This is a genomic window from Staphylococcus coagulans, assembly GCF_002901995.1.
Taxonomy (GTDB): Bacteria; Bacillota; Bacilli; order Staphylococcales; family Staphylococcaceae; genus Staphylococcus; species Staphylococcus coagulans.
The window spans coordinates 1-46,878 of the sequence record NZ_PPQN01000005.1 but is presented as its reverse complement, the minus strand read 5'-3'; the positions used below and the strand labels follow the sequence as shown (position 1 = coordinate 46,878).

Sequence of the window (46,878 nt, the reverse complement as noted above, 5' to 3'; positions counted from 1 at the left end):
ATCTTTTGCCATTCCAGTAGACATTGCGGCATCTCTTAATACAATGACTCCAACACCATCATCATTTAGGTTATTTAATATACGGTTTACAAATATCCATTCAGAAAATTTACTTCTTGTTTTTAAGTAATTTGTAGCTGCATTTTTTTCGATTTTTTTCAATCTTTCGTTATCTGCATTCAAAAAGAGTGCGTCTGAATATATATAATCAAATTTATCTTTATTTGCAAAATTTAAAGTAGAATCCGTGTTAATGATTTCAATATTTGGTTTTGATTTTGAAAGTAGTACTTTACTAGCATTGGCAGATTTGGTATTAATTTCTTCACCACATAAATATTTAAATTGTCCCTCAATACTTGATCTCCACAACATATGCCCTTCACCAGACCCTAAATCTAAAAGTGAAGTTCCTTTGTTATGTTTTTTAAAGATGGCTAACGCTAAAGATTCAATTGATTCAGTGTAGTTAGAAGTAGCATTTTTATTCATTATTTGAAGGTTGTAGTAAGTATTTTGTAATTCAGAAAAAGTAGCATTTTTTAATCTTTGAATTAATTCTTTCGCTATTTTATCTTTAGATTCCTCTTCTATATCTTCACCCTTTATAATATTAATTATTAACTCTTGTACTTCCTCTAATGTCATAGTTCCTCTTAATTTATCAATATAATTAAATAATTCCAATTGACTATCTCCTTTCGGTTAATGTTAACCTTATTATAAAACGGTCAATCATTTTTGTGAAATCATTTTTGTGAATGGTTAATGTTAACCTTTTTAAACATATATAGATTAATACTTTTTTATAAGTTGTTGAATGAGATTAGATTTGTCCAATATTGAAGGTTTAGATGGCTATCACTTATATATTTGATAGTGGGTAAGTGAGAATATATCATTTAAATAAGTTGTCAAATATGAGCATTAGCGATTATTAAAAAAGTAAAATTATGATTAAGGAATTTTAGCAATATCATTGATAAGGGGAGCCTTATCAAAAACCGCATCATTTATGATATGCTTCTCCCCTCATGATCTTAAATGCTCGATATACTTGCTCTAACAAGATGACGCGCATCATTTGATGTGGAAATGTCATTTTACTAAATGACAGGGCGAAGTTGCTGCGGTTTAAGACGTCCTGGTGTAAGCCATTCGATCCTCCTATCACAAAGGTAAAGTCACTCGCCCCTTGAGTCATGCGTTGATTTAATGTTGTAGCTAAGGCTTCAGAACTGAGCATTTTGCCTTCGATTTCTAATGTGATGACAGTAGATTGGGGTTTGATTTTGCTTAAAATACGTTGCCCCTCTTTTTGTTTGACTTGCTCCACTTCTTTATCGCTCATCGTTTCAGGTGCTTTTTCATCTGGAACTTCAATCATTTCTAATTTTGTGTATGCCCCTAGTCTTTTGCTGTACTCTGCAATAGCTTGCTTCCAGTATTTCTCTTTCAGTTTTCCAACTGCGACAACAGTAATTTTCATTTTGACCTCCATTGTGAATAAACGTAAAGTTATCCACAAGTTATTCAGTTATTCACATGTTTATACCCATTATAACGTTTTTTGCATAAAGTTTGTACACAGTATTTTAGAAATTGCATCCATTCATTGTGTATAAACCTGTTGATATGTGGATAACTTTGTTAGTAACTACGTTATTAACATGTGAATTGTGTGTAAGTCATATACTTTGTGCACACATTTGGGGATAAGTGCGCCACATTTTGCACTTTTATTCACTTCCGCAGATGCTCTTTCCTATTCCTATTATTTCATCCCTTATCTCATCGCTTTACATGATATTTACCCTTTAAAACGCTTTGTATAAAGATAACATTTTAAATATTTACCGAATTTTTCTAGTTTCAAATAGATTCGCCACTATCACTTAATGCTGCACTACTTCTTTTGTATATCAATGTCTTATAAAAAAAGAGATTGAAACACTAGAATGTCTCAATCTCTTAATTTCTTCAGACTCATAAATTCTCAAGCCAAATGTGCTCTCTATTCAATATAACTACGTCCATAAATACCCATTAGGATCTTAAACAATTACTACTCTCTCGTTGCATTCATTTTCAATTCATATTCAGCACCCTCAAAACGATTGAGTACATATGGATCATGAGAGATGACTATCATTTGTAAACCTTCTATATTTTGTAGCATATCGAGCATCAAATCTTCATTCATTACATCTAAATTCGTAGTAGCTTCATCTAATATCAACACTTCAGGCTCAACGATGAGTGCCTTCGCAATCCATAAGCGTTGAAATTGACCGCCACTTAATGTTTGGACCCGTTGTTGAAGCATTGATTGCGGGAGTAAACATTGCTTAAGGACATCGTCTATTTTTTGACTGTATGTCGCCTTATCAAATTTAAAATTTTTCAATGGAGCTTTCAAAACGGCTTCGACTGTTTTGTGATTGTCTAACGTGTCTCTTTCATATTGTGGGACATACTGCACGCGCTTCATCCAGTCTTTTGAAGCAAATTCACGACAGCGCTGACCATTCCACCAGACTTCCCCAGAATAATCTTGATCGAGCCCTGCGATAATACGTGCGAGCGTCGATTTCCCGCTTCCACTTTCACCTTTAATGCGTAAATGTGTGGTGGTCATTGTGATGTCAATATGGTCCAAAATAGTACGCCCATCTATTTTTTTAGTAAGATTTTTAATACGTAACATAGGCATTTCTCCGATTGGCTGCTTCAATAAGTTGTTGGGTATAAGGATGTTTCGGGCGTGACAATATTTGTGTTACAGGGCCAGACTCTATCATTTCTCCTGATTTCATGACACTGAGATGCGTGGCGTAACGCCGTACGAGGTTAAAGTCATGTGTGACAAAGAGCACAGTGAGGTCACGCTGACGGATGACTTCCATTAAGTTATGCATGAATTTTTGACTGTTCTCTTGATCCAGTGCACTTGTGGGTTCATCTAAGATTAAGCAGTCGGGTTGTCTGACCAATGCCATGATAAATGCGATACGTTGTGCCATGCCCCCACTTAATTCAAAAGGATACCGTTTTAACAACTGTTCAGGTTGTGATAGACCTAATTGTGTCATCATTTGATGAATCTCACTTTGTTGATCTGTGCGTGATGGTCGCTTCGATTTTGTCGCGTATAATGCATTAAAATGCTTTTGTAACGTCACATTTTGAAACATATTACTTTGGGCATCTTGAAAAACAGCATCGACTTGAGCTAAGTCTACAGCGATGGTACCTTTCTGCTCGAGTTGTGGCGCATTCATTTGTAAAATCGCACGTGTCAGCAAAGTCTTCCCGCTTCCACTTTCTCCTATGATGCAGTGAAATGCACCTTTTGTGACTGTCAAAGCAATATCTTTTAATAAGATGCGATCTTGATGCGTTATTGTAAATTGATCCACGCTAATTATTTCATCGTTTGAACGTACTTTTTGTTGAGTAACTGGCATATTAACGCATAACCTCCTAATAAAAGACCTGGATAGAAAAACAGCCACGGCGCTGTATTGAAGTAGCTCTTGCCGTCGAATAAAATGGTGCCCAGTTCAGGCGTAGGGGGTTTAAGTCCTAATCCTAAAAAGGCAAGTCCTGAGATGCTTAACATCATTTTTCCAAAATCTGCAGTGACTAGCGCAAAAATATTTCGTATCATGTGTGGCATGATATGCGTCATTGTCGTTTGAAATTTTGAATAACCACTCAACACCGCAAATTGTACGAAAGGTCGTTTCTGTAAATCACGGGCTAAATTTCTGAAATAGCGTAAGTAACGACCGACCCATCCGATTGTAAGTGCAAAAACAAGTCCAAAGACTGAATCACTTAAAAAGCTAAGGACAACGAGTGCGATAATAAATGATGGAATCGCGAGTAACATATCCGCTATAAACATGAATGCTTTATCTACCCAACGTCCTAGCATCGCTGACGTAAGTCCCATAATCAAGCCAATCGTCACACTAAGGCAAACCACACAAGCCGTTAAACTTAATGTTACGCCACTTCCTATGATGAGACGGACTAGAAAATCTCTGCCACGTTGATCTGTTCCCAGTAGATTTGAAAAGTTCGGGCTTTGAAGTTGAGGATGTCCTTCATTTGGTTGAAACCATACATATAAGATTAAACTGATAAGGAACAGTCCAATACTACCCCATATGAGCCATTGTTGATGCTGCTTATTCATTGGCTTCTTCCTTTCCTAACTTCTTACCTCGCTTCATACGTACACGCGGTTCGCTTTTCAAAATCATCATATCTCCCACGTAATTGACCAGCATGATACTGAAAATAACTATGATGATAATCCCTTGTATTAGCGGGTAATCACGTTGATTAATAGCGTTGATTAGTAGCTTTCCTAAACCCGACATACTGAAAATCACTTCCAAAATAACTGCTTTTCCAAATAAATGAATGATACTATTCACAGAAATGGTTAATAACGGCGCAAAAACAGCTTTTATTTGAACATAAAGACGATCTTGTAATCGGTAATGACGTAACTGTGCTAACCGGTACGCCTCTAACGTTGTTGTACTTTCGATTAAATGTGCTGTCATTAACAAGATATGACAACCTTCAATTAATACGATGACAGCAATCGGCAAGATGAAATGTTGCCATGTCTGACTGCCTACAAAAGGAACAAGATGCCATTTCACGCCGAAATAATATACAAATAAAATGGCGAGCCAATATTCTGGCATCGATGTGATGACTTGTGCGAAACCACGAATAAAACTTGCGATACGTGTATGCGCTTGGACGCCTACAAAATAGCCTATCGCATAACCGAGTGGCAATAAAATACACGCAGATATGATGATGAGCTTCAACGTCGGTACAATCGCTTGAATCATCAACCCCATAACACTTTCGTTCGTGATAAAACTGTAGCCTAAATTTCCTGTCAAAGCATGGCCTAGCCAATCGAAATAGCGAAATAATAGATTGCCACTTAAACCTAAATGATGTTCGGCTGCTTCAATATTCGCTTGCGTGATATGTGTGTATCCATGTCTTTGCAAATACAATAAGGCTGGGTTACCCGCTGTATGCTCAACGAGACAAAAGATAATAAATGAACTCACAATCACATACACAAAAAGTCTCATCGTACGTTGGATCACTTTATTGTTTCACTTTCAATTTTTCATAATCAATCGGTGCATCTGTTAATCCTGAGAATTTGAAGTTTTCGATGCGATCACTTGTGACAAATGTTTCATTCGGATAAGCAATTGGCACACCATAGTAACCTTTGTTGAAGTGTTTAAATATTTCGTTAAAGGCTTGTTGTTGATCACCTTTAGATAGCTCTTTCGGAAACGCTTCTAATTGTTTAGATAGTGTCGGATCATTTGCGAGTACACCTGGTTGGTTATTTGCATTTTTAAAGACAGAATTCATAAACTGATACGGCATTAAAGCATCTGAATAAGTTCGATAGAAAATCATATCGTAATCTTTTTTCGTCCATAGAGTATCGTAATAAGATTGTGTATCTAACGTTTTAATTTGAACTTTGATGCCTGCTTTCTTTAAATCTGATTGAACTTGTTCTGCTTTATCTTTCCAATTTGGAAATTCTGCAGTTTGAATAACAAGATTAAATTGTAACGGTTTGCCCTCTTTTTCAAAAATACCATCTTTATTTTGCTCATAGCCTTCTGATTTCAGCGCTTTTTTCGCAGCTTTGACATCAAAAATGTGCTTTTCTTGGTTATTTTCATTGATGAACTGCACGTCTTTTTGGAAAATCCCTTTCATTTCTTTATCCGATAAGTGCTTCGTATCAATGCTTTCACTGATGGCTTGACGTATTGCTTTATTTTTTAGAACCTCTTGTTTCGGATTAAATGCCATAAAGTGACTCACAGTGCTTGGCGCATCTTCCACGTGTAAGTCTTTTTGATCTTGGTGTGACTTAATTTGTTGTTCTGTTAGCATTCCAAGTGCGCCTCCTGTTACGTCAATGGAACCACTTTGTACGGCAGCATTTCTAGAATCGCCGTCTTCAATCGTTTGGAAGTTCAAATGATATTTAACTGGGTGATCATTGTTAAAATGCGGGTTCGGTTTCATAGAAGTTTGTTCTTTACCTGTTTTATCTACCATTAATGCGCCTGTACCTATTGCCTTTTTAAACTTTCCTTTTGTTTTTTCTCCTTCAACTGCATGTGGACTCATGATTCGGAGTGGTCTAACTTGTGTTAATTCATTCAAAACTTGATTAGACGGTGTTTTCAAATGAATTGAAACTGTGTGTTGATCATCAACAGTCACCTTGTCTAGTTGTTTTAAAGTTTCGACCGTTGTTTCTGGGTTCATTGCTTTCGCACGTTCAATGGAAAATTTAACCGCTTCAGCATTCAAAGGAGAACCATCAGAAAATTTCACGTCTTTTTTAAGATGGAATGTATAAACTTTCCCTTCACTGTCTACTGACCATTTTTCAGCAAGTTTAGGTTTAACCCCGCTCTTTTTATCATATTGAACTAATGGTTCATACACTGCACTATACACAGGCATTGCTGCATCATAGCTTTGTGCATCTAATTGATTCGCTTTTGCTTCTGTAGGTAAGGATACAGAGATCACTTCTTGTTTTTTATCATCATTTCCGCACGCTGTGAGCATGAGTGACGTTGTCGCAACTGCTGCGACGAATATTCTTTTTTTCATATTTAAGCCCCCGCTTTCAATGTCGCTTTAATTAAAAATGACTCTTCATAAATATTACGTAAATAATCATTTGGTGTGAGATAGAAGTCTTCATAATGCGTAATATCAATTTCTGCAGGGACTTTTTCTTTCATCACCGACACGTTAAAGCCCGCTTGCACAAAACTATCAACGACATATTTTAAAGTATGGTCTTGTGAAGGTGTTGCGCCGTATTTATTAATAGTTTCTGCCATATATTCGCGACTCGGATTATTTGTCACATCTGAAAAAGTCGCATAATAGACCCCATTCGGCTCCAATACCGCTTTAATCGCTTCAGCGTGCGCATATACATCTTCAATTAAATATAAAACTGATGTACTTAACACTGTGTGAAATCTTTGTTTTACGTCTGCCGGTGTGTCTGTTAAATAAAATTGTAATGGCCGGTTGCCTGCCATCTCTTTCGCTTTTTCTAACGATACTTTAGCTAAATCGATGCCTACACCTTGTTGAAAGGGAATCGTATCATAAAGTAAACGTAGTAAACCGCCTTGATTACAACCAAAATCTAAAACCTTTTTATCCTTAATATCTGCTTGATCTATTTGTGAAATTGTGCGATACCATGCCGCTTCATGATCACGTGCCATATCGTCATCTGTCTCGTTCCCTTTTTGCCACCAAACATCATAATTATCTTTCATAGTAGACTCCTTTACATGTAAATCATAATTGTTACGATTTACAATTGTACTATAGGAAGTTACTGAAAACAATATTCAATTACTGACAAATTGAGGCTTAAAATTTTCAATCTGTAAACGACATAAAAAAACACATGAACCTCAAGACTTTTACTTGAAATTCATGTGCTACTGTCTATCATTAATTTCATTATAATGTATATATCGGTGTAGGTATCGCTTTATCCGTGTCACATAACTTCACTTCATTTTGAGTATCAATGTCATGTTCTTGCAAGATTTGTCCGACACTCATTCGTGCCAAATCTTTCATATTGTTATCCTGTGATAAATGCGATAAATAAATCCGCTTCGTTTGACCTGTGATGACATCTTTCATTGCGTGAGCTGCGTCTTCATTTGACACATGTCCCATATCGCTTAAGATTCGTTGTTTCGTCTTCCACGGATAACGACACATTCTTAACATATCGACGTCGTGATTACTTTCAAATATAAAGGCATCACTACCACGAATCATACCTTTCATTCGATCAGAGACATAACCTGTATCCGTAATCATCGTTAACTTCTTATAGTTATTATGAAAAATATAAAACTGTGGATCAATCGCATCGTGTGAAACATTGAATGATTCTATATCAAAACCTGCAATAGACTTCGTTTCATACGGATTAAATACAAATTTCTGGTCTAGCGGGATTTTAGAATCCTTTTTATCAATACATGTCCATGTTTTTTCATTGGCATAAATTGGAATACCGAACTTACGTGCAATGACGCCGAGACCTTTAATATGGTCGCTATGCTCGTGTGTCACGAGAATGCCACTTAAATCTGAAATTTTCCGGTCGATTTGATCGAAAAGTGCTTCCATCTTTTTCCCTGTTAGTCCGACATCGACCAACAAGCTGCCTTGTTCACTTTCTACATATGTCGCATTGCCGGTACTACCGCTTGCGAGTACACTCATTCGTATCAAGTGACCACCCTTTCTATTGTTCTATAATTTGTGGATTCGAGGATACAGCTTCTACATAATATGTATGCACCCCGTTTTTATCTTTAACTTTAATTTCCCAGTTAGCTTGTAAAACTTGAATATTTGTTTCTTTTACAACAGTGTAATAGCCGAGACGGATACTTTCGACCTCTTCACCATGTTTTAAATATTGATTATAATAAAGTGCTTCCAATGCTTTTCTTGCACGTATGACTTTTTTAGGCTCATTATTGGTCCCCTTAGACGGAAGGATGTCTTCCATCGTGGACTGTTCATATGATTTTGCACTGTCATCCTTCACCTCAAAAGTCAATTCTGCACGATTATTATTCATAATCGGAAAGCCTCTATACGTTTGTTCGTATTTAATTTGACCGTCATTGGTTTCATGGTACTGGTACTCATTACCTTTATAGATTTTATCATCTATATAAGGTTTTAAATGAGAAATCGGATCAACTTTGACGTCTACACGTTCATCCATTTCTTTAGATAAGGTATGGCCATGATTACTGACCTTAGCTTTATTGTTATCTTCTGCTTCTTCTTTAAAGTCTTTTGAACGTGCTTTAACCAATTGCATTTTGACATGACTCACATCAGGTATACTTTTTGGCAGTTTAATATTTTCTCGTTCAAAGTTGACCGCATTATCGTGTTCGGCATCGCTAATTTTAGATTTATTCACTTTATCTTGATAAACAAAAATTAAACACACATTGACGAGGAGAAAGACAAGTATGAACAACGTTTTAGTGCGTTTCCAGTTCATGTTTCCACCAACTCCCCATCTTTGTATTCATACCATTTATGATTATATTTAATATACCACGTTGGCGTAAACTCACTGCCTTCTTGAATTTCAATTCGATTTTGAGGTCCGCGAATGGCACTCATTTTATAGCCGACTACCATTTGTTCCACTTTCGTCAAATCAATATTGCCCTTACTTGCTAATGCAGAACGTACATCTTCCGCATCTGGCATCGATTTCGGTTCTTCACCATTATCAATGGTCACATTTGTTTTTAAGAGACCTCGACTATATTCGTATAATCCACGCTCACCCCAGAGTACACGAATTTCATTCAATTGGTTTGGATAAAATATCGGTCGTCCATTGAGAAACATTTGATACATAATTTCCCCTTGCTTGCTATTTGCACTAAACAAGCGGAAATCATCTGTAAAGCCCCCATGCTTATTAATAAAGTCAAATGCACGTGGCAAGCTAATATTCATATCGCGTGTACTATGCTCATCTTCGGACAGATTCGTATAGTCATACGTTTCTTTATCCGCATTGTAATTCACAACCCCTGTATTGTTATTGTACGTTGTGTTACCACTATTTGTTGTACGTACAATCGGCGTATCATCAAAGAGAATCGAGTTTAAATCTTCTACATTAATATGATTAAAAATCGTACGATATGATTTCAAATCTTTCGGTGCTTTTAAAGCATATAAATACGTTGCTTTATTGACCGTACTTCGATTCGTCACGATATCCGAATACGGTTCTAATTCATCACGCATATGATCAATTCGCTGCTGGATTACTTTTGTATCAAGATTCGTTTCTAATTTAATGGCACGCTGATGGTTCGGTTGCATCGCATACAAAACGACATGCTGATGATCATCAATATCTAATATTAAACGATTAAATTTAAAATTCGCCGGTACTTTTGCTGGCATCTCAACGACTTCGTTTAGATACATGGATAGCGGTATGTCTGTCGGGAAGTCTAACACGACAAAATGATGGCTCAAATCTTTCAATAACACGACTTGATCATTTTGAATATCTTCAACTTCAATAATACGATGTTTTTGGAATAGAGACATCATCTCATTAACATCTTTATTTGCAGGCATCCCTTTCAAATGATCATGGTCCACATGTACGAGCTGTAAAGGCGTGATGACCTGATTAAATTGCTTGTCATATCGCGTACCAATCGCTTTCGGTGTATCTTTTGTTTGTGGGTTGTCAACGTTCGTTAAATCTGGCGAAAAGTTCCAAATCATGACTGTAAGTACTACACTGGAAAGAACGAGTAACACTAATATGATAGATTTAATCAGTTCTCTAGTTCGCATCCCAATCACCATCTTCTATTGTTTCACATGGAAGTGTGATAAAAATCGATGTGCCTTGTCCTTCAACACTATTGGCCCATATACGACCGTGGTGGGCTTCGACAATCTCTTTAGAAATCGCTAATCCGAGACCTGTACCACCCATTTTTCGTGTTCTTGCTTTATCTACGCGGAAGAAACGATCAAAGATTTTATCGACTTTATTGATCGGAATCCCGATACCATTATCTTTGATCCGAATTGTTAAACGGTTATGCACCGTGTTTTGTTTCACGTGGAACTCTACACGTTTTTCACCACGAGAATATTTCATCGCATTCGTAATCACGTTATCAAACACTTGTGTCATCTTATCTGGATCAATTTCCGTAAAAATGGTTTCTCTTGGAATATCACGGACAAAAGTGGTATCTTTCGCAGCCATTTCATGTCGATTAATAATTTTATTGATAAACATATTAAAATCGACAATCTCTTTCGTAATAGGCTCAGTTTCATTATCCATTTTAGAAAGATGCAGTAAATCGTTCACTAATCGAATCATCCGCTCTGTTTCTTCACGTGTGACTGATAAAAATTGAGGTGCAATCGATTCATCTCGCCATGCGCCTTCTTCTAGGGCCTCGATGTAACTATTCATTGAAGTCAATGGTGTACGTAATTCGTGCGATACATTGGCCACAAATTCACGTCGTTCACGCTCAATTTGTTGTTGTTCTGTAACGTCATGTAACACAGCGATATAACCTGTCACAAAGCCAGTTGCTTGAACAATAGTACTAAAATTAACGCGAACGATGATACCTTCTTCTTCATTAATGTCTAATAAGAAACTATCATTGTTTTCGTTTAATTCTTCGAGCGTAAATTCTTCACTTAAATCAATGACATCAAAAATAAAGTGTCCTGAGACTTCCTCTTTAGACTTACCTAACATTTTAAGTGCCATATCATTAATAATACGAACGCGCCCACGTCTATCTGTGGCGATGACACCATCACTCATATGTGTGATAACAGAATCTAAGCGTCGTTTCTCACTCTCTGTATTCGCTTGTGCCTCTTGCACACGTTTCGACAAGTTATTAAAAGCAAGTGCAAGTTCACCAATTTCGTCATTACCGTATATTTTCACACGCTGCGTATAGTTCCCTTTTGACATTTCGACCGTTTGATTACGCATATCTGTAATTGGTTTAGTAATCGTACGTGCAATAAAGAAACCTAAAATGACGGTAATAATTAAAGAAATACCTGTACCGACGATGAAAATTTGGTTGATATCATTTAATTGATCATAAACTTGGTTAATATTAGATTCAATATAAATATCACCAATTAAACCGTCGTTCGTACTTACAGGCATATTTTTAATCCATACCCGTTGCTTACCTTCACCGTAATCTTTTAAAACGGTGTCAGAGTTCTCTTGACCTAATGATAAGGCCTTTTGAATTGAACTCTCATTTGCTTTTTGGTTAATAATTGTACGGTTTGACTGTTTCGATGTCGCAATAATAATTTGGTCTTTATCAATGAAACGAATTTCTATCATTTCATTGCGATTTGCATATTCGTTTAATAAATTTTGAATATCTTTTTGAATATTTCCGGATTCATTATCATCCGCATATATTTTTTCAATACCGAGCTCAATTTGTTTTGCATTTTGAGATATATTCGTTTTAAACGACTCTGTCATTTCTTTTTCGAGACTGTTTGTAAAATATAGCCCAATAATTTGCATACCAATAATAATCAATAGGACATAGACAATAACAAGTTTCGTGTGAAGGGATTGAAATTGTTTTAACCACTTCATATTGTGCGTCCTCTAATCATGTTGTTGCAAGAAATATCCTACTCCACGACGTGTCACGATATAGTCTGGATGTGAAGGATCATCTTCAATTTTTTCGCGTAACCGACGAATTGTAACGTCAACCGTGCGCACATCACCAAAATAGTCATAACCCCAAACCGTTTGAAGTAAATGTTCACGCGTCATGACTTGTCCCATATGTTTAGATAAATAATGGAAAAGCTCAAATTCACGGTGTGTTAAATCAATGTCCTCACCGCGTTTTTTAATAGAATATGCATCTGGATAAATCACAATATCTTTAATTGTAATTTCATTGGTTTGCATATGATTTTCTTGGCTCGGTTGGGCATAATGGCGACGTAAATTGGCTTTTACACGTGCAATCAATTCGCGTGTACTAAATGGTTTAGTCACATAATCGTCTGCACCCAATTCAAGACCAAGCACTTTATCGATTTCTGAATCTTTCGCAGTCAACATGATGATTGGCATATCAAATTTTTTGCGGACTTCACGACACACTTCCATACCGTCTTGTCCTGGTAACATAATATCCAATAAAACAATGTCCGGCTCTTTTTCATAAATCAAATCCACCGCATCGTTACCATCATAAGCAACAAAAACGTCATATCCCTCTTTTTTGAGGTTGAATTCTAATATATCTGCAATTGGCTTCTCATCATCGACTACGACCACTTTTCTTGCCATAAAACATGACCCCATTTCTTAAAATTGCAATGATTATTCGTTACAAACTGGCATAATCCTATACCTTATAATGTATCATTAAAGTCTTGTGAATTCTATCTATTTAACTATTCGCTTCTATAAAACGAATGCGGATGACAACGACCTGCATTTAAATGTACAAAAAAGCAGTGTCTCAGCCTCTTTTGAGACTGCTTCACTGCCTGAGCATAATGAACTTCTATATTAAATAAAATGAATTAAGATTAATAAAACAATGACGATGCCACAAAAGATACCAACTTTTTTCTGTATACGCATGACAGAGAGTGTCATCAATAATAAGCCAACGATATTCAATAAGAATACCACATGATTTTTGTATTGTGCCACATCCAATAATGCTAATATACCCATGATAATCACGATGGCTAAGCCACTGATAAATAAAATTTTCTCAGTAGGTTGAACTTCCTTTTTAAACACAGCAATCGTCCTCCTCATTTCTATACACTTTTATAGTAAAAAACACGTCACTCACATTATAAAAGTTCTCATTTTTGATATATATTTATGAAAAAAAGCCATTGTCGTTCACTTTCATGAACTTCAATGACTTTCGTTTGAGCTAAAACTATTGTTTTAGGCTGATTTAGCGGTCCCGACGGGAATCGAACCCGCGATCTCCTGCGTGACAGGCAGGCGTGTTAAACCGCTCCACTACGGGACCATATTTCATGGTGACTCCTACGGGACTCGAACCCGTGTTACCGCCGTGAAAGGGCGGTGTCTTAACCGCTTGACCAAGGAGCCTTTCTTAAACACAAGATTGATTATAGCATCAGGAAATCAAGTTGACAAGATTTTTTTGAATTTTTTTTGTATAATTTTTCATATAATGTTTAAAAGGGGGCAACATATGGAAAAACAAGTAAAATCAGCCGTTCCATACACGAAAGAAAAACCAAAAAAGCAACTTCAATTTTTTAAAAAGTTTTTCTTTATGACATTGGGTGCAGTATTAATGGGCGTCGCACTTGAACTTTTTCTCGTTCCAAACCATTTGCTTGATGGGGGAATTGTAGGGATTTCAATTATCCTTTCTCATTTATTAGGACTCAAGTTAGGGATATTCATTTTTATACTGAATTTACCTTTCTTCTTTTTAGGTTATAAACAAATAGGGAAAACTTTTGCGATTTCAACTTTATATGCAATTTCTGTTTTATCTATTGTCACTATCGTTTTGCATCCGATCGATCCTGTCATACATGATAAATTTTTAGTAACAATTTTTGGAGGAGCTGTATTAGGTATCGGTGTCGGTATTGTCTTAAGGTATGGGGGATCCCTCGACGGCACAGAAATTTTATCGATTTTAGTTCATTCGAAAATACCATTTTCAGTTGGAGAAATCGTAATGTTTATTAATTTCTTCATATTTGGTATTGCAGGCTTTGTTTTTACGTGGGAGAGTGCTTTATTCAGTGTTGTAGCTTATTTTATCGCTTCTAAAATGATTGATACTGTCTTACTTGGTTTTGACGAATCGAAATCAATATGGATTATTAGCGATGCTTATAAGGAAATCGGAGAAGCTATTAACTCCCGTCTCGGTCGTGGCGTCACATATTTAAAAGGAGAGGGCGCTTATACGGGAGAAGATAAGCGTGTCATCTTCTGTGTCATTACACGATTAGAAGAAGCAAAATTAAAAGATATTGTCATGGCCATTGATGAAACCGCATTCTTATCTATAGGTAATGTTTCTGAAGTTCGTGGCGGTAATCATCGTAAACGTGATATTCATTAATGTTAATGGTAAAGGAGGTTAACGATGAAGAAAAAGAAATCACAAATCTCTTTTGGATTACAAACACGTCAAAATAGCCGTTCACTCATTTATAAAGCATTGTACCAACTCAATGATGTCGTACTAGGCGTTATCTTTTTAATAGGAAGTTTTCTCTTCTTTTCTGATTCAACTGTCTTTGACGGTACCGTTTTATTTGTAATTGGGAGTATTCAAATGATTATTCGTCCTTTGATTGCGATGGTTCACGATTTACATATGGCAATCATCGAGAAACGAGAAGGATATTAGTCGAATCGCAATGATTATCATCAATGTCATCATTATTTTAGTTTTATTTCTATTAATTGGTTATATATCTGGGACATACAAAGACGACTGGCTCTTTGTGAAGGCATGTGGTGTCAGTCTTGTCCTTATGATCACAGCTTTATTATCACTTGCGATAGCGGGCGGTCTTGTTTATATCTTATTCGCTTTTCTATTACATGAAAAAGGGAGTATATTTAATATATTAGTTATTTCTATTTTGGCTGGTGGTTTTTTACAGTTTTTCTTTGTTCGTTATATGATGCGATTGAATGCCTATAACGAAACGTTAATTGAAATTTTAGAGTATTTTATTCAATGGACCACCATACTCTTTACACTTTATCAATTTATTGTTACATCCAAAGGGACGATGGCTTTTATTAGTACCTTAAAGATCAACACACATTCTCTGAATATCACATTATTAAATATCGTTATCTTACCTGTCCTTCTCATCAGTTGGATCGGGATTGCGATGACGAAAGTTTATATTAAAGATCATTATAAAGATGAATAAACAAAAAGCGACAAGCAGTGGCCCCTCTAAAGACCATCGCTTGTCGCTTTTATAATTGATTTTTATAGACTATTTTATAAGGAGGCAGTCTTACCGAAGTGTTGCCGATAGACTTACCGAAGTCTAAATACTTACCATAATTTTTCAACGATATTCGTTTGATTACGGTCAGGACCTACAGAGAAGATAGAAATATGGACGTTACATAATTCTGAAATACGCTCTAAGTAACGACGTGCATTTTGTGGTAATTCGTCTAAACTACGTACACCTGTAATATCTTCAGTCCAACCTGGTAATGTTTCAAAGATAGGTTTACAACGTTTTAAGTCGTTTAAGTTTGCTGGGTATTCTGTAATCTCTTTTCCATCTAATTCATAAGCTGTACAGATTTTAACCTCTTCTAAGCCAGTTAAGACGTCGATAGAGTTAATTGATAAATCTGTAATCCCACTTACACGACGAGAGTGACGTAATACAACGGAGTCAAACCAACCTACACGGCGTGGACGACCTGTTGTTGTCCCATATTCACGACCGATTTCACGAATATGGTGTCCTTGTTCATCAAATAATTCTGTTGGGAATGGACCATCACCTACACGTGAAGTGTATGCTTTACAAACGCCGACTACTTTTGATACATTTGTTGGTCCTACACCAGCACCAACTGTCACGTTACCCGCTACAGGGTTACTTGATGTTACAAAAGGATATGTTCCGTGATCGATGTCTAACATCACCCCTTGCGCGCCTTCAAAAAGAACGCGCTCATCAGCTACAAATGCATCGTCTAATACTTTCGCAGTGTCTGTCACATAAGGTGCAAGACGTTGACCTGCTTGATAGTATGTCTCAAAGATTTCATCAAATGATGGTGCAGATTGACGAAACATGCCTTGGAAATAATCATTTTTATATTCTAAATTTTCTTTTAAACGTTGTTCGAAAACTTCTCTATCTAATAAATCTGCAACGCGAATTCCAATTCTTTGTGCTTTATCTACGTATGCTGGGCCAATACCTTTCTTAGTCGTACCGATTTTATTATCACCACGACGCGCTTCTTCAAGCTCATCTTGCTTAATGTGATAAGGTAGGATGACGTGTGCGCGGTTTGAGATGCGTAAATTATCTGTTGAAATACCTCTTTCATTTAAACCGTCTAATTCTTTTAATAAAGCAACAGGATCAACTACTACACCGTTACCAATCACTGCAAGTTTATCTTTATAAAAGATACCAGATGGTACTAAATGTAATTTGTATGTTTCACCATCAAATTTAATGGTATGTCCTGCATTGTTACCGCCTGAAAAACGTGTAATAACATCTGCTTGTTCCGCTAAAAAGTCTGTAATTTTACCTTTTCCTTCGTCTCCCCACTGTGTCCCAACAACTACGATTGATGACATAAGAGCACCTCCAAGTTTTCTCAATTAACCAAAGAGTATTCTACCAGTATCACAGTATGATTGCAAATCAAAAAACGAACATTATCGTGTCATTCAGATAATGACATCTAGCATATGATATAAAGTAATGTGAATCCTAGAACCACGCGTAATAGAAGCATTGAATGCCATTTCATACAATTTCTAAAATCCTAACTTACGATAAATATAAGTAAAGAAACCGAACTAAAAACCGTACTTTAAAAACAAAAAATCGTTTTTCGTACGGTTTTTAAGCTAAATATTTTTTATCCCATCTCTGCGTGGGCGTAATCAATATCCGTAAATTTATTGTATTGTTTCATGAAATGCAATTTGACTGTTCCAGTTGGGCCGTTACGTTGTTTTGCAATGATGATTTCGATTTCTCCATTCTCATCATTCGTTTGCGGTTCAAAACCACCATCATCGTCATCATCATCTCCGTCGCCACGATTATAATAATCATCACGATATAAGAATGCGACAATGTCTGCATCTTGCTCAATTGACCCTGATTCACGTATATCACTCATCATTGGTCGCTTATCTTGACGTTGTTCTACACCACGTGAAAGCTGACTCAACGCAATCACAGGACACTCTAACTCACGTGCAATCGCTTTAAGCATTCGAGAAATCTCAGAAACTTCTTGTTGACGGTTATCTGACGAACGAGAACCGCTGCCTTGTATTAATTGTAAATAATCGATTACAATCATATCCAAACCGTGCTCTTGTTTAAGACGGCGGCATTTCGAACGAATATCTGTAATACGAATCCCTGGCGTATCATCGATAAAAATTTTAGTTCGTGACAATTTACCTACTGCCACAGTAAATCGATTCCAATCTTCTTCAGTCATTGTCCCTGTACGCAAACGATTGGAATCGACATTACCAGAACTACAAATCATACGTGTCGCAAGTTGGTCTGCACCCATTTCAAGCGAGAAAATGCCCACTGTATATTGGTCTTCATGTGTCGCGACTTTTTGCGCAATATTTAAAGCGAAGGCAGTCTTACCTACAGAAGGCCGGGCTGCGAGAATAATTAAATCATTTCGGTTGAATCCTGCCGTCATTTGGTCTAAATCGCGATATCCTGTAGGAATCCCAGGTGTTTGGCCACTATTCTGATCGAGCTGTTCCGCATTGTCATAAACTTGTCCCAACACGTCACGAATATCTTTGAAGCCATCACTTTCACGTGTAGAAGAGAGCTCTAGAATACGACGTTCAGCATCGTTTAAGACGGTATCTAAATCTAATTCATCGTTATAGCCATCATTCGCAATACTATCTGCGGTATGAATCAACTTACGTTTAATCGCATTTTTAAAAACGACATCCGTATAATATTGAATATTACGCGTTGTCGGTACATTGGTTGTAATTTCAGCGAGATATTGTGGTCCACCCGCTTCATTCACGACACCTTCTTTTGTTAGTCGATCAAGGACAGTCACAATATCTATATCTTGTCCATCTTCGTTCAAATCCATCATGGCACGGAAAATGTGTTGATGTGCGCCACGGTAAAAAGACTCTGGCAACAACACTTCTTGTGTCGGTGACATCAATTCTGGATCTAAAAAGATTGCACCTAAGACAGACTGCTCTGCCTCATGACTGTGTGGCATTCGATTGTGTTCAAACATTTCATCCATGCCGAGGACCTCCTCATATTTGTTACATATCTTAACATATTCTATTATAAACCATACATTCCGGCAATGGTTGTCCGTTAGATGCCGTGATAAAGTATGATATAAAAAAGCTGGTGACTTTGTCGTCCCAGCTTTTTCTATGCTTATTGCTCTACAGTGTGTACACGAATTGTACCTTCCACTTCTTTATGAAGTTTAACTGGCACATTTGTATATCCTAACGCGTGAATACCTTGAGGTAGATCCATTTTTCGTTTATCTAATTTAATATCATGTTGCACTTTAAGTGCTTCAGCAATTTGTTTCGTACTGATAGAACCGAATAATTTGCCACCTTCACCTGATTTCGCTTTAACTTCGACTTCAAGTTCACTTAATTTTTCTTTTAAAGCTTTCGCATCTTCAAGTTCTTGTTGCTTGTCTTTTTCGATACGTTTATTCTTTTGATCTAATTGTTTAAGGTTTCCAGGTGTTGCTTCTACTGCATAGCCATTTTTAATTAAGAAGTTGTTCGCGTAACCAACTGGCACCTCTTTAACTTCTCCTTGCTTACCTTTACCTTTAACATCTTGTGTGAAAATTACTTTCATGATTCGTCACTCCTATCCATTTGTTCGTTGATCACATGTTGTAATTTTTCAATGGCTTCCTCTACAGTCACACCTTCAAGTTGTGTTGCTGCATTGGTTAAATGACCACCGCCACCGAGTGCTTCCATCGTCAATTGAACATTGAATTCACCAAGTGAGCGCGCTGACATACCAATTAAGTTTTCCTCGCGTCTTGCTACAACATAGGATGCTTCTACTCCATCTAAACTTAACAGTTCATCCGCTGCCTGTGCAACTGTAACTGGATGATAAATTTTTTGATCCGAGCCATGTGCAATCGCAATGCCATTTTCTTGCAGTTTCACAGTACGAATCAATTCTGAACGATTGATATACGTTTCTATGTCATCTTTTAAGAAATGTTGCGTTAATATCGTGTCTGCACCGTGCGCCCGTAAATAGCTCGCAGCATCGAAAGTACGTGACCCTGTACGCAATGTAAAGTTACGTGTATCGACAATAATACCTGCATACATCACTGTGGATTCGAGTCGCGTCAAACGCTGTTCTGTCGGTTGATACTCGAGTAACTCTGTAACAAGTTCTGCTGTCGAACTTGCGTAAGGTTCCATATAAATAAGTAAAGGATTGGAAATAAAGCTTTCACCACGACGATGGTGGTCAATTACGACTTTACGATTAGCTTTATTTAAAATATTTTCATCAATCACCATCTCTGGTTTATGCGTATCTACGATGACTAAAGTCGTTCTAGACGTCATCATATTCCACGCATCATCAGATGTGATAAAACGTTCTTTTAATTCTGGTTTTTCATCAATTTCATCCATCACACGGCGAAGTGTTGGATCGATGTCGGAATCATTTAACACAATATAGGCATCAAGATTATTCATCATTGCAAAGCGTGTCACACCGATTGCTGCACCGATGGCATCTAAGTCCGGGCGCTTATGACCCATTACAATCACTTTGTCGCCTTCTAATAATATATCTTTTAATGCGTGAGAAATGACGCGCGCCCTTACACGTGTCCGTTTTTCCATCGGGTCAGTCTTACCACCATAGAAACGAACATTCCCGTTCATATTTTTAATCGCAACTTGGTCTCCACCACGACCTAAAGCCAAATCTAGACCAGATTGTGACAATTCTCCAAGGTCAATTAAATTTTCAGAGCCTTCCCCAATACCAATACTGAGTGTCAATTGTGCGCGATAACCCACACTTTTTTCACGAAGCTGGCTCAAAATATCAAATTTCGTATCTTCAATGTCTCGTAAAATACGACGATTCATATAGGCAATAAATTGATCGGAACTGTATCTTTTGAAAAAGACATCGTGTTCCTGTGCCCATCGACTAATCACACGAGTGACCATAGAGTTGATTTCTGAACGTTGTGTATCATTCATATTTTGCGTTAACTCATCATAGTTATCCAAAAACAACGTTGCAATAATTGGCTGTTGATCATCATAGGCTTGTTGTATTTCAGCTTCTTCAGTTGAATCTAAGAAATACAAAATCCCTTCATCTTCTGAATACTTCACGCGATAATGGTATGCGCCATCTTGCATCTCTATCTCTTTTGCTTTTTCAAGCTGTTTTAAAATATTAGGATAGATTTCATTAATGGGATCCGAAATCACATTGCGATCAAAACGTTCGGTCATAAAAGAGTTGACCCATTCTATCCGATCATTTTCATCCAATACGATTAACCCCATAGGCATCGTTTTGGCAGCTCTATCACTTGCGAGCGACACCTTTCCGCTCAAATCATCTAAATAACGATCAAAGCGGCGATACAGCCGTCTAAAAATGAACAAACTGACGATGAGCATCACAAAAACAATGATAGCAGCTATAAAAGCCAAAAAGCGATTAAAGAAAAAGGACACACCTACAATAATCAATGCTGTCATCGTAATTACAAGGAATGGAACGATCAGTGCTTTCTTCATTGAATGACGGTTCATCTTGTTTGTCACCTCTTATCGTTTTTAATCATACTTTTTAAATTTAAACCAAGATCTAATAAACCAATCAAACGTGTCATTGGATAAAAAATAATACCTAACACAATAAAGATGACAGACACAGCAACTGGCATTCGTTTTATTGTCGTAAAGTAATGTATAAAACTTAAACCTTGAATGACTAATAAGAAACCTAATACAATTTGAAAATTAATACCGATACTATTGATTGTTGTGGCAGGTTCTGTTGTCACACTGACCAACAACGCAATGGCGTAAATAATAAATAGAGAACGTTTCATTTGCCATAAATATAATGGACGAAAAACAGGCGTTGCAATTTTAAATTTACGTAAGATTGGAAAGATAATCATCAACGTAACGATCAAATAAATTGCAATCGTAACAACAATCATAGCTGGCAATTGAACTGCCAACTGATGTACAGAGTTATTTAAAACCTCTATTGCTTGTTGATCTAAATTTTGCATCTCAATCATTTGATTAACGATTTTTTGATAAGGTTCTAATAACACTTGTGCATAAGGTAATTGTTTTAAACCTTGCAAAATCATGATAGCTCCGATTGTAATGATGCTCGTCACAAGTGTTGCGACATACAAAATATGTTCTTTTGAGGCACGTTGTTTAAGCAATTGTGCAATCACTGCACTCAATGCTAATAGAATGATCATAAAGGTCATTACAAACAAGTCACCTGTTAATGTTGAGACTAATATCGTAATTAAAGTAGCCAATCCAAAAGAATGGATGGAACGGTACCATAATATGATTCCTGGTAAGGTTGCAAAACATGCGATAATCACGACTGACCATGGCATAAAATGCAATACTAAAGCCACCACTAATAAGGCTATTGTGCCGATTAGGGTTTCTTTAGGCTTAATTTTAGAAAACAAAGACGCCACTTCCAAACTAATTTATTCTATAACTTCTATTTTACAAGCTTTGTAATATGAATACAATTTGTGTTGATGAGATGACAAAGCTTTACATCCCCCTCAAACGCAAAGAAAAGCTATATTTTAGCTATTATCCCTAAAATACAGCTTATTGTCTAGTATTTCTAGTTTACGCAATTATAACAAATAGATAACATTATCGTCTAAAGTTAGCGTCGAAAGCGCGAAACTTTTAAGAAATGATATAAATAGGGCGCCCAGTCATTAAAATTAAGCAAAAAGCCATCATGCCCAACATTATCAGGCACAAAAAAATGACGATGGTATTTGAAGTGCTTACCAAGTGCAGCAACTTGATCATCAGGATATAACAAATCATCGGTAAAACCAAGTGTCAGCACTTTTGTATTCAATGATTGATACACCTTATCCACATTTTCCCTTCCTCTATAAATATCATGGCTATCCAAGACGTCGAGCAATGTTAAATAACACTGTAAGTCAAATTGTTCTTTAAATTTATCACCTTGATATTTTTGATATGTGACAACTTCGTCAGGAGTAAAACGGGCTTCATAACTTTTAGATGAACGATACGTCAAGAAGCCGAGTTGACGCGCAATACTTAAGCCTTCTTTGCCTGCTAAATGGATGGCTTGTCTCGCAATTTCATTAAATGCACGGCTATACGAAGATGTCTTTGCGGTCGCCGCAAGAATCACTGCTTTTTCCACTTCAAATTTATGACGATAGAGGAGCTCTAGTGCTTGCATACCGCCTAAAGAACCGCCTATGAGTACATTGATCTTACGGAAACCTAAAGCTTCAATTCCTTTTTCAAGCGCACGGGCAATATCGCGCATTGTAAGGTGCTGAGGAAAATTTTGATCTGTAACACGTGAGCTAGAACCGAATGGACTACCAATAACATTAAAAGTAAGAAACTGATAATCATGAATCGGCATGTAACCACCGTCAATAATCTCACGCCACCACCCTGGATTTTCCTCTGTTCCGTATGTTAAATGATTGCCTGTCAACGCATGACAAACAAGTACTAAAGGTTGACCTGGGTAGCCTACATATTCATATTGAAGCTTTAAATTTTCAATTTTCTCTCCAGATTCAGTCGTAAAAGCGCCTAACTCTAATGTGTCAACTCGATAATTCATCATTTTAGTATGCCCTCCCTCTAAAATTCAAAAAAGGTTGTATTTCCGCAATAACGGTAATACAACCTTTGTAAGCCTATCTATGTTAACTTATCATCCGCAATGGTTGGTTGTAGCACCGTACTTATCAATAAGTGGTTGCTGAAGCGTCACAGGGCCAAATCCCTCAACTTCTCTTAATAAGTATATTTTTATTTTTTATCATACCTCATTCATTATCGACATGCAAACGATTATTAGAATAATCCGGCTATTCTTAATAATGCGACACTTATCATGCCTACAATAACTGTTATTGTTAAACTTCTGAGCCAAAAAGCACTAATGACAGTGGGAATAAGGGCTAAGGCAAAGTTCCAGTTTAATGTATAACCCATCACACCTTTATGTTGCTGGATTAAACCATCCATGACTAAAGCTGTGAAAAGTGTGATTGGAATGAAAGTGAGCCATTTTAAAACTTTATCAGAAAGCTGTACACGAGAAATCATCAAAAGTGGTGTAATACGTAAAAGTAAAGTGACAATTCCCGAACCTATAATCGCCAATAAGATATAAAGCGTCATCGGTCAATCACCATCCCTATTGCCGCAGTGATCGTAGACGCGAATAAAATTGCTAAATAGGAAGACATGACCATACTTAGCGATAGCATCATAACAATGACAATAAGCATCAATAACAAATAAGTACGCATCTTTGACTTGGTGATACCTTCAAATTGTGCAATCGTTAAAAATACAAACATCGCTATAATGGCATAATCTAAACCAAATGCATCTGGATTTTTAAAAAAGTTTCCAAGTAACGCCCCTAAAATAGAGACAAAAATCCAAAATAAGTAGGCTGTTAAATTTAGTCCATACATCCAATTGCGCGTTATGGGAAGATCTTTTGAATGAGGCGTAATGGCCACAGCAAAAGTCTCATCAGTGAGTAGCGCGCCTACCCCCACTCTATGAAGTAAGCTTTCCTGCTTAAAATTATTTGCTAATGTCATACTCAATAGGAACATGCGACTATTTACGATTAACGTTGTCAGTACAATAATCCAAACTGGTGTATGAACAACCATTAAAGCGACAATAATAAACTGAGAAGCTCCGGCATAAACAAGCATCGATAACATTACGATTTCGAGTAAACCAAAACCAGAAGCAACACCGACAACACCAAAGGAAAATCCTATCCCTGCATAGCCTAACAAAGTTGGAATACATTCTTGTACGCCTTGCTTAAAAGTTGTATGCGACACCATGACACATCCCTTCTAAAAAAATTAATCTTATTATAATACAAGATTATCAAATTCTCTATTAGGTTAGTCTAACGTCATAGCGTCCGAAGTCTAACGATTGTGTTAAAAAGGCTTAACAAAGGCGTTTAAAAAAATAAAATTTTCAGACTTTTTAACTATTGTAAAAGTAGTTATAATATCATTTTATCTATTTACATGCTCAAAAATAGAGCGAGACAGAAACCATTTTGATTTCGTTGTCCCGCTCTAGCAAATATAAAGACGTATATCTTAAACGCTAACTCTAATTTTATATCATTAATAAAACGATAATCTTAATTATCCTTCTACAACTGTTTCAAGGTTAAGTTCGATTTTAACGTTTTTACCTATAAAGACACCGCCTGTTTCTAAAGGTGCATTATAAGTAAGGCCGTAGTCTTCCCGGTTAAGTTCACCTTTTAACGTAAACCCTGCATTTGTATCGCCACTTAGAGGGTTTTTACCTGAACCATTGACATAAAGCTCAAATTCCTCATTTTGAGTATGGCCTTTAAACGTCACTTCAACTTGTGCTTTGTAGTGATCTCCCGCTGGCTCAATCGTTTTTGTTGTAAATTTAATTTCTGGGTATTGTTTTGCATCAAAAAAGTCTTCGCTTTGCAAATGGTCATCTCGATCTCTTACATACGTATCGATAGAGTTCACTTGAATTGTTCCTTTTGCTTGTAAAGATGTCGGCTCGTCTAAATCGCCTTCAATCTCAAATTGATAGTCATGAAATTGACCTTTCAATGTATTAACCATCATATGTTGAATTGCAAATCCCACGTGACTATGTGCTGGATCAACTTTAAAATGTGTCATTAAAATACCTCCTTAAAAAATACACATCTCTAGAATATTTACCCTAAAGATGCGTATTCAATCATGTTATATTTACTTTGGCTCAATCACAGTTTGACCGCCCATGAATGGCACTAACGCTTCTGGTACAGTAATCGTACCGTCTTCATTTTGGTAGTTTTCAACAATAGCCGCAAATGTACGACCTACTGCTAGACCAGAACCGTTCAATGTATGAACATATTCAGGTTTTGCATCTTTATCACGTTTAAAACGGATATTAGCACGACGCGCTTGGAAGTCTGTACAGTTTGAACAAGAGCTAATTTCTTTGTAGTCGTTGTAACTTGGTAGCCAAACCTCTAAATCATATGTTTTACTAGCACCAAAACCAATATCTCCTGTACATAAAATGACACGACGATAAGGTAATTGAAGCGCTTCAAGAATCGCTTCAGCATTAGTCGTCATTTCTTCCAAAGCATTCCATGAGTCTTCTGGCTTTTCAATTCTAACCATCTCTACTTTATTGAACTGATGCAAACGAATAAGTCCACGAGTGTCACGTCCGGCAGAACCCGCTTCACTTCTAAAACATGCAGATTGACCTGTGAATTTTTCAGGTAAGACACCCGGCTGGATAATTTCATCTCTATAATAATTTGTCAATGGCACTTCTGCTGTTGGAATCGTATAAAGACCTTCTTTTTCTACTTTAAATAAATCTTCTTCAAATTTTGGTAATTGTCCTGTACCATACATCGCTTTAGCATTTACAAGTTGAGGTACCATCATTTCTGAATAACCATGTTGTGTCGTATGCATCGTAATCATAAAGTTCATTAAAGCACGTTCTAATTTTGCGCCATCATTTGTTAAATAGACAAAGCGTGCGCCTGATACGCGTGCTGCACGGTCAAAGTCAGCCATTTTTAAAGTTTCTACAAGATCCCAATGGGGTTTCGCTTCAAAGTTAAATTCACGTGGTGTGCCCCATTTTTTCAACTCAACATTTTCACTGTCATCTTTACCTTCAGGGACATCATCATGAATTTGGTTAGGAATGCGAGAAAGTTTGTCTTTTAAAGTATCGTCAACTTCTTTAAGTTGTGCATCGATCGCTTTAATTTTCTCCCCTACTTCACGTTGTGCTTTAATCGCATCATCTGCATTTTCTTTGCTTCGTTTTTTTTCTGCGATTTGTTGTGATGCTTTATTACGCTCTGCTTTTAAATCTTCTGTTTGTTGAATCAAGTCACGACGTTGCTGATCTAATGTCAAAACCTCTTCCACAACAGCAGGATCCATACCTCTTAAAGCAATTTTCTCTTTAACTTTTTCCTTCTCACTTCTAAATAATTTAATGTCTAACATATGCCAACTTCCTTTCACAAGTTTTTTAAAATTTAAGATGAGGAAACATCACGAAAATAAAAAAACCACATCCCCAACACAAGGGACGTGGTTTTGACGCGTTGCCACCCTATTTAACAGACACCATCATATGGTCTGCACTCTTACAAAAGTTAACGGTTTGACCCGAATTGTTTACATACGTGGATAGATTTCATATAGTGCTGTACATTTGTTTTCACCAACCACAAACTCTCTTATTCCATTCCTATATTACTTATTCCACAAACAATGTACTCTATTAATTTACATTTAATATATCAAAGAAAATTTTGAATAGCAAGCTTAATTCTGATATGCCACATTTTGTAAATAATTTGCTACATTTTCAATATCTCGATGGAATTGACGATCTTCCTTGATTGAAGGGACAATTTTTCGTAAAGCCGTAAACTTTTCATATGTTTTAGGTGATAATTGAGACACATTTTTAAATTCTACGGCTTGAAGCGCAATAATTGCTTCAATTGCGATAACACGACGTACATTTTCTAATATTTGATAACCATGGCGTGATGCGATCGTTCCCATAGATACATGATCTTCTTGGTTAGCCGATGATGGGATAGAATCAACACTCGCAGGATGCGCTAATGTTTTATTTTCTGATACGAGACTTGCTGCTGCATACTGCATAATCATTGCGCCACTTTGTAGACCTGGCTCAGGACTTAAGAAAGGGGGGAGCCCACCATTCAATTGTGGATTAACTAATCGTTCAAGACGTCTTTCAGATACATTACCGAGTTCGCTTGTTCCAATTTTTAAAAAGTCGAGTGCAAATGCGACAGGTTGACCGTGAAAGTTACCACCAGAAATCACGCGGGTTTCATCATTTTCATCAAAGATGAGCGGATTATCATTCGCTGCATTCATTTCAAATTCTAATTTTTCACGTACGTAATTGAAGACTTGAAAGCTGGCCCCATGAATTTGAGGAATACAACGTAATGTATAAGGATCTTGGACACGAATTTCCCCTTGGCGTGTAGTCAATTGGGATCCTTCCAACCAGTCTAACATCCGTCCTGCTACCGCGACTTGCTCTTCGAAATTACGCACTCTATGTACCGCTTCATGATAAGCATCTGTAATACCATTCAAAGCTTGATGTGTTAAAGCAGCTACCCATTCTGCTTGATAAGCAAGACTCTCTGTCTCAATAAATGTAATCACACCTTGTGCAGTCATAGCTTGTGTTCCATTTATCAATGCTAAGCCTTCTTTAGCTTGAAGTGCCAAAGGATCGCGGTCAAGACGTTTTAAGACATCCGAGCTGTCTAAAACCTCACCTTGGTATTCGACTTTGCCTTCTCCGATTAAAGCTAAAGCGAGATGAGACAATGGCGCTAAATCACCCGATGCGCCTAAAGAACCTTGTTGCGGAATCACTGGAATGATTCGATTATTAATAAAAAAGACAAGCTGATCAACTAGGTCAGTTGTGACACCAGAATGACCTTTCAATAAAGTATTAAGACGTAAGACCATCATCACTAAAGCGACACGTTGCGCAAAAGGTTGACCGACCCCACAAGCATGTGAACGAATCAGATTGACTTGTAATTCATTATATTTTTGTTGATCAATTAATACGTCACTGAATAACCCAAAGCCTGTCGTAATCCCGTACACTGTTTCCTTATTTTCAATAATGCGCTCCACAATCGCACGGCTTCTTTTGACACGCTCACGTGCCTCTTCACTAATTTCAATTTGATCCCCAGTAGCTAGAAATTGGCGAATCGCTTCAATTGTGAGTTGATCCCCATTTAGACGTAAAGTCATCATTATCCACCCCTATCATATATTAGCCTTTGATGCGCATCGGACATCTTTTTGCTCGTCTACTCACTTTTGATGCTGTCCCATCCCCATCACACTTAATAATCAGTATAGGATTCTTAAATCGCTTAAACAATAGTTTTCATAATATTCGTAACATGGTATTAAATTAATCTTTTAACGTGTTAAACAAATAAGAAGAGACTTAATCATTCTCTTTTAGTACAAGGTCGAACCGAAGACGAAATTCATTTGAGTGAAAGCGATATATTAATTCTATTCAGCATTTTGAGCTCAAAATGATAAAAATATCTAAAGGCTAACCGCATGACATCAGCCTTTCCTATTGCCGGTAAGCATGACCGCATTCTAGAAGCTTTGAATTGGTATTGACGAAAGGACAAACCAGGTATAATATATCTTGTTGTAATAATGGAAATTCCAGATAGGAGGGTCACAAACGTGAAAACATTGTCAGCTGTCAGCATACCTAAACGTAAGCGTGACACGCATAAAGGAGACTACGGTCGTATACTCTTAATTGGTGGCAATGCCAATCTTGGTGGTGCGATTATGATTGCAGCACGTGCGTGTGTTTACAGTGGTGGTGGATTAATTACAGTCGCAACTCATCCAACAAATCATGTTGCACTTCATTCGCGCTGTCCAGAGGCTATGGTCATAGATATTAATGATACGAAAAAACTGACAAAGATGATTGAAGTTTCAGATTGTATTTTAATTGGTCCAGGTTTGGGTCTTGATTTTAAAGGCAATAATGCGATGACATTCCTTTTACAAAATATTCAACCCCACCACACGCTCATTGTGGATGGCGATGCGATATCAATTGTAAGTAAATTAAAACCTGAAATTCCAGCTTGCAATGTCATCTACACACCACATCAGAAAGAGTGGGAGCGTTTGAGTGGCATTCCAATAGAAGAACAAACTTATGAACGAAATCGAGAAGCCGTCGATCGTCTTGGGGGCACAGTTGTCCTAAAGAAACATGGTACAGAAATTTTCTTTAAAGACGAAGAATATCAATTACAAATTGGCAACCCTGCGATGGCGACAGGCGGAATGGGGGATACCCTTGCTGGAATGATAACAAGCTTTGTAGGTCAATTTGACAATCTTGTTGATGCAATTACCAGTGCCACATACACACATAGTTATATAGGAGAAAAACTTTCTCAGGAGATGTATGTTGTACCCCCTTCAAGAATGATTGACGAAATTCCTTATGCAATGAAACAATTGGAAGATTAAAATATCATACTTCGTTAATGAATGAAGCGGTCGAAATCCCTTTATGCCGTTTTCATGACTCCGTTTAAAAAAAGAAGCGGCGGTGATTCCCAATAGAATCATCGTCGCTTCTTAATTTATCTTAATTTATTCATCTTCATTTTCAATATCTTCATTAACACGATCCATAAAATCTTGTCTTACCGTTTCTCGTTCTTCTGTGTCGTTGTCACTCACTTCAGGTGCTTCTGTATGAATTGTATCACCAGGTACATCGTCTTCAATAACAGTCTCTGTCTCTGATTCTAGTTCATCATTTTCCGCTTCAAGATTTTCTGGTTCTTTTTTCACTTTAGCCACTGTAGATACAAACTGTTCATCATCTAGGCGAATTAAACGTACACCTTGAGCCATACGTCCATTCACTGAAATATCGCTCACTTCCATACGAATAATCACACCTTGGTTTGTAACAACCATTAAATCTTCATCACCTTCAACCGTTGCAATACATACGAGTTGACCGTTTCGCTCTGTCAATTTGGCCGTTTTAACACCCATACCACCACGGTTAGACAAACGGTACTCTTCAATAGAGGTACGCTTACCGTAACCTTTTTCAGTGACTACTAAAATCTCATCATGACTTTCCTCATTCGTAACGCCTAAGCCAATAACCTCGTCACCATCGCGAAGCTTAATCCCTTTGACGCCCGCTGCGATACGACTCATGGAACGTACATCTGTTTCTTTAAAGCGGATAAGAGAAGCATCAGCTGTACCAATCAAAATATGTTTTTCGCCATCAGTTAAACGTACAGCTACTAACTCATCATCATCTCTAAATTTAATCGCAATCTTACCATTACGGTTGATACGGTTAAAGTTACTCAATGCAGAACGTTTAATCAAACCTTTTTTCGTTACAAATACAAGGAAGTCTTCTTCAGACTCTAAATCTTTAACAGCTATCATTGTACTGATATTTTCGTCACTTTCAAGTTCTATCGCATTCACAATAGGAATACCTTTAGACTGACGTGAGAGTTCTGGCACTTCATAACCTTTGAGTTTGTAGACCCGACCTTTATTCGTAAAGAACAAGATATGGTCGTGCGTACTCGTTGTAACCAACTGACTCACAAAATCATCTTCTAACGTATTCATACCTTGTACACCACGACCACCACGATTTTGTGAGCGATATGTTGATGCCGGTAAACGTTTGATATAGTTATTGTGACTCAATGTAATAACGATTTGTTCTTCTGGAATAAGATCTTCATCTTCAAGTTGATCTATACCGCCAAGTTGAATTTCAGTACGTCTGTCATCACCATATTTTTCTTTAATTTCGGTAAGCTCTTCACGAACAAGTGCTAATAACTTTTCTTCATCTGCTAAGATTGCTTCTAATTCTTCAATATAGGCAAGAAGTTCGTTATATTCGTTTTCAATTTTATCTCGTTCTAAGCCTGTCAGACGTCTTAAACGCATATCAAGAATTGCTTGGGCTTGACGTTCAGAAAGTTCAAAACGTGATTGTAAGCTTTCCATTGCCACCTTATCTGTTTCAGATTCTCGAATAATTGTAATAATCTCATCGATATGATCTAGTGCAATTCTTAAACCTTCTAGTATATGCGCACGGTCTTTTGCTTTACGTAAGTTATAAGCTGTGCGACGACGAACTACTTCTTTTTGGTGCTCTAAATAGTGATACAACGCTTGTTTCAAGTTAATTAATTTCGGTCTACCGTTAACGAGCGCAATCATATTGACACCAAATGAAGTTTGAAGGGGCGTTTGTTTATACAAGTTGTTCAATATCACACTTGCATTCGCATCTTTACGAATATCAATAACGATACGAACCCCTGTACGTAAACTCGTTTCATCACGTAAATCTGTAATGCCTTCAATTTTTTTATCGCGTACTAATTCAGCAATTTTTTCAATCATACGTGCTTTATTGACTTGGAATGGAATTTCCGTCACAACGATACGTTCACGGCCTCCACCACGTGATTCAATTTCAGCTTTCGCTCTCATAATAATAGAGCCACGGCCTGTTTCATACGCACGTCGAATACCACTTTTGCCTAGAATTAAGCCTGCCGTTGGGAAGTCTGGGCCTTGAATATTTTCCATTAATTCATTAATGGTAATGTCTGGATTATGACTTAAACTTAGGACACCATCAATGACTTCGCGCATATTGTGTGGTGGGATATTCGTTGCCATACCTACCGCAATCCCTGAAGCCCCGTTAACCAGTAAATTTGGGAAACGTGACGGTAACACACTTGGTTCGCGTTCATTTCCGTCATAGTTATCAATAAAATCAATCGTATCTTTATTAATATCACGTAACAGTTCTAAGGCAAGTTTTGTCATACGCGCTTCAGTGTAACGCATTGCTGCTGCACCGTCACCATCCATAGAACCAAAGTTACCTTGTCCATCTACAAGTGGATAACGATAGCTGAAATCCTGTGCCATACGGACCATTGCTTCATAAATAGAAGAGTCCCCATGTGGATGATATTTACCCATTACATCCCCTACGATACGGGCAGATTTTTTATACGGTTTGTCTGGCGTCATACCTTGCTCATTGAGGCCGTATAAAATACGACGATGTACAGGTTTTAAACCATCTCTGACATCTGGCAAAGCACGAGACACAATAACACTCATGGCATAATCCAAAAACGATTCTCGCATCTCTTTGCTGATATTACGTTCATTAATTCTTGATTCAGGTGTTTCAGCCATCAAGATATCCTCCTTCTCATTTTCCAATTCTCATTCTAGAAATCTAGGTTGGCATATACGGCATTATCTTCAATGAACTGACGACGATTTTCGACGACATCGCCCATCAACATTTCAAATGTCTGATCCGCTTCGATTGCATCATCTAAAGTCACTTGAAGCATTGCACGGTTTTCAGGATTCATTGTTGTTTCCCATAGTTGGTCTGCATTCATTTCACCTAAACCTTTATAACGTGCAATTGACCATTTTGGCGTTGGATTAAGTCTTTCTTTTAATTTATCCAATTCACGGTCATTAAAGACATAATATTTTTGTTTCCCCTGTGTTAACTTGTACAATGGTGGTTGTGCGATATAAACATAACCAGCTTCAATAAGTGGGCGCATAAAACGATAAAAGAACGTCAATAAAAGCGTCCGAATATGTGCGCCATCGACATCCGCATCAGTCATAATGACAATCTTATGGTAACGGGCTTTTGAAATATCAAACTCTCCACCGATACCTGTTCCAAATGCAGTGACCATTTGACGAATTTCGTTGTTATTCAAAATCTTATCTAAACGTGCTTTTTCAACATTTAAAATTTTCCCTCTTAAAGGCAATATTGCTTGCGTACGTGAGTCTCGACCTGATTTTGTAGACCCCCCGGCAGAGTCACCCTCTACTAAGAAAATCTCACTTTCAGATGGATCTTTACTTGAGCAGTCTGCTAACTTACCTGGCAAGCTTGAAATATCAAGCGCAGACTTACGACGTGTGACTTCACGCGCTTTTTTCGCAGCGATACGTGCACGAGAAGCCATAATCCCTTTTTCGATGATAATTCGTCCAATTTGTGGATGCTCGTATAAGAAACGTTCAAAAAGCTCTGAGAATACGCGATCAACAATTTGACGAACCTCAGAGTTGCCTAATTTTGTTTTTGTTTGTCCTTCAAACTGAGGGTCTCCATGCTTGATGGAAACGATAGCAGTTAAACCTTCTCGCGTATCTTCACCTGACAAGCGTTCTTTCTCATCTTTGATTAACTTATTTTGAGATCCATAATTATTTAACACTCTCGTTAACGCACGTTTAAAGCCATCTTCATGCGTCCCACCTTCATATGTGTGGATATTATTTGCGTAAGTCAGTAAATTTGTCGCAAAACCACTGTTATATTGAATAGCGATTTCGACTTCAATGTCATCGCGTGTCTCATGAACATAAATAGGTTCTTCATGTAATGGCTCTTTATTCTCGTTTATAAGCTCGACATACGACTTTATTCCACCTTCATAGTGGTAACTATCCTCACGAATTTCTTCTTCGTCACGCTCGTCTCTGAGCGTAATACGGATACCTTTATTTAAAAAGGCTAATTCACGAATACGTTTTTGCAAAGTTTCATAGTTATACACTGTCGTTTCTTGGAATATCGTTTCATCTGCCTTAAAACGAATAACCGTTCCTGTTTGATCTGTATCACCAATTTGTTTCAAATCAAATGCAGGTACACCCATGTGGTAGGCTTGATGGTGAATACGTCCATTTCTATGAACGTAAACTTCTAACGTCTCACTCAATGCATTTACAACAGATGAACCTACACCGTGTAAACCACCTGAAACTTTATAGCCACCGCCGCCAAATTTCCCACCAGCGTGTAATACAGTTAAAATAACTTCTACAGCAGGACGTCCCATTTTTTCTTGAATATCGACAGGAATACCGCGTCCATTATCTGTAACTTTAATCCAATTGTCTTTTTCGATGATCACTTCAATATCATCCGCATATCCTGCAAGTGCTTCATCAATACTGTTATCGACAATTTCCCAAACAAGATGATGTAGACCACGTTCTGAAGTAGAACCAATATACATACCTGGTCGCTTACGTACCGCTTCAAGTCCTTCTAAAACTTGAATCTGACTCGCACCATAATTTTCCGAGTTGTTCACATCAGCCAATGCTTCCCACCTTCACTTTCTTCCTACTGCTTAATATTTCCTTGTGCAATTTGATATATCTTCGCGTTTTTCATAATTTCATGATCAATACCATCTACCGAAGTGGTTGTCACAAATGTTTGAACTTTATGCTGAATTGTACTTAAAAGATGCGTTTGACGTGCATCATCTAGTTCACTTAAAACGTCATCAAGTAATAAAATGGGGTATTCCCCCACTTCTTGATTCATTAATTCAATTTCTGCTAACTTAATCGAAAGCGCCGTTGTCCGTTGTTGACCTTGAGAGCCATAAATTTGTGCGTCCATGCCATTCACTTGAAAAGCTAAATCATCACGGTGTGGTCCATGTAAACTCACACCGCGCTCGATTTCACGATTCAGTTGACTTTGAAGGTCTTCAAATACTTTTTGAATTAAGACTGCCTCTGTTTGCGAGGTGTCTTCCATTTTGATACTAGGTAAATATTTTAATGTCAAAGCTTCGCGACCATTCGTAATACCTGAATGAATGGGCTCTGCTAAAGTTTCTAGCTCTGCAATAAATTGTGCTCGCCGTTGTGTTACTTTCACTGCATATTCAGCAAATTGCTGATTCAGTACTTCTAACATCGTCGTATCTTTCGTCTGTTTCAATTGCAACTGTTTTAAATAGTGATTGCGTTGTTTTAAAATACGTTGATATTGCGATAAATCATTTAAATATAAGTTTGAAATTTGCCCAAGTTCCATATCGATAAAACGTCTTCTCACTTGTGGTGCACCTTTGACAATATTTAAGTCTTCAGGCGCAAAAAGGACCACATTCAAATGGCCTATATACTGCGTCAAACGACTTTGCTCTAAATGATTTACTTTTACCTTTTTACCTTTTTTCGTGATAAACATTGTGAGCGGCATCGTACCGTGGCGAAAACTGAGCTCACCCTCTATTTTAGCATACTCAGTATTAAAACGAATTAATTCCCTATCATTCGTTGTACGATGACTCTTCGCCAAGGCTAAGGTGTAAATAGATTCCAACAGATTGGTTTTTCCTTGTGCATTTTCACCAATTAAAATATTGACTTCAGGATGACATTGAAGCAATATCTCTTCGTAATTTCGATAGTTTTCTAATTGGAGTGTTTTAAGTTTCATTGCTCACCGAATTTGATGATATATGAACCTACTTCAGGAATTTCTATACGGTCCCCGTCATGTAACTTTTTGCCACGACGCGATTCATGCTCGCCATTCAAGAAAACATCATATTCACTTAAAAACCACTTCGCTTGTCCTCCCGATTCAATGATGCCTTCATAGTTTAAAAATTGTCCTAAAGTGAGTTCACCATCAACAATTACTTCCTCAGCCAATTTAATCACTCCATTCATATTTGCTCACCTATATATTATACCGTTTTATCGCAAAAATTTCATGTACAGAAGGCAATTTTCGAGTAAAAGTTTCATGTGGAACAAATGATGAATGACCAATCATGCGTTAGGACTTTTGATCCTTAATCACTTGATCAACTTTAGATTTAATCGTGTCAAAATCCTTAGTATCTTCTATTGGTTCACCGTTGATATACAACGATGGCACTTGTGGCACTTTATACTTTTTAGCTAAGTGATTATCGTTTTGCGCTTTTTTTGCGATTTCTCCATTTTTGTCTCGATATGCCGAAGTAATCTTTTCTAATTGTTTAGGTGACAAGTCTAATTTTTTTAGTTGTTGTTGAATAAAATTATCTGTTAACCAATGTTTTGTAGTCACGTCATCTTTATTCGACGGTTGACCTTGATATAAAAGTTTGTGAAACGCCCAATATTGGTTCGGTGCATACTGATTTACTGCTAATGCAGCTTTTGCACTTAATTCAGACTCTTCTCCATGTATTAAGACGTTAACGTAGCGAAATTGTACTTTTTGCGTATCAATATATTCTTTTTGCAGTTGTGGCTTAATGTTACGTTCAAATGCACCACAATAAGGGCATTTAAAATCACCATATTCCACAATTACAATTTTATTCTCTTTTGCGCCTTGATGTGGTTGTGATTGGGTGTCTGTCACCATTTCTTTTTCATTTTGACGCGCTGTATTAGGGGCTGAATCATGTGTACTCATTCTAATAATGATTGCTATTACAATTGCAAGTACCACTATAATTGTTAAAATTAAAGGCCATTTACTTTTCATATTCCAATCCTCCATCACATTATCTTTTAATTATACTAAAATCAGGCTGCTTTGAATATTACACGCGCGAACGATTCAAATGACTTTATTTTTTTACTAACTTTACGTATGGAAACTGAGCTGTCAAGTCACACAAAAAACGCAGTTGGTCAAGTCCAACTGCGTTTTGTATCATAGGCTTTTTAAATTATTTAGTAAGTACGTATCGGTAAAATTAATTGTGTAACGGTGTCATCATCCTTTGGTTTTAAAATAAAAGGTTTCATCGTACCGAAAAATTCGACTTCAACTTCGTCATTATCGATCGCTTTTAAAGCATCCATCATGTATTTTGAGTTAAAAGAGATTTTTAAGTTACCACCTTCAACCTCGTTTGCAGTAACTTCTTCCTTCACTGTCCCAATTTCAGGTGATGTAGATGAAAGTTCCACTTGCTCATCGCCTGCACTTAATTTAATGACATTGTTGCCACCTTCTCTTGCTAATAGAGAAGCACGGTCAATGGCATGATAAAAATCAGAATTATCTAATGCTAATTTGATCTCGTAGTTTTCTGGGAACAAGCGTGATGTATCAGGATAGTGTCCCTCTAGTAAGCGTGAAATAAAGTTTACGTTACCAACACGGAACAATACTTGATTTGATGCAAAGAAAATATCAATATGCTCTTCGCTCTCTGTCATAATTTTATTTAATTCTGCTAAAGCTTTACCTGGAATAATGACATTTTTATCACCAATTTCTTCGTCTTCAAGTTTCAACTTTCTTACAGCCAAGCGGTGTGAATCAGTCGCCGTGCATATTAATTCATTTTCTTGTATAAGCCAGTTTACACCTGTAAGGACTGGACGTGTTTCTGAGGTGGACACTGCAAAATTAGTTTGTGCAATCACGTTTTTCAATACTTTGACTGGTAATTGCAATGCATCTTCACTAGATACTTGTGGTAACAATGGGTATTGATCAGGGTCTAATCCACTTAAATTGAACTCTGAATGACCTGATGTAATCAATGTTTGGAATTGTTCGTTTGTAGAGAGCTTAACTTCTCGACCTGGTAATTTCTTAATAATGTCAACGAAGAAACGCCCTGGCAATACAACAGAACCTGGCTCTGTCACATTAACAATTTCTTCTCCATCAACTTGATTCGGGATTGTAATTTCAATTGATATCTCTGAATCTGATCCAGTTAAGACAATACCTTCGTTTTTGGCATCAATTTTAATACCTGTCAATATTGGTAATGTCGTTCTTGGTGAAATGGCTTTTAATGTATCGTTTAATTGAGTGATAAAATAATCTCTTTGGATAGAAAACTCCATCATTCTATAAACTCCTTTCAGTCGTTTATAATAGTTATAGTTATTATTTAAAGTCGTAATCATAGTCATAGGGGCTGTGGATTAGTGGATAACTCATAAAATTTATTGATATCAAAGGTTATTCACATGTGGATAAGTTGTGTATGATGTGTACAACTTTTGCCCACTATCCACAAATCAACTTCTGATCTCTTTTTCAATACCTTCTATTTCTTGTCGTAATGTAGGGTCATTTTCGATATCTTTTTTTATTTTATCATGCGCATGAATGACTGTCGTATGATCGCGTCCTCCAAATTCCTCTCCAATTTTTGGTAGAGAAAAATCAGTTAGCTCTCGCGATAAGTACATCGCGATTTGTCTTGGATAGGCAATTGATTTTGTACGTTTCTTTGCTACAAAGTCTTCAATACGTACGCCGTAATACTCACCAACAACTTTTTGAATATCTTGAATCGTAATTTTTTTAGATTTTGTAACTTGAATAATATCCTTTAAAGCATCAGAGGTTAATTCGGTCGTAATCGGTTTACCTTGTAATTTTGAATATGCGAGTACACGGGTTAAAGCCCCTTCAAGTTCACGAATATTCGTTTGAATTTGATTTGCGATATAAGTTAAAGATTCGATAGGAATATCTAAATTTTCTTCTTCTGTTTTCTTTTGTAAAATGGCCATCCGTGTCTCAAAATCTGGTGGTGTAATATCAACGATTAACCCCCATTGGAATCGGGATTTTAGACGTTCTTCTAAAGTAGAAATTTCTTTCGGTGGACGATCACTGGAGATGACAATTTGCTTTTTGTTTTGATGCAAGTCATTAAAAGTATGGAAAAATTCTTCCTGTGTCTGTTCTTTCTTTTGAATAAATTGAATATCATCAATTAATAAAACATCGATATTACGGTACTTTTCACGAAATGACTCTGTATCATTGTTACGAATGGATTGAATAAACTCATTTGTAAATTTTTCGCTTGATGTGTAAAGTACTTTCGCATCAGGATTATTTTCCAGGACATAATGACCAATCGCATGCATAAGATGCGTTTTTCCTAAACCTACACCACCATAAATGAAAAGCGGGTTATAGGCATTTGCCGGTGATTCCGCAACAGCAAGGCTCGCAGCATGCGGGAAGCGGTTGCCGGGACCGATGACAAATGTTTCAAATGTATTGTTTGTGTTAAATTGCTCGCCTGACACGACAGGTTCAACATGCGAATGATGCTCTGAGTTTTTAGAGGATGACGCGATATTGAGCTCTGCTAAATCTTCTTCAGTAATAAAGTTGATGTTCTCAATATCGTGTCCCGTTACAGCTTCTAAAAATTGTTTGACGAGATCTGTATAATTGGTCGTTAGCCAATTTGCAATAAATGGCTGTGCAGCAATAACGACAGCTTCTTTATTAGATAGAGCATGTAATGTTGTGTCTTTGAGCCAAGTGTCATATGAAACATTAGTAACATTTTCTTTGCATAAGTTGAGAACATTATCCCAAATTTCTTGTTCTGACATTTTTTAACTCCATCTTCCTAAGTAAAAATTTTGTTATACACAATATCCCCATAATTTAATAAAGATAATCACAGGGTGTTAATAATTATCCACAAGTTAATCACAAACTGTGGACGAACAACATAAAACGTTACATTATTCACAACTCTTTTAAGCTATATACATAATATAAAACCTATGTACTATAAGGGTTTAAACCACTTATCCACACAATTATACTTTTTCACAACCATTACTGTCAAACGGCTGTGAATATGTTGTTATCTTTTTGTGTAACTTGTGAATAATAAATTGTTATCCACAGTTTATTTATTTTGCCCTGTGTATAAGTGGACAACTTTTTTTAGGTCTGCTGTATCTAATTATGAAAAAACACACTTGATTTACTGTTGTGATTTTGTTATATTTTAGTAGTTGCTTGAAATGTAGACATTTCATTTTATTTAAGAACATCAATTTGAACACATAAAAATGAAATTAACTTATCTATAATGATGAATATTAGATAATTGAATGATTGAGATGGAGGTGTTTTGCATGGTAAAACGTACTTATCAACCAAATAAACGTAAACATAGTAAAGTTCATGGTTTCAGAAAACGCATGAGCACTAAAAACGGCCGTAAAGTATTGGCACGTCGTCGTCGTAAAGGTCGTAAAGTTTTATCAGCATAAGATCACTGACTCATTCAGTGATCTTTTTTTTGCGAACAAGCCTGTTTGCCTTAGGTATTCAGAAGAAAGACGAGTGATATTTAATGGAAAAAGCATACCGTATTAAAAAAAATGCTGATTTTCAGTCCATCTATCGTAAAGGTAAATCTGTAGCGAATCGCCAGTTTGTTGTGTATACGTATGAACAGCAACAAGCAGCGCACTTTAGGCTAGGTATTAGCGTATCTAAAAAATTGGGTAATGCCGTGACACGCAACCGTATTAAAAGAAGTATTCGAGAATGCTTCAAAGTGCATAAAACAGATATGTTACCAGTCGATATGATTGTGATTGCACGATTTCCTGCCAAAGCGATGTCTACACAAGAAATTCAGAAAAGTTTAGAGCATGTACTCAAAATTGCAAAGGTCTTTAACAAGCGAATAAAGTAATTTTTAGACTTCGGTTTGTATGATTTCAGACAAACCGAAGTCTAACTTATAATATGAGAACCCTTGGTATAAAGGCTTTTCTATTAGGTTAAGTCTTAGCATTTAGACTTAAGACTTAATGCTCTTCTATTTATATAAAGAATGCGTGATAGGTATTACACGTAGGAGATAATAAAAGAAAATAAAACATGGCATTCGCAATTTTGAATGAAACATTTTACAATATTATAATGATATATTTTGACAAAAGGAGGTACGTCAATTGTGGAACAATTAGACACGATTACAAGTATATCAACACCAATGGGCGAGGGCGCGATAGGAATTGTACGTTTATCTGGTTTAGATGCGGTTGAAATTGCAGATAAGCTTTATAAAGGAAGAAAACAATTAAAAGATGTACCTACGCATACAATTAACTATGGACATATCATTGATCCTGAAACGCAAGAAGTTGTTGAAGAAGTGATGGTTTCGGTATTGCGTGCACCACGCACATTTACACGTGAAGACATCGTAGAGATTAACTGTCATGGTGGCATTTTGACAATTAATCGTGTGTTAGAATTAACAATGACTTACGGTGCAAGAATGGCAGAGCCTGGTGAATATACAAAGCGTGCCTTCTTAAATGGAAGAATTGACTTATCACAAGCTGAAGCAGTAATGGATTTTATACGTTCTAAAACTGACCGTGCTTCGAAAGTCGCAATGAACCAAATTGAAGGGCGATTAAGTGAATTGATTAAAAAGCAACGTCAATCCATTTTGGAAGTTCTAGCTCAAGTAGAGGTTAACATTGATTATCCAGAATATGATGACGTAGAAGAAGCTACTTCAGAGTTACTGTTAGAACGCGCGCAAGAAATCAAAAATGAGATTCAAAAATTATTAGATACAGGTGTTCAAGGTAAAATTATGCGTGAAGGTTTATCAACTGTCATTGTAGGTAAGCCTAATGTAGGTAAATCATCCATGTTAAATAACTTGATTCAAGATAATAAAGCGATTGTGACAGAAGTTGCTGGAACAACGCGTGACGTTCTAGAAGAATATGTCAATGTACGAGGCGTACCGCTCAGACTTGTAGATACAGCAGGTATACGCGAAACAGAAGATATCGTTGAACGAATAGGGGTGGAGCGTTCTCGTAAAGCATTGAGTGAAGCAGATCTTATTTTATTTGTATTAAACAATAATGAGCCTTTAACGGAAGAAGATCGAAAACTCTATGAAGTTGTAAAAACGAGCGATGCAATTGTGATTATTAATAAGACAGACTTGACGCCACGATTAGACCGTGACGAAGTGAAAGCGATGGTGGGCTCAATGCCTGTTATTGAAACGTCAATGCTCGAACAACAAGGGATTGATGAGCTTGAAATTCAAATACGTGATTTGTTTTTTGGTGGAGAGGTTCAAAGTCAAGATATGACTTATGTTTCAAACTCACGCCATATTTCATTACTGAAACAAGCGAAAAAGACGATTCAAGATGCGATAGATGCAGCTGAAATGGGGATTCCTATGGATATGATTCAAATCGATTTAACACGGACATGGGAACTTTTAGGTGAAATTATTGGTGAATCTGCAAGTGAGGAATTGATTGATCAATTATTTAGTCAATTCTGTCTCGGAAAATAATAAATGGAGGTTAATAAAATGGTGAAATCATTTGATGTTATTGTCGTAGGGGCTGGACATTCTGGTATTGAAGCCGGTCTTGCATCTGCGAGACGTGGTGCGCATACACTCATGTTGACAATCAATTTAGATAATATTGCCTTTATGCCATGTAATCCTTCAGTTGGTGGACCGGCAAAAGGAATTGTTGTACGTGAAATCGACGCTTTAGGTGGCCAAATGGCGAAAACAATTGATAAAACGCATATTCAAATGCGTATGCTTAATACAGGAAAAGGGCCTGCAGTACGTGCGTTACGTGCGCAAGCCGATAAAGTCATGTATCAACAAGAAATGAAACGTGTACTTGAAGATGAAGACAATCTAGAAGTGATGCAAGGCATGGTGGATGAACTTATCATCGAAGAGGGCGTTGTTAAAGGTGTGCGTACTAATATTGGTACAGAATACCGTGCTAAAGCCGTTATTTTAACAACAGGTACTTTCTTACGTGGTGAGATTATTCTTGGTAATTTGAAATATTCTAGTGGTCCAAACCATCAATTACCTTCGATTACCCTTGCAGATCACTTAAGAGAACTTGGCTTTGATGTTGTTCGCTTTAAAACGGGTACACCGCCACGTGTGAATGCGAAAACGATAGATTATAGTAAAACTGAAATTCAACCAGGTGATGACGTCGGTCGTGCTTTCAGTTATGAAACAACTGAATATATTTTAGACCAACTTCCTTGTTGGTTGACTTATACAAATGGTGAAACACACAAAGTCATCGATGACAACCTTCATTTATCTGCGATGTATTCCGGAATGATTAAAGGAACAGGTCCACGTTATTGTCCATCAATTGAAGATAAATTTGTACGTTTTAATGATAAACCGAGACATCAATTGTTCCTTGAACCAGAAGGCCGTCATACAAATGAAGTATATGTTCAAGGCTTATCAACAAGTATGCCTGAAGCAGTTCAACGTCAAATGCTTGCGACCATTCCTGGTTTAGAAAAGGCAGATATGATGCGCGCAGGTTATGCGATTGAATATGATGCATTAGTACCAACACAACTTTGGCCAACTTTGGAAACTAAAATGATCAAAAACCTCTACACAGCAGGTCAGATTAATGGGACATCAGGTTATGAAGAAGCGGCTGGGCAAGGCTTAATGGCAGGTATCAATGCAGCTGCCCGTGTATTAGGTCAAGAAGAAACAATATTACAACGTTCAGATGCTTATATCGGTGTTTTAATTGACGACTTAGTGACAAAAGGTACAAATGAGCCATATCGATTACTCACTTCTCGTGCAGAGTATCGTTTATTACTACGTCACGATAATGCAGATTTACGTCTTACAGATATTGGCCATCAAATTGGTTTAATCTCAGAAGAGCGTTATGCGCGTTTCAATGAAAAACGTCAACAAATTAGTGATGAAATGACACGGTTGTCTCAAATCCGCATTAAGCCAAGTGAACGCGTACAACAAATCATTGAGCGAGAAGGGGGCTCACGCCTTAAAGATGGAATTCTAGCCAATGAATTGTTACGTCGACCTGAAATGACTTATGCAACAATAATTGAAATTTTAGAAGAGACACATCAATTACCATCAGATGTTGAAGAACAAGTCGAAATTCAAACAAAATATGAAGGTTATATCAATAAATCATTACAACAAGTAGATAAAGTGAAAAGAATGGAACAAAAGAAAATTCCAGAAGATCTCGATTACAGTAAAATCGATAGCTTAGCGACTGAAGCACGTGAAAAATTGGCTCAAGTTAAACCACTTAACATCGCGCAAGCCTCACGTATTTCAGGTGTTAACCCAGCAGATATTTCAATATTGTTAGTCTACTTAGAACAAGGTAAAATTCAAAGGGTGAAATAAATGAGTGTAGAATGGTTAGCAACACAATTAGGTGCACACGGATTGACATTATCTGATAAACAGAAGCAACAATTTGAAAAATATTATGAAATGCTTGTAGAATGGAATGAGAAAATTAATTTAACGAGTATTACAGAGGAACATGAAGTGTATCTTAAGCATTTTTATGATTCTGTAACACCTAGTTTTTACCATGATTTTAATCAACCTTTAAGTTTGTGTGATGTAGGTGCGGGTGCAGGGTTTCCAAGTATTCCTTTAAAAATTATGTTTCCAGAAATTCACGTTACAATTGTTGACTCGTTAAATAAGCGGATTCAATTTTTAAATCAATTGGCAGATGCGTTAGAGCTTGAAGGTGTCCGATTTGTGCATGATCGCGCTGAAACATTTGGAAAGCAGGAAGACTACCGGGCGTCTTTTGATATCGTAACAGCACGTGCTGTTGCGAGAATGTCGGTATTAAGCGAATTGTGTATACCACTCGTGAAAAAGCAAGGTCTCTTTTTAGCTTTAAAATCATCAAAAGGACAAGAAGAACTTGATGAAGCGCGCTTTGCAGTAGGTGTCTTAGGTGGCAAAATTCGCCAAATCGATACATTTACGCTTCCAGAAGATGCAGGTGAGCGTCAAATTATTACAATTGAAAAGCGGAGTCAAACACCTAAGAAATACCCAAGAAAACCCGGAACACCCAATAAAACACCACTTGTAGAATAACAAAAATGTATTTTGGAATATTAAGGGGAGCGAATAAAAATGAAGAAACCCTTTTCTAAGTTGTTTGGATTAAAAAATAAAGACGACTTACTAGATGCCAGTGAAGCGGAAAATCAAGGTGTCGAATCGATTAAAATTGAGCGAATTGTTCCGAACCGTTATCAACCACGTCAAAAGTTTGATACTGCACGGATTGAAGAATTAGCTGAATCTATCAACGCTCATGGCTTGTTACAACCTATTGTAGTAAGACCGATTGAAGAAAATATGTACGAAATCATTGCAGGTGAACGTCGTTTTCGTGCGTTACAAATGAATCATATGACTGAGGCAGAGGTTTTAATCCGTCATTTAGATGATGAAGAAACAGCTGTCGTAGCATTGATAGAAAATATTCAACGTGAGAATTTATCAGCGATTGAAGAAGCAGAGGCTTATAAAAAACTGTTGGCGTTTGAAGGTATTACACAAGCTGAACTCGCTAAAAGTGTTGGAAAAAGCCAAAGTTTCATTGCGAATAAATTGCGCCTATTGAAATTAACGCCTGTCGTGTTAGAAGCAGTACGGGAACATCAAATTACTGAGCGTCACGCGCGAGCGCTAGTAGGACAAACACCTGAACGACAAGAAGAAATGTTGCATATCATTTTAACTGAACAATTAAATGTCAAACAAACAGAAGATCGGTTGAAAATGCCTGCTGAAAAAGATAATGAAGGAGAGAAAGTCGTTGCGACCCCTCCTGAATTTATCCAAGATGTTTCAGCCGCACGTGATATTATTGCGGATAGCTTGTTGGAAGTCAGTGCGAATGGTATCAAATATGAACAACGTGAAAAAGAGCATGATGATTACGTTGAAATTCAAATTCGTCTTTATCGAAAATAATCATTTTTAATGCATGAAACCATTTTATTTTAAATAGCAAAATCTTATAAACTGTGTAAGTGATAAATCGTCACTTATGCAGTTTTTTTACGCTTAAGGATGTATGAAAAACAAGAGACGCATCATAGGCTTATTTGCTTTTTTATTAGTAGGGGCTTCAATTTATTTGATGACGAGCTTTGACATGATTACCCGAAGAGAAGTTTATTATGGAAAGTTCGTTCAAAACAATCAACCTACCAGCCTTTATTCACATGACAATCGATATCAAATGAAGCTGAATAAAAAACGAGATAAACTCCAAGAAGGCAATAGGGTTAAGGTTACATTGACTGATCAAAAAGGTGTCATTGTGGATGTAAAAGCTATAGATAAAACACAAATTCCAAAAAACGTATTACAAAAAAAGAGAGAAGTCAATAAGGAAAAGGGAAAGGTGTTTTTTACATAATAATTAAGAATCATATATCAATACTAAACTTTGAGAGAAGAAGATCTTGATGTCTTGTTCTCTCAAAGTTTTACGGCGAAAGAGCATTCTAAAATAACAAAGTAAAGTATTATTGAAAGTTTCAATGTAGAAGGATATATTTATTTGGCTGTTAGTGAATAGTAACCTCATAGTTTTTGATCATTACAGAGTCAGTGAAGTTCACAATTTATTAAGTATTAATGAAAAGGTTATGTTGCTTTTCTTTAAGTGATTTGAAATCAAATATTAGTTCTTTATTACAATGACTTTTACACTTTTAAAAATAGTCTATAATAAGTGACGATAATCAAATTGAATTTTTAGGTTCTGTTGCAAAGTTAAGTTTAAAGTATAATTTTAATAAAAAGGGTCTTCTGTATGAACTATTTCAGGTATAAACAATCAAGGGTATTGAATGTATTTATGGACCTGTCTCT

General features: G+C 36.8%; 43 protein-coding genes, 2 tRNA genes, 1 riboswitch and 1 other annotated feature. Of the genes, 11 read left to right on the top strand and 34 right to left on the bottom strand.

Features of this window, described 5'->3' with window-relative positions; translation table 11 throughout:
* The 16 genes from CD118_RS01425 to CD118_RS01350 all read right to left on the bottom strand — a co-directional run.
* Positions 1 to 687, bottom strand: a 687-nt coding sequence (locus CD118_RS01425) for an N-6 DNA methylase (RefSeq protein ID WP_142380854.1), incomplete at its 3' end; no start/stop codon positions are given.
* 322 nt (positions 688 to 1,009) lie between these two features.
* Positions 1,010 to 1,489: a 23S rRNA (pseudouridine(1915)-N(3))-methyltransferase RlmH gene (gene rlmH / locus CD118_RS01420; RefSeq protein WP_050329624.1), complete on the bottom strand. Its 480-nt coding sequence runs from the start codon at positions 1,487 to 1,489 to the stop codon at positions 1,010 to 1,012.
* Between the two features lie 576 nt (positions 1,490 to 2,065).
* Positions 2,066 to 2,707 carry an ABC transporter ATP-binding protein gene (locus CD118_RS01415; RefSeq protein WP_103356129.1) on the bottom strand — a complete coding sequence of 214 codons (642 nt, stop codon included), beginning with the start codon at positions 2,705 to 2,707 and terminating at the stop codon, positions 2,066 to 2,068.
* Positions 2,694 to 3,467 carry an ATP-binding cassette domain-containing protein gene (locus CD118_RS01410; protein ID WP_103356128.1) on the bottom strand — a complete coding sequence of 258 codons (774 nt, stop codon included), beginning with the start codon at positions 3,465 to 3,467 and terminating at the stop codon, positions 2,694 to 2,696. The genes CD118_RS01415 and CD118_RS01410 overlap by 14 nt, the downstream gene beginning before the upstream one ends.
* Complete coding sequence (locus CD118_RS01405; protein WP_103356127.1) at positions 3,425 to 4,204, bottom strand: ABC transporter permease; 780 nt, start codon at positions 4,202 to 4,204, stop codon at positions 3,425 to 3,427. The genes CD118_RS01410 and CD118_RS01405 overlap by 43 nt, the downstream gene beginning before the upstream one ends.
* The gene (locus CD118_RS01400) at positions 4,197 to 5,150 is read right to left on the bottom strand and encodes an ABC transporter permease (protein ID WP_060829137.1); all 954 of its coding nucleotides are present in this window, start codon (positions 5,148 to 5,150) and stop codon (positions 4,197 to 4,199) included. The genes CD118_RS01405 and CD118_RS01400 overlap by 8 nt, the downstream gene beginning before the upstream one ends.
* Before the next feature lies 1 nt (position 5,151).
* Complete coding sequence (locus tag CD118_RS01395) at positions 5,152 to 6,705, bottom strand: ABC transporter substrate-binding protein (protein WP_103356126.1); 1,554 nt, start codon at positions 6,703 to 6,705, stop codon at positions 5,152 to 5,154.
* Between the two features lie 2 nt (positions 6,706 to 6,707).
* On the bottom strand, positions 6,708 to 7,394 hold the full coding sequence (locus CD118_RS01390; protein ID WP_103356125.1) for a class I SAM-dependent methyltransferase: 687 nt from the start codon (positions 7,392 to 7,394) through the stop codon (positions 6,708 to 6,710).
* 190 nt (positions 7,395 to 7,584) lie between these two features.
* Positions 7,585 to 8,367, bottom strand: a complete 783-nt coding sequence (locus CD118_RS01385; RefSeq protein WP_103356124.1) for an MBL fold metallo-hydrolase — start codon at positions 8,365 to 8,367, stop codon at positions 7,585 to 7,587.
* 22 nt (positions 8,368 to 8,389) lie between these two features.
* A complete protein-coding gene (locus CD118_RS01380) occupies positions 8,390 to 9,169 on the bottom strand; it encodes a two-component system regulatory protein YycI (RefSeq protein WP_103356123.1) in 780 nt (259 codons plus the stop codon).
* On the bottom strand, positions 9,166 to 10,503 hold the full coding sequence (locus tag CD118_RS01375; protein ID WP_103356122.1) for a YycH family regulatory protein: 1,338 nt from the start codon (positions 10,501 to 10,503) through the stop codon (positions 9,166 to 9,168). The genes CD118_RS01380 and CD118_RS01375 overlap by 4 nt, the downstream gene beginning before the upstream one ends.
* Entirely contained in the window at positions 10,493 to 12,325 is a 1,833-nt protein-coding gene (walK, locus tag CD118_RS01370) for a cell wall metabolism sensor histidine kinase WalK (RefSeq protein ID WP_050329614.1), read from the bottom strand. The genes CD118_RS01375 and walK overlap by 11 nt, the downstream gene beginning before the upstream one ends.
* Positions 12,326 to 12,337: 12 nt before the next feature.
* Positions 12,338 to 13,039, bottom strand: a complete 702-nt coding sequence (gene yycF, locus CD118_RS01365) for a response regulator YycF (protein ID WP_016425750.1) — start codon at positions 13,037 to 13,039, stop codon at positions 12,338 to 12,340.
* Positions 13,040 to 13,264: 225 nt separating this feature from the next.
* Positions 13,265 to 13,504: a hypothetical protein gene (locus CD118_RS01360; RefSeq protein ID WP_103356121.1), complete on the bottom strand. Its 240-nt coding sequence runs from the start codon at positions 13,502 to 13,504 to the stop codon at positions 13,265 to 13,267.
* Between the two features lie 170 nt (positions 13,505 to 13,674).
* Positions 13,675 to 13,748: transfer RNA gene (locus tag CD118_RS01355), tRNA-Asp, on the bottom strand.
* 8 nt (positions 13,749 to 13,756) lie between these two features.
* Positions 13,757 to 13,831: transfer RNA gene (locus tag CD118_RS01350), tRNA-Glu, on the bottom strand.
* A 106-nt stretch (positions 13,832 to 13,937) separates the two neighbouring features.
* On the opposite strand from CD118_RS01350, the gene CD118_RS01345 reads away from it, so the two are divergent.
* Genes CD118_RS01345 through CD118_RS01335 form a run of 3 tightly spaced genes read left to right on the top strand, consistent with a single transcriptional unit; the run spans position 13,938 to position 15,660 of the window.
* The gene (locus CD118_RS01345) at positions 13,938 to 14,831 is read left to right on the top strand and encodes a YitT family protein (RefSeq protein ID WP_050344924.1); all 894 of its coding nucleotides are present in this window, start codon (positions 13,938 to 13,940) and stop codon (positions 14,829 to 14,831) included.
* Positions 14,832 to 14,855: 24 nt separating this feature from the next.
* Entirely contained in the window at positions 14,856 to 15,122 is a 267-nt protein-coding gene (locus CD118_RS01340) for a YrhK family protein (RefSeq protein ID WP_103356120.1), read from the top strand.
* A 10-nt stretch (positions 15,123 to 15,132) separates the two neighbouring features.
* A complete protein-coding gene (locus tag CD118_RS01335; RefSeq protein WP_060829131.1) occupies positions 15,133 to 15,660 on the top strand; it encodes an SA1002 family membrane protein in 528 nt (175 codons plus the stop codon).
* 131 nt (positions 15,661 to 15,791) lie between these two features.
* On the opposite strand, the gene CD118_RS01330 is transcribed toward CD118_RS01335, so the two are convergent.
* The 11 genes from CD118_RS01330 to hutH all read right to left on the bottom strand — a co-directional run bounded on the left by CD118_RS01330 (position 15,792) and on the right by hutH (position 28,696).
* Complete coding sequence (locus CD118_RS01330; protein ID WP_103356119.1) at positions 15,792 to 17,075, bottom strand: adenylosuccinate synthase; 1,284 nt, start codon at positions 17,073 to 17,075, stop codon at positions 15,792 to 15,794.
* Positions 17,076 to 17,362: 287 nt separating this feature from the next.
* A complete protein-coding gene (dnaB, locus tag CD118_RS01325; protein ID WP_103356118.1) occupies positions 17,363 to 18,763 on the bottom strand; it encodes a replicative DNA helicase in 1,401 nt (466 codons plus the stop codon).
* Between the two features lie 143 nt (positions 18,764 to 18,906).
* On the bottom strand, positions 18,907 to 19,353 hold the full coding sequence (rplI, locus tag CD118_RS01320) for a 50S ribosomal protein L9 (protein ID WP_050329608.1): 447 nt from the start codon (positions 19,351 to 19,353) through the stop codon (positions 18,907 to 18,909).
* Positions 19,350 to 21,317 carry a DHH family phosphoesterase gene (locus tag CD118_RS01315; RefSeq protein WP_050329607.1) on the bottom strand — a complete coding sequence of 656 codons (1,968 nt, stop codon included), beginning with the start codon at positions 21,315 to 21,317 and terminating at the stop codon, positions 19,350 to 19,352. Before CD118_RS01315 ends, rplI begins: the two co-directional genes overlap by 4 nt.
* Positions 21,318 to 21,325: 8 nt before the next feature.
* On the bottom strand, positions 21,326 to 22,246 hold the full coding sequence (locus CD118_RS01310) for a DUF2232 domain-containing protein (protein WP_231909498.1): 921 nt from the start codon (positions 22,244 to 22,246) through the stop codon (positions 21,326 to 21,328).
* 203 nt (positions 22,247 to 22,449) lie between these two features.
* Positions 22,450 to 23,415, bottom strand: coding sequence for a homoserine O-acetyltransferase MetX (gene metX / locus CD118_RS01305; RefSeq protein WP_050329605.1), 966 nt, complete (start codon positions 23,413 to 23,415; stop codon positions 22,450 to 22,452).
* Positions 23,416 to 23,499: 84 nt separating this feature from the next.
* A riboswitch (SAM riboswitch) is annotated at positions 23,500 to 23,598 on the bottom strand.
* A 50-nt stretch (positions 23,599 to 23,648) separates the two neighbouring features.
* Positions 23,649 to 23,978, bottom strand: coding sequence for an AzlD domain-containing protein (locus CD118_RS01300; RefSeq protein WP_060829127.1), 330 nt, complete (start codon positions 23,976 to 23,978; stop codon positions 23,649 to 23,651).
* Entirely contained in the window at positions 23,975 to 24,670 is a 696-nt protein-coding gene (locus CD118_RS01295) for an AzlC family ABC transporter permease (RefSeq protein ID WP_103356117.1), read from the bottom strand. The genes CD118_RS01300 and CD118_RS01295 overlap by 4 nt, the downstream gene beginning before the upstream one ends.
* Before the next feature lie 318 nt (positions 24,671 to 24,988).
* The gene (locus CD118_RS01290) at positions 24,989 to 25,516 is read right to left on the bottom strand and encodes a YceI family protein (protein ID WP_103356116.1); all 528 of its coding nucleotides are present in this window, start codon (positions 25,514 to 25,516) and stop codon (positions 24,989 to 24,991) included.
* 72 nt (positions 25,517 to 25,588) lie between these two features.
* Positions 25,589 to 26,869: a serine--tRNA ligase gene (gene serS / locus CD118_RS01285; protein WP_103356115.1), complete on the bottom strand. Its 1,281-nt coding sequence runs from the start codon at positions 26,867 to 26,869 to the stop codon at positions 25,589 to 25,591.
* Between the two features lie 78 nt (positions 26,870 to 26,947).
* Positions 26,948 to 27,147: a binding site (T-box leader), on the bottom strand.
* Between the two features lie 46 nt (positions 27,148 to 27,193).
* On the bottom strand, positions 27,194 to 28,696 hold the full coding sequence (hutH, locus tag CD118_RS01280; protein ID WP_103356114.1) for a histidine ammonia-lyase: 1,503 nt from the start codon (positions 28,694 to 28,696) through the stop codon (positions 27,194 to 27,196).
* 429 nt (positions 28,697 to 29,125) lie between these two features.
* Between hutH and CD118_RS01275 the strand changes: the two genes are divergently transcribed.
* Positions 29,126 to 29,968, top strand: a complete 843-nt coding sequence (locus CD118_RS01275; RefSeq protein ID WP_207554581.1) for an NAD(P)H-hydrate dehydratase — start codon at positions 29,126 to 29,128, stop codon at positions 29,966 to 29,968.
* 126 nt (positions 29,969 to 30,094) lie between these two features.
* Here CD118_RS01275 and gyrA read toward each other — a convergent pair whose 3' ends face one another.
* The 7 genes from gyrA to dnaA all read right to left on the bottom strand — a co-directional run bounded on the left by gyrA (position 30,095) and on the right by dnaA (position 39,715).
* Positions 30,095 to 32,725, bottom strand: coding sequence for a DNA gyrase subunit A (gene gyrA, locus CD118_RS01270; RefSeq protein ID WP_103356113.1), 2,631 nt, complete (start codon positions 32,723 to 32,725; stop codon positions 30,095 to 30,097).
* A gap of 35 nt (positions 32,726 to 32,760) precedes the next feature.
* Positions 32,761 to 34,683 carry a DNA topoisomerase (ATP-hydrolyzing) subunit B gene (gene gyrB, locus CD118_RS01265; protein ID WP_050344910.1) on the bottom strand — a complete coding sequence of 641 codons (1,923 nt, stop codon included), beginning with the start codon at positions 34,681 to 34,683 and terminating at the stop codon, positions 32,761 to 32,763.
* 23 nt (positions 34,684 to 34,706) lie between these two features.
* Positions 34,707 to 35,822, bottom strand: coding sequence for a DNA replication/repair protein RecF (recF, locus tag CD118_RS01260; RefSeq protein WP_103356112.1), 1,116 nt, complete (start codon positions 35,820 to 35,822; stop codon positions 34,707 to 34,709).
* The gene (gene yaaA / locus CD118_RS01255) at positions 35,819 to 36,058 is read right to left on the bottom strand and encodes a S4 domain-containing protein YaaA (protein ID WP_016425730.1); all 240 of its coding nucleotides are present in this window, start codon (positions 36,056 to 36,058) and stop codon (positions 35,819 to 35,821) included. The genes recF and yaaA overlap by 4 nt, the downstream gene beginning before the upstream one ends.
* Before the next feature lie 109 nt (positions 36,059 to 36,167).
* Complete coding sequence (locus tag CD118_RS01250) at positions 36,168 to 36,869, bottom strand: DsbA family protein (RefSeq protein WP_050344908.1); 702 nt, start codon at positions 36,867 to 36,869, stop codon at positions 36,168 to 36,170.
* 191 nt (positions 36,870 to 37,060) lie between these two features.
* Positions 37,061 to 38,197: a DNA polymerase III subunit beta gene (gene dnaN / locus CD118_RS01245; protein ID WP_016425728.1), complete on the bottom strand. Its 1,137-nt coding sequence runs from the start codon at positions 38,195 to 38,197 to the stop codon at positions 37,061 to 37,063.
* A 174-nt stretch (positions 38,198 to 38,371) separates the two neighbouring features.
* A complete protein-coding gene (gene dnaA, locus CD118_RS01240) occupies positions 38,372 to 39,715 on the bottom strand; it encodes a chromosomal replication initiator protein DnaA (RefSeq protein ID WP_060829119.1) in 1,344 nt (447 codons plus the stop codon).
* Positions 39,716 to 40,252: 537 nt separating this feature from the next.
* Here dnaA and rpmH point away from each other — a divergent pair.
* The 7 genes from rpmH (at position 40,253) to CD118_RS01205 (ending at position 46,420) form a co-directional block, all read left to right on the top strand.
* The gene (gene rpmH / locus CD118_RS01235; protein WP_000240855.1) at positions 40,253 to 40,390 is read left to right on the top strand and encodes a 50S ribosomal protein L34; all 138 of its coding nucleotides are present in this window, start codon (positions 40,253 to 40,255) and stop codon (positions 40,388 to 40,390) included.
* Between the two features lie 83 nt (positions 40,391 to 40,473).
* Entirely contained in the window at positions 40,474 to 40,821 is a 348-nt protein-coding gene (gene rnpA, locus CD118_RS01230; protein ID WP_050346185.1) for a ribonuclease P protein component, read from the top strand.
* 264 nt (positions 40,822 to 41,085) lie between these two features.
* On the top strand, positions 41,086 to 42,468 hold the full coding sequence (gene mnmE / locus CD118_RS01225; protein ID WP_082704431.1) for a tRNA uridine-5-carboxymethylaminomethyl(34) synthesis GTPase MnmE: 1,383 nt from the start codon (positions 41,086 to 41,088) through the stop codon (positions 42,466 to 42,468).
* A gap of 18 nt (positions 42,469 to 42,486) precedes the next feature.
* Complete coding sequence (gene mnmG, locus CD118_RS01220) at positions 42,487 to 44,361, top strand: tRNA uridine-5-carboxymethylaminomethyl(34) synthesis enzyme MnmG (RefSeq protein ID WP_016425724.1); 1,875 nt, start codon at positions 42,487 to 42,489, stop codon at positions 44,359 to 44,361.
* On the top strand, positions 44,362 to 45,081 hold the full coding sequence (gene rsmG, locus CD118_RS01215) for a 16S rRNA (guanine(527)-N(7))-methyltransferase RsmG (RefSeq protein ID WP_060830480.1): 720 nt from the start codon (positions 44,362 to 44,364) through the stop codon (positions 45,079 to 45,081).
* A gap of 39 nt (positions 45,082 to 45,120) precedes the next feature.
* Positions 45,121 to 45,969, top strand: coding sequence for a ParB/RepB/Spo0J family partition protein (locus tag CD118_RS01210; protein ID WP_103356111.1), 849 nt, complete (start codon positions 45,121 to 45,123; stop codon positions 45,967 to 45,969).
* Positions 45,970 to 46,072: 103 nt separating this feature from the next.
* Positions 46,073 to 46,420 (top strand): sulfurtransferase TusA family protein, encoded by a 348-nt coding sequence (locus CD118_RS01205; protein ID WP_103356110.1) that lies wholly within the window; start codon positions 46,073 to 46,075, stop codon positions 46,418 to 46,420.
* The last annotated feature ends 458 nt before the right edge of the window (positions 46,421 to 46,878 follow it).

What these genes read in the sequence shown, in the direction of transcription:
- rlmH (WP_050329624.1), bottom strand. Translation starts at nt 1,489, where the DNA reads ATGAAAATTACTGTTGTCGCAGTTGGAAAACTGAAAGAGAAATACTGG.
- CD118_RS01415 (WP_103356129.1), bottom strand. Translation starts at nt 2,707, where the DNA reads ATGTTACGTATTAAAAATCTTACTAAAAAAATAGATGGGCGTACTATT.
- CD118_RS01410 (WP_103356128.1), bottom strand. Translation starts at nt 3,467, where the DNA reads ATGCCAGTTACTCAACAAAAAGTACGTTCAAACGATGAAATAATTAGC.
- CD118_RS01405 (WP_103356127.1), bottom strand. Translation starts at nt 4,204, where the DNA reads ATGAATAAGCAGCATCAACAATGGCTCATATGGGGTAGTATTGGACTG.
- CD118_RS01395 (WP_103356126.1), bottom strand. Translation starts at nt 6,705, where the DNA reads ATGAAAAAAAGAATATTCGTCGCAGCAGTTGCGACAACGTCACTCATG.
- CD118_RS01390 (WP_103356125.1), bottom strand. Translation starts at nt 7,394, where the DNA reads ATGAAAGATAATTATGATGTTTGGTGGCAAAAAGGGAACGAGACAGAT.
- CD118_RS01385 (WP_103356124.1), bottom strand. Translation starts at nt 8,367, where the DNA reads ATGAGTGTACTCGCAAGCGGTAGTACCGGCAATGCGACATATGTAGAA.
- CD118_RS01380 (WP_103356123.1), bottom strand. Translation starts at nt 9,169, where the DNA reads ATGAACTGGAAACGCACTAAAACGTTGTTCATACTTGTCTTTCTCCTC.
- CD118_RS01375 (WP_103356122.1), bottom strand. Translation starts at nt 10,503, where the DNA reads ATGCGAACTAGAGAACTGATTAAATCTATCATATTAGTGTTACTCGTT.
- walK (WP_050329614.1), bottom strand. Translation starts at nt 12,325, where the DNA reads ATGAAGTGGTTAAAACAATTTCAATCCCTTCACACGAAACTTGTTATT.
- yycF (WP_016425750.1), bottom strand. Translation starts at nt 13,039, where the DNA reads ATGGCAAGAAAAGTGGTCGTAGTCGATGATGAGAAGCCAATTGCAGAT.
- CD118_RS01345 (WP_050344924.1), top strand. Translation starts at nt 13,938, where the DNA reads ATGGAAAAACAAGTAAAATCAGCCGTTCCATACACGAAAGAAAAACCA.
- CD118_RS01340 (WP_103356120.1), top strand. Translation starts at nt 14,856, where the DNA reads ATGAAGAAAAAGAAATCACAAATCTCTTTTGGATTACAAACACGTCAA.
- CD118_RS01335 (WP_060829131.1), top strand. Translation starts at nt 15,133, where the DNA reads ATGATTATCATCAATGTCATCATTATTTTAGTTTTATTTCTATTAATT.
- CD118_RS01330 (WP_103356119.1), bottom strand. Translation starts at nt 17,075, where the DNA reads ATGTCATCAATCGTAGTTGTTGGGACACAGTGGGGAGACGAAGGAAAA.
- dnaB (WP_103356118.1), bottom strand. Translation starts at nt 18,763, where the DNA reads ATGGATGAAATGTTTGAACACAATCGAATGCCACACAGTCATGAGGCA.
- rplI (WP_050329608.1), bottom strand. Translation starts at nt 19,353, where the DNA reads ATGAAAGTAATTTTCACACAAGATGTTAAAGGTAAAGGTAAGCAAGGA.
- CD118_RS01315 (WP_050329607.1), bottom strand. Translation starts at nt 21,317, where the DNA reads ATGAACCGTCATTCAATGAAGAAAGCACTGATCGTTCCATTCCTTGTA.
- metX (WP_050329605.1), bottom strand. Translation starts at nt 23,415, where the DNA reads ATGATGAATTATCGAGTTGACACATTAGAGTTAGGCGCTTTTACGACT.
- CD118_RS01300 (WP_060829127.1), bottom strand. Translation starts at nt 23,978, where the DNA reads ATGACGCTTTATATCTTATTGGCGATTATAGGTTCGGGAATTGTCACT.
- CD118_RS01295 (WP_103356117.1), bottom strand. Translation starts at nt 24,670, where the DNA reads ATGGTGTCGCATACAACTTTTAAGCAAGGCGTACAAGAATGTATTCCA.
- CD118_RS01290 (WP_103356116.1), bottom strand. Translation starts at nt 25,516, where the DNA reads ATGACACATTTTAAAGTTGATCCAGCACATAGTCACGTGGGATTTGCA.
- serS (WP_103356115.1), bottom strand. Translation starts at nt 26,869, where the DNA reads ATGTTAGACATTAAATTATTTAGAAGTGAGAAGGAAAAAGTTAAAGAG.
- hutH (WP_103356114.1), bottom strand. Translation starts at nt 28,696, where the DNA reads ATGACTTTACGTCTAAATGGGGATCAACTCACAATTGAAGCGATTCGC.
- CD118_RS01275 (WP_207554581.1), top strand. Translation starts at nt 29,126, where the DNA reads ATGGAAATTCCAGATAGGAGGGTCACAAACGTGAAAACATTGTCAGCT.
- gyrA (WP_103356113.1), bottom strand. Translation starts at nt 32,725, where the DNA reads ATGGCTGAAACACCTGAATCAAGAATTAATGAACGTAATATCAGCAAA.
- recF (WP_103356112.1), bottom strand. Translation starts at nt 35,822, where the DNA reads ATGAAACTTAAAACACTCCAATTAGAAAACTATCGAAATTACGAAGAG.
- yaaA (WP_016425730.1), bottom strand. Translation starts at nt 36,058, where the DNA reads ATGAATGGAGTGATTAAATTGGCTGAGGAAGTAATTGTTGATGGTGAA.
- CD118_RS01250 (WP_050344908.1), bottom strand. Translation starts at nt 36,869, where the DNA reads ATGAAAAGTAAATGGCCTTTAATTTTAACAATTATAGTGGTACTTGCA.
- dnaN (WP_016425728.1), bottom strand. Translation starts at nt 38,197, where the DNA reads ATGATGGAGTTTTCTATCCAAAGAGATTATTTTATCACTCAATTAAAC.
- dnaA (WP_060829119.1), bottom strand. Translation starts at nt 39,715, where the DNA reads ATGTCAGAACAAGAAATTTGGGATAATGTTCTCAACTTATGCAAAGAA.
- rpmH (WP_000240855.1), top strand. Translation starts at nt 40,253, where the DNA reads ATGGTAAAACGTACTTATCAACCAAATAAACGTAAACATAGTAAAGTT.
- rnpA (WP_050346185.1), top strand. Translation starts at nt 40,474, where the DNA reads ATGGAAAAAGCATACCGTATTAAAAAAAATGCTGATTTTCAGTCCATC.
- mnmG (WP_016425724.1), top strand. Translation starts at nt 42,487, where the DNA reads ATGGTGAAATCATTTGATGTTATTGTCGTAGGGGCTGGACATTCTGGT.
- rsmG (WP_060830480.1), top strand. Translation starts at nt 44,362, where the DNA reads ATGAGTGTAGAATGGTTAGCAACACAATTAGGTGCACACGGATTGACA.
- CD118_RS01210 (WP_103356111.1), top strand. Translation starts at nt 45,121, where the DNA reads ATGAAGAAACCCTTTTCTAAGTTGTTTGGATTAAAAAATAAAGACGAC.
- CD118_RS01205 (WP_103356110.1), top strand. Translation starts at nt 46,073, where the DNA reads ATGAAAAACAAGAGACGCATCATAGGCTTATTTGCTTTTTTATTAGTA.